The sequence below is a fragment of the Variovorax soli genome (assembly GCF_031454625.1).
Taxonomy (GTDB): Bacteria; Pseudomonadota; Gammaproteobacteria; order Burkholderiales; family Burkholderiaceae_C; genus Variovorax; species Variovorax soli_A.
In genome coordinates this window covers 56293-112059 of the sequence record NZ_JAVDRF010000013.1, presented here as the reverse complement: position 1 = coordinate 112059, position 55767 = coordinate 56293, and the positions used below count along the sequence as shown (strand labels likewise).

The 55767-nt window shown below is 68.0% G+C and carries 54 protein-coding genes and 1 tRNA gene (2 of these 55 cut by a window edge); 20 read left to right on the top strand and 35 right to left on the bottom strand.

All coding sequences use genetic code 11. The annotated features are described in order from the left end of the window. The 5 genes from J2739_RS23925 to J2739_RS23905 all read left to right on the top strand — a co-directional run. Positions 1-68: the final stretch of an ABC transporter ATP-binding protein gene (locus tag J2739_RS23925; protein ID WP_309906339.1), read on the top strand. The gene continues 757 nt to the left of window position 1, outside the view; only the last 68 of its 825 coding nucleotides appear in the window; the start codon falls outside the window, past its left edge; it ends in the stop codon at positions 66-68. After that, positions 65-832: an ABC transporter permease gene (locus J2739_RS23920; RefSeq protein ID WP_309906337.1), complete on the top strand. Its 768-nt coding sequence runs from the start codon at positions 65-67 to the stop codon at positions 830-832. Before J2739_RS23925 ends, J2739_RS23920 begins: the two co-directional genes overlap by 4 nt. After that, on the top strand, positions 825-1307 hold the full coding sequence (locus J2739_RS23915) for a nucleoside deaminase (RefSeq protein ID WP_309906335.1): 483 nt from the start codon (positions 825-827) through the stop codon (positions 1305-1307). The genes J2739_RS23920 and J2739_RS23915 overlap by 8 nt, the downstream gene beginning before the upstream one ends. A gap of 120 nt (positions 1308-1427) precedes the next feature. Beyond that, complete coding sequence (locus J2739_RS23910; RefSeq protein ID WP_309906333.1) at positions 1428-1931, top strand: hemerythrin domain-containing protein; 504 nt, start codon at positions 1428-1430, stop codon at positions 1929-1931. 86 nt (positions 1932-2017) lie between these two features. Continuing rightward, on the top strand, positions 2018-2332 hold the full coding sequence (locus J2739_RS23905; protein ID WP_309906332.1) for an EthD family reductase: 315 nt from the start codon (positions 2018-2020) through the stop codon (positions 2330-2332). On the opposite strand, the gene J2739_RS23900 is transcribed toward J2739_RS23905, so the two are convergent. The 7 genes from J2739_RS23900 to J2739_RS23870 form a co-directional block, all read right to left on the bottom strand. Further along, on the bottom strand, positions 2310-3335 hold the full coding sequence (locus J2739_RS23900; protein ID WP_309906330.1) for a lysylphosphatidylglycerol synthase domain-containing protein: 1026 nt from the start codon (positions 3333-3335) through the stop codon (positions 2310-2312). The two genes, J2739_RS23905 and J2739_RS23900, sit on opposite strands and share 23 nt — an antisense overlap. A gap of 91 nt (positions 3336-3426) precedes the next feature. Next, positions 3427-5637: an aldehyde oxidoreductase molybdenum-binding subunit PaoC gene (gene paoC, locus J2739_RS23895; RefSeq protein WP_309906328.1), complete on the bottom strand. Its 2211-nt coding sequence runs from the start codon at positions 5635-5637 to the stop codon at positions 3427-3429. 2 nt (positions 5638-5639) lie between these two features. Next, positions 5640-6590, bottom strand: coding sequence for an FAD binding domain-containing protein (locus tag J2739_RS23890; RefSeq protein ID WP_309906326.1), 951 nt, complete (start codon positions 6588-6590; stop codon positions 5640-5642). Further along, positions 6587-7228 (bottom strand): aldehyde dehydrogenase iron-sulfur subunit PaoA, encoded by a 642-nt coding sequence (paoA, locus tag J2739_RS23885; protein WP_309906324.1) that lies wholly within the window; start codon positions 7226-7228, stop codon positions 6587-6589. The genes J2739_RS23890 and paoA overlap by 4 nt, the downstream gene beginning before the upstream one ends. Before the next feature lie 193 nt (positions 7229-7421). Further along, positions 7422-7631, bottom strand: a complete 210-nt coding sequence (locus tag J2739_RS23880) for a hypothetical protein (RefSeq protein WP_309906322.1) — start codon at positions 7629-7631, stop codon at positions 7422-7424. A 1-nt stretch (position 7632) separates the two neighbouring features. Beyond that, entirely contained in the window at positions 7633-7965 is a 333-nt protein-coding gene (locus J2739_RS23875; protein WP_309906321.1) for a hypothetical protein, read from the bottom strand. A 65-nt stretch (positions 7966-8030) separates the two neighbouring features. Then, entirely contained in the window at positions 8031-8417 is a 387-nt protein-coding gene (locus J2739_RS23870) for a hypothetical protein (protein WP_309906319.1), read from the bottom strand. Positions 8418-8667: 250 nt separating this feature from the next. Here J2739_RS23870 and J2739_RS23865 point away from each other — a divergent pair, with 250 nt between their 5' ends. After that, complete coding sequence (locus tag J2739_RS23865; RefSeq protein WP_309906317.1) at positions 8668-9486, top strand: ATP adenylyltransferase family protein; 819 nt, start codon at positions 8668-8670, stop codon at positions 9484-9486. 50 nt (positions 9487-9536) lie between these two features. Here J2739_RS23865 and J2739_RS23860 read toward each other — a convergent pair whose 3' ends face one another. From J2739_RS23860 to J2739_RS23845, 4 genes are all read right to left on the bottom strand, one after another. Next, positions 9537-10421 carry a hypothetical protein gene (locus J2739_RS23860; RefSeq protein ID WP_309906315.1) on the bottom strand — a complete coding sequence of 295 codons (885 nt, stop codon included), beginning with the start codon at positions 10419-10421 and terminating at the stop codon, positions 9537-9539. A gap of 83 nt (positions 10422-10504) precedes the next feature. Then, positions 10505-11200: a Crp/Fnr family transcriptional regulator gene (locus J2739_RS23855; RefSeq protein WP_309906314.1), complete on the bottom strand. Its 696-nt coding sequence runs from the start codon at positions 11198-11200 to the stop codon at positions 10505-10507. Between the two features lie 188 nt (positions 11201-11388). Further along, on the bottom strand, positions 11389-13122 hold the full coding sequence (locus J2739_RS23850; RefSeq protein WP_309906312.1) for an OPT/YSL family transporter: 1734 nt from the start codon (positions 13120-13122) through the stop codon (positions 11389-11391). Positions 13123-13146: 24 nt separating this feature from the next. After that, a complete protein-coding gene (locus J2739_RS23845; protein WP_309906310.1) occupies positions 13147-14244 on the bottom strand; it encodes a lipocalin family protein in 1098 nt (365 codons plus the stop codon). Positions 14245-14517: 273 nt separating this feature from the next. Here J2739_RS23845 and J2739_RS23840 point away from each other — a divergent pair, with 273 nt between their 5' ends. Further along, positions 14518-15702: a glycoside hydrolase 100 family protein gene (locus tag J2739_RS23840; protein ID WP_309906308.1), complete on the top strand. Its 1185-nt coding sequence runs from the start codon at positions 14518-14520 to the stop codon at positions 15700-15702. Between the two features lie 20 nt (positions 15703-15722). On the opposite strand, the gene J2739_RS23835 is transcribed toward J2739_RS23840, so the two are convergent. Genes J2739_RS23835 through J2739_RS23820 form a run of 4 tightly spaced genes read right to left on the bottom strand, consistent with a single transcriptional unit; the run spans position 15723 to position 20173 of the window. Beyond that, positions 15723-16619: a DUF72 domain-containing protein gene (locus tag J2739_RS23835; protein ID WP_309906305.1), complete on the bottom strand. Its 897-nt coding sequence runs from the start codon at positions 16617-16619 to the stop codon at positions 15723-15725. A 16-nt stretch (positions 16620-16635) separates the two neighbouring features. Then, the gene (locus J2739_RS23830) at positions 16636-17733 is read right to left on the bottom strand and encodes a TAXI family TRAP transporter solute-binding subunit (RefSeq protein ID WP_309906303.1); all 1098 of its coding nucleotides are present in this window, start codon (positions 17731-17733) and stop codon (positions 16636-16638) included. A 40-nt stretch (positions 17734-17773) separates the two neighbouring features. After that, positions 17774-18667, bottom strand: coding sequence for a hypothetical protein (locus J2739_RS23825; protein WP_309906301.1), 894 nt, complete (start codon positions 18665-18667; stop codon positions 17774-17776). A gap of 3 nt (positions 18668-18670) precedes the next feature. Beyond that, positions 18671-20173 (bottom strand): hypothetical protein, encoded by a 1503-nt coding sequence (locus J2739_RS23820; RefSeq protein WP_309906299.1) that lies wholly within the window; start codon positions 20171-20173, stop codon positions 18671-18673. 120 nt (positions 20174-20293) lie between these two features. Between J2739_RS23820 and J2739_RS23815 the strand changes: the two genes are divergently transcribed. Together J2739_RS23815 and J2739_RS23810 are read left to right on the top strand one after the other, a co-directional pair. Beyond that, the gene (locus J2739_RS23815) at positions 20294-22429 is read left to right on the top strand and encodes a hypothetical protein (protein WP_309906297.1); all 2136 of its coding nucleotides are present in this window, start codon (positions 20294-20296) and stop codon (positions 22427-22429) included. Between the two features lie 7 nt (positions 22430-22436). After that, positions 22437-23330, top strand: coding sequence for a DMT family transporter (locus J2739_RS23810; protein WP_309906295.1), 894 nt, complete (start codon positions 22437-22439; stop codon positions 23328-23330). A gap of 28 nt (positions 23331-23358) precedes the next feature. Here J2739_RS23810 and J2739_RS23805 read toward each other — a convergent pair whose 3' ends face one another. Then, positions 23359-23748 (bottom strand): OsmC family protein, encoded by a 390-nt coding sequence (locus tag J2739_RS23805; RefSeq protein ID WP_309906293.1) that lies wholly within the window; start codon positions 23746-23748, stop codon positions 23359-23361. A 52-nt stretch (positions 23749-23800) separates the two neighbouring features. Here J2739_RS23805 and J2739_RS23800 point away from each other — a divergent pair, with 52 nt between their 5' ends. Then, positions 23801-24631 (top strand): urease accessory protein UreD, encoded by an 831-nt coding sequence (locus tag J2739_RS23800; RefSeq protein WP_309906291.1) that lies wholly within the window; start codon positions 23801-23803, stop codon positions 24629-24631. Between the two features lie 457 nt (positions 24632-25088). After that, positions 25089-26528, top strand: coding sequence for an MFS transporter (locus J2739_RS23795; RefSeq protein WP_309906478.1), 1440 nt, complete (start codon positions 25089-25091; stop codon positions 26526-26528). A gap of 147 nt (positions 26529-26675) precedes the next feature. On the opposite strand, the gene urtE is transcribed toward J2739_RS23795, so the two are convergent. From urtE to ppk2, 8 genes are all read right to left on the bottom strand, one after another. Next, positions 26676-27368, bottom strand: coding sequence for an urea ABC transporter ATP-binding subunit UrtE (gene urtE, locus J2739_RS23790; protein WP_309906290.1), 693 nt, complete (start codon positions 27366-27368; stop codon positions 26676-26678). 10 nt (positions 27369-27378) lie between these two features. Beyond that, positions 27379-28257, bottom strand: coding sequence for an urea ABC transporter ATP-binding protein UrtD (gene urtD, locus J2739_RS23785; protein WP_309906288.1), 879 nt, complete (start codon positions 28255-28257; stop codon positions 27379-27381). Beyond that, positions 28254-29468 (bottom strand): urea ABC transporter permease subunit UrtC, encoded by a 1215-nt coding sequence (gene urtC / locus J2739_RS23780; RefSeq protein WP_309906286.1) that lies wholly within the window; start codon positions 29466-29468, stop codon positions 28254-28256. Before urtC ends, urtD begins: the two co-directional genes overlap by 4 nt. Continuing rightward, positions 29465-31054 carry an urea ABC transporter permease subunit UrtB gene (urtB, locus tag J2739_RS23775; protein ID WP_405053941.1) on the bottom strand — a complete coding sequence of 530 codons (1590 nt, stop codon included), beginning with the start codon at positions 31052-31054 and terminating at the stop codon, positions 29465-29467. The genes urtC and urtB overlap by 4 nt, the downstream gene beginning before the upstream one ends. Positions 31055-31176: 122 nt before the next feature. Further along, positions 31177-32448 (bottom strand): urea ABC transporter substrate-binding protein, encoded by a 1272-nt coding sequence (gene urtA / locus J2739_RS23770; RefSeq protein WP_309906284.1) that lies wholly within the window; start codon positions 32446-32448, stop codon positions 31177-31179. A 139-nt stretch (positions 32449-32587) separates the two neighbouring features. Continuing rightward, a complete protein-coding gene (locus J2739_RS23765) occupies positions 32588-33442 on the bottom strand; it encodes a lipase family protein (protein WP_309906282.1) in 855 nt (284 codons plus the stop codon). A 4-nt stretch (positions 33443-33446) separates the two neighbouring features. Continuing rightward, positions 33447-34496: an extracellular catalytic domain type 1 short-chain-length polyhydroxyalkanoate depolymerase gene (locus J2739_RS23760; protein WP_309906280.1), complete on the bottom strand. Its 1050-nt coding sequence runs from the start codon at positions 34494-34496 to the stop codon at positions 33447-33449. Positions 34497-34566: 70 nt separating this feature from the next. After that, a complete protein-coding gene (gene ppk2 / locus J2739_RS23755) occupies positions 34567-35484 on the bottom strand; it encodes a polyphosphate kinase 2 (RefSeq protein ID WP_309906278.1) in 918 nt (305 codons plus the stop codon). Positions 35485-35770: 286 nt separating this feature from the next. Between ppk2 and J2739_RS23750 the strand changes: the two genes are divergently transcribed. The 6 genes from J2739_RS23750 (at position 35771) to J2739_RS23725 (ending at position 41001) form a co-directional block, all read left to right on the top strand. After that, the gene (locus J2739_RS23750) at positions 35771-36625 is read left to right on the top strand and encodes a 3',5'-nucleoside bisphosphate phosphatase (protein WP_309906277.1); all 855 of its coding nucleotides are present in this window, start codon (positions 35771-35773) and stop codon (positions 36623-36625) included. Then, complete coding sequence (locus tag J2739_RS23745; RefSeq protein ID WP_309906275.1) at positions 36622-37569, top strand: DMT family transporter; 948 nt, start codon at positions 36622-36624, stop codon at positions 37567-37569. The genes J2739_RS23750 and J2739_RS23745 overlap by 4 nt, the downstream gene beginning before the upstream one ends. Positions 37570-37633: 64 nt before the next feature. Next, positions 37634-38269, top strand: a complete 636-nt coding sequence (locus J2739_RS23740) for an L-threonylcarbamoyladenylate synthase (RefSeq protein ID WP_309906272.1) — start codon at positions 37634-37636, stop codon at positions 38267-38269. A 47-nt stretch (positions 38270-38316) separates the two neighbouring features. Further along, positions 38317-38988: a site-2 protease family protein gene (locus J2739_RS23735; RefSeq protein WP_309906270.1), complete on the top strand. Its 672-nt coding sequence runs from the start codon at positions 38317-38319 to the stop codon at positions 38986-38988. A gap of 10 nt (positions 38989-38998) precedes the next feature. Beyond that, complete coding sequence (locus J2739_RS23730) at positions 38999-40333, top strand: tryptophan--tRNA ligase (RefSeq protein ID WP_309906268.1); 1335 nt, start codon at positions 38999-39001, stop codon at positions 40331-40333. Between the two features lie 65 nt (positions 40334-40398). After that, the gene (locus tag J2739_RS23725) at positions 40399-41001 is read left to right on the top strand and encodes a LuxR C-terminal-related transcriptional regulator (RefSeq protein WP_309906266.1); all 603 of its coding nucleotides are present in this window, start codon (positions 40399-40401) and stop codon (positions 40999-41001) included. Positions 41002-41054: 53 nt separating this feature from the next. Here the strand turns inward: J2739_RS23725 and shkS are convergent, their stop codons facing one another. Together shkS and J2739_RS23715 are read right to left on the bottom strand one after the other, a co-directional pair. After that, entirely contained in the window at positions 41055-42491 is a 1437-nt protein-coding gene (gene shkS / locus J2739_RS23720) for a surface-behavior sensor histidine kinase ShkS (protein WP_309906264.1), read from the bottom strand. A gap of 357 nt (positions 42492-42848) precedes the next feature. Continuing rightward, positions 42849-47684: an NAD-glutamate dehydrogenase gene (locus tag J2739_RS23715; protein ID WP_309906474.1), complete on the bottom strand. Its 4836-nt coding sequence runs from the start codon at positions 47682-47684 to the stop codon at positions 42849-42851. Positions 47685-47800: 116 nt separating this feature from the next. Here J2739_RS23715 and J2739_RS23710 point away from each other — a divergent pair, with 116 nt between their 5' ends. Further along, entirely contained in the window at positions 47801-48817 is a 1017-nt protein-coding gene (locus J2739_RS23710; RefSeq protein WP_309906262.1) for a class I fructose-bisphosphate aldolase, read from the top strand. Between the two features lie 111 nt (positions 48818-48928). Here the strand turns inward: J2739_RS23710 and J2739_RS23705 are convergent, their stop codons facing one another. The 4 genes from J2739_RS23705 to J2739_RS23690 form a co-directional block, all read right to left on the bottom strand. Beyond that, positions 48929-49561 (bottom strand): class I SAM-dependent methyltransferase, encoded by a 633-nt coding sequence (locus J2739_RS23705; RefSeq protein WP_309906260.1) that lies wholly within the window; start codon positions 49559-49561, stop codon positions 48929-48931. A 23-nt stretch (positions 49562-49584) separates the two neighbouring features. Beyond that, positions 49585-50028, bottom strand: a complete 444-nt coding sequence (locus J2739_RS23700) for a CBS domain-containing protein (RefSeq protein WP_309906258.1) — start codon at positions 50026-50028, stop codon at positions 49585-49587. Positions 50029-50435: 407 nt separating this feature from the next. Beyond that, positions 50436-50795: a hypothetical protein gene (locus J2739_RS23695; RefSeq protein ID WP_309906256.1), complete on the bottom strand. Its 360-nt coding sequence runs from the start codon at positions 50793-50795 to the stop codon at positions 50436-50438. Positions 50796-50929: 134 nt separating this feature from the next. Further along, positions 50930-51130: a hypothetical protein gene (locus J2739_RS23690; protein ID WP_309906254.1), complete on the bottom strand. Its 201-nt coding sequence runs from the start codon at positions 51128-51130 to the stop codon at positions 50930-50932. A 142-nt stretch (positions 51131-51272) separates the two neighbouring features. On the opposite strand from J2739_RS23690, the gene J2739_RS23685 reads away from it, so the two are divergent. Further along, a complete protein-coding gene (locus tag J2739_RS23685) occupies positions 51273-51434 on the top strand; it encodes a hypothetical protein (protein ID WP_309906253.1) in 162 nt (53 codons plus the stop codon). A 339-nt stretch (positions 51435-51773) separates the two neighbouring features. Here the strand turns inward: J2739_RS23685 and J2739_RS23680 are convergent. Beyond that, a tRNA-Ser gene (locus J2739_RS23680) sits at positions 51774-51864 on the bottom strand. Between the two features lie 52 nt (positions 51865-51916). After that, entirely contained in the window at positions 51917-53248 is a 1332-nt protein-coding gene (gene serS / locus J2739_RS23675) for a serine--tRNA ligase (protein ID WP_309906251.1), read from the bottom strand. A 63-nt stretch (positions 53249-53311) separates the two neighbouring features. Between serS and J2739_RS23670 the strand changes: the two genes are divergently transcribed. Continuing rightward, the gene (locus J2739_RS23670; protein WP_309906248.1) at positions 53312-53722 is read left to right on the top strand and encodes a VOC family protein; all 411 of its coding nucleotides are present in this window, start codon (positions 53312-53314) and stop codon (positions 53720-53722) included. 15 nt (positions 53723-53737) lie between these two features. Here J2739_RS23670 and J2739_RS23665 read toward each other — a convergent pair whose 3' ends face one another. The 3 genes in view from J2739_RS23665 to J2739_RS23655 are tightly spaced (at most 14 nt apart) and all read right to left on the bottom strand, a layout consistent with a single transcriptional unit that may run on beyond the window. Then, the gene (locus tag J2739_RS23665; RefSeq protein WP_309906471.1) at positions 53738-54685 is read right to left on the bottom strand and encodes a threonine/serine dehydratase; all 948 of its coding nucleotides are present in this window, start codon (positions 54683-54685) and stop codon (positions 53738-53740) included. Positions 54686-54699: 14 nt separating this feature from the next. Then, entirely contained in the window at positions 54700-55665 is a 966-nt protein-coding gene (gene ispH, locus J2739_RS23660; RefSeq protein WP_309906246.1) for a 4-hydroxy-3-methylbut-2-enyl diphosphate reductase, read from the bottom strand. 1 nt (position 55666) lies between these two features. Continuing rightward, positions 55667-55767, bottom strand: the final stretch of a protein-coding gene (locus J2739_RS23655) for an FKBP-type peptidyl-prolyl cis-trans isomerase (protein WP_309906244.1). 358 nt of this gene lie beyond the right edge of the window; the window shows 101 of its 459 coding nt (coding positions 359-459); the start codon falls outside the window, past its right edge; it ends in the stop codon at positions 55667-55669.

Genomic DNA, 55767 nt, shown 5'->3' with positions numbered 1-55767 from the left:
CCGACATCGTGCTGGAGCTGCGCGGGCACATCGGGGCGATCCGTGGGGCGGGGGCGGTGGCGGCATGAACAACAGGCAACTCGAACGCTGGTCGCCCTGGCTGCTCCTGGCCGCGGTGATCGTGCTGTGGCAGATCGTCTGCTCGGCCTTCGGCGTTTCCGATTTCATCTTTCCCAGCCCGTGGCGGATCTGGACGCAGTTCTGGGAGTTCAAGGCCATCATCGCCGGGCATGCCTGGCGGACCTTCTGGGTCACGATGGCGGGCTTCGGTATCGCGATCGTGGTGGGCGTGCTGCTCGGCTTCGTGATCGGCAGCTCGCGCCTCGCCTATGCCGCCATGTATCCGCTGATGACGGCCTTCAACGCCCTGCCCAAGGCGGCCTTCGTGCCGATCCTGGTCGTGTGGTTCGGCATCGGCGTCGGGCCGGCCGTCCTCACCGCCTTCCTGATCAGCTTCTTCCCGATCATGGTCAACATCGCCACCGGCCTGGCGACGCTCGAACCCGAGCTCGAAGACGTGCTGCGCGTGCTGGGCGCCAGGCGCTGGGACGTGCTGGTGAAGATCGGCCTGCCGCGCTCCATGCCCTACTTCTACGCATCGCTCAAGGTCGCGATCACGCTGGCCTTCGTGGGCACCACGGTGAGCGAGATGACCGCCGCCAACGAAGGCATCGGCTACCTGCTGATCTCGGCCGGCTCCGCCATGCAAATGGGGCTGGCGTTCGCGGGTCTGATGGTGGTGGGCGCCATGGCGATGCTGATGTACGAGCTCTTCAGCGTGATCGAGAAGCACACCACGGCCTGGGCTCATCGCGGATCACAGCATGGATAAGCAGCAGGCCATCCGCGCCCTGCGCCGCGCCGACCAGGTCGCACGGCGCGCGATGGCCATGGGCCGCCATCCCTTCGGCGCGCTGCTGGTCGCGCCGGATGGCGAAACCGTGCTGGCCGAGCAGGGCAACATCGACACCGTGCAGCATGCAGAGGCCACGCTGGCACGCACTGCGTCACTCAACTACCCGGGCGAGTACCTGGCGCAGTGCACCCTGGTCAGCACCTTCGAGCCCTGCGCCATGTGCGCCGGCACCGTCTACTGGGCCAACATCGGCCGCGTGGTCTACGGCGCCGAGGAGTCGGCGCTGCTCGCGCTCACCGGCGATCATCCCGAGAACCCGACGCTCTCGCTGCCCTGCCGCGAGCTCTTCGCCCGCGGCCAGAAGTCGGTCGAGGTGATCGGCCCGGTCCCCGAGGTGGCGGACGAGCTGGTCGCCACCCACCGCGGGTTCTGGGAACAGCGTGGCCGCTGAGCTCGCACACACCTTGCGCCATTGGCCGGTTGCGCCCGCGACCGCGACGCAGTAGAACTGCCTTGTTGGAGACAGGTCCCGGGCAAGCCCGGCGGGGCGAGTGTTTCAAAGGGGGCGAAGATGTTGGCGGCCGAATGCGCGTGGACCGTCTTGCGTGCCGAGCACGCTCGCATGCGCGAGTTGCTGTCCCTCGTCGACAGCACCCTGAAGGCCGGCGCCTGGAAGCATGCGGGGGCTGCGGCTTCGCCCATCGGCGATCTCATCGAGCGCCTCCAGGCCTTCGACGAAGCCACCCATCGGCCCAAGGGCGTCGTCCTGCTCCAGATCCTGCGCGGCAGGTCGGCCGAGTCGGACGAACTGCTGCGCCGGCTCGAGGCGCAGCGTGAGCGCTGCGACGCGCTGCTCTCGCAGGTGAAGCCGATCCTGAAGCAGGCCGAATCCGGGGACACGGCCGCGGCGACGACAGTGGAGGCGCTGCTGGAGGAGCATCGCCAGGTCATGCTCGACCATCTGGAGCAGGAGGACACCTTGCTCCACACCCAGACCGCCGCACTGCTCACGGGCGAGGAATGGGCCGCGGTGGTGTCGTCCATCTCCGATGCCCTCCGCACGCGCAAAGGCTGAGGCTGCCACCCGGCCCACAGCGCGCCAGGCTTGTGACGCGCCGCCGCATCTCCTATGCTGGCGGGCCGTTCCACAGGAGATAAGACATGATCAAGGTCAGCGTGATGTACCCCAACAACGCAGGCGCCCGGTTCGATCACGACTACTACCGCGACAAGCACATGCCCATGCTCAAGCAGAAGATGGGCGACGCATGCAAGTCCTACACCATCGACAAGGGCCTGGCGGGTGGCGCGCCCGGCTCGCCCGCACCCTACGTCGGCATGTGCCACATCTTCTGCGACTCCGTGGAGAGTTTCCAGGCGGCCTTCGGACCGCACGCCAAGGCCATCATGGCCGATATCGCCAACTACACGGACCTGACACCGGTGATGCAGATCAGCGAGGTCGTGGTGGGCTGAGCGCTTCGGCGCCTTCGGCTGGCGGCGGCGGATGCGCGCCGGCGTACCGCTCCAGCACCAGGTAGAGCGCCAAGCCGCCACCCAGCGGCACCAGGTAGTAGAGCGCACGATAGGCCAGCAGGGCGCCCATCAGCACGCCCTGTCGCACCGAGCCCGAGAGCAGCGCGAGGTACACCGCCTCGAGCACGCCGAGGCCTGCCGGGATCGGCGTCACCACGCCGGCGATCGAAGCCGCCAGCAACACCCCCAACGTGACGGGATAAGGCACCCTCCCGCCGAGCAGCACGTACATGGCCGAAGCCATCAAGGCCCAGTTGGCAGACGACAGGCCGAGCTGCACCATCGCCAGCCGCGGCGAGGGCAGCTGCAGCCGGCGCCCGCGCACCTGCCACTGCTTGCCCTGTGCCTTCGAGCAGGCCACCACATAGGCCACCGCCAACAACAGCATCAGCACGCCCAAGGCGCGGAAGGCGCCCTCGCCCAGGTGCGCATGCGCCGGGAGCTTCACCACGCCGGAGGCGAACACGCAGCCCGCCACCAGCCCATAGCCCAGCCAGTTGGTCGACAGGCTCATGCCGACGATCTGCGCGACCGTGGCGTCGTCGAGACCGGCCCGCGCGTAGAGCCGCGCGCGCATCGCCACGCCGCCCACCAGCGCGCCGAGGTTGAGGTTGAAGGCATAGCTGGTGACGGCAATCGCCCAGGTGCGCCAGCGCGAGATGCGGTGGCGCGTGTGGAGCCGGCCGAGCAGGTCGTAGCAGCCGTACAGCGCGTGGCTCGCCGTGCACAGCGCCAGCGTGGCCAGCAGCAGCCCTGGCGAGTAGCGGCCGAGCGCCTCCCAGGCGCCGCCCCAGTCGACCTTGTAGGCGTGGGACAGCAGCAGGCCGAGCACCACCAGGCCCAGCAGCGGAAAGGCCCAGCGGCGGGCGCGGCGCCAGAGCGCGCTCCAGGGCGAGCCGCCGGATCGCGTGTCGGGCCCGGGCATCGCATCGCTGTTCGGCATCCGGCCATCGTTCCCTGGAGGGACGCGCGCGGCCAGTTGCGGCCGGCGCTTGTTGGCGTAGGTTCAGATGCCGCACGGGATGGCCGTGCGTTCACGCCACCGGCGGCAGGCGCTCCAGCAGCTTGTCGAGCGTGATCGGGTAGTCGCGCACGCGGATGCCCGTCGCGTTGTAGACCGCATTGGCCACCGCGGCGGCGACCCCGCAGATGCCGAGCTCGCCCACGCCCTTGGCCTTCATGGGCGAGGAGATCGGATCGGTCTCGTCCATGAAGATCACCTCCTGATGGGGGATGTCGGCATGGACCGGCACTTCATACCCCGCCAGATCGTGATTGACGAAGAAGCCCTGCCGCTTGTCGAGTGCCAGGTCTTCCATCAGCGCCCCGCCGACGCCCATCGTCATGGCGCCGATCACCTGGCTGCGTGCGGACTTGGGATTCAGGATGCGCCCCGCGGCACAGACAGCCAGCATGCGCCGGACCCGGATCTCGCCGGTGGCCGCGTCGACCCCGACCTCCACGAAGTGCGCGCCGAAGGTCGATTGCTGGTACTTCTTGTCGAGGTCGCCGTACTCGATGCCGTCTTCGGCGACCAGGCCGTTCGCACCGGCCGCCTCGGCGAGCGGCACCACGCGCTCGCCGGCTCGCACCATGCCGTCGGAGAACTCCGCGTCGCCCGAGGCCATGCCGAGCTTCTTCGCCACGGCATCGCGCAGTTTCATGCAGGCCGCATAGACACCCGAAGTTGAATTGTTGGCGCCCCACTGCCCGCCGGAGCCCGACGAGACCGGAAACGCCGAATCGCCGAGGCGCACCACGACTTTCTGCAGCGGCAGACCCATCGTTTCGGCGGCCGTCTGCGCGATGATCGTGTACGAGCCCGTGCCGATGTCGGTCATGTCCGTTTCGACGGTGACGACGCCGCGGTTGTCCAGCCGCACGCGCGCGGCCGACTTGGTCAGCAGGTTGTTGCGGAAGGCCGCCGCGACCCCCATGCCGACGAGCCAGCGCCCCTCGCGCTGCTGCCCCGGACGTGCATTGCGCCGGCTCCATTCGAAGCGCTCGGCGCCGGTGCGCAGGCATTCGATCAGCTTGCGCCGGGAGAACGGGCGCTCCGGCTTCTCGGGATCGACCTGGGTGTCGTTGCGCACGCGAAACTCGATCGGATCGAGTGCCAGCTTCTCCGCCATCTCGTCCATGGCGATCTCCAATGCCATCATGCCCGGCGCCTCGCCGGGCGCGCGCATGGCGTTGCCCTCGGGCAAGTCCAGCACGGCCAGCCGCGTGGCGGTCAGCCGGTTCGCGCCTGCGTACAGCAGCCGAGACTGGTTGACGGCGGTTTCCGCCTGCCCGCCCGGCAGGTCGCCGGACCAGCCCTCGTGGGCCATGGCGGTGATCTTGCCGTCCGGCGTGGCACCGATGCGGATGCGCTGGATGGTCGCCGGCCGATGCGTCGTGTTGTTCATCATCAGGGGCCGCGGCAGGGCCACCTTCACCGGCCTCCGGACCGCTCGCGCCCCCAGCGCCGCAAGCAGCGCATCCGCCCGCACGAACAGCTTGCCGCCGAAGCCGCCGCCGATGAAGGGCGAGACCAGCCGGACATTCGATGCGGGGATGCCGAGCGTCTTGGCCACGTCGCCGACGCCCCAGGCGATCATCTGGTTCGAGGTCCAGACAGTCAGCTTCTCGCCCTTCCACTCGGCGATGGAGGCGTGCGGCTCCATCATCGCGTGCGACTCGTCGGGCGTGGTGTAGGTCGCATCGAGCTGCACGGAGGCCGCGGCGTATGCGGCGTCGAAATCGCCCACCTTCGTGATCGGCTCGCCGGAAAAGGAATTCGGCTTGGGCGGCTGCGCCGCATCCTTCTCCGCCGCCAGGTCGAAGCGCCCGGCCGATCGGACGTACTCGATCCGCACCAGCTGCGCCGCGGCGCGCGCCTGTTCGAAGGTATTGGCCACGACGAGCGCGACCGCCTGGTGGTAGTGATCGATGTCGGGACCGCCAAGGAGCTTGGCCGTGTTGAAGTCGCCCTTGCCGAGCTTGCCCGCATTGCGCGCGGTCACGATGGCGAGAACGCCCGGTGCGGCGCGAGCGGCGTTCAGGTCCATCGATGCGATGCGGCCTTTCGCGATGCCGGCGCCGATGACGTAGCCGTAGGCGGCATGGGGCGCTTCGGCATTGCGCTCATAGGCATAGTGCGCAGAGCCCGTGGTCTTCAGCGGTCCATCGATCCGGTCGGTCGGCTTGCCGATGACCTTGAGCTGGTCGATGGGGTTGGTCGTGGCGGGCGTGTCGAATTTCATGATCAGCTCCTCGCTTGCAGCAGGGCCGCGGCCAGGGTGCGTTCGGCCAAGGGCAGCTTGAATGCGTTCTCGTGGGTCGGCTGCGCGCCGGCCAGCAGCTGCGCCGTTACCGCCTTGGCGCCCTGCGGCATCGCGGCTTCGGCGGCCTCCAGGCGCCACGGCTTGTGGGCCACGCCGCCCAGCGCCACGCGGCCCGAGCCGTCGCGCTGCACGATCGCCGCGACCGAAACGAGTGCGAAGGCATAGGAGGCACGGTCGCGGACCTTCCGGTAGATCTGCGTGCCGCCCACGGGTCGCGGCAGCGTGACGGCGGTGATCAGTTCATCCCGCTCCAGGGCCGTCTCGACGTGCGGCGTGTCACCCGGCAGCCGGTGGAAGTCGGCGATGGGGATCACGCGCGCGCGGCCGTCCGGGCGGACGGTCTCGACGGCGGCGTCGAGCACGCGCATCGCCACTGCCATGTCGCTTGGATGGGTCGCAATGCAGGCTTTGCTCAGGCCGATCACGGCATGCTGGCGGGTGACGCCGCCGATGGCGCCGCAGCCGCTTCCCGGCTGGCGCTTGTTGCAAGGCTGGGCTGTGTCGTAGAAGTAAGGACAGCGCGTGCGCTGCAGCAGGTTGCCCGCGGTCGTCGCCTTGTTGCGCAGCTGCCCGGAGGCGCCGGCCAGCAGCGCGCGGGACAACACGCCATAGTCGCGCCGCACGCGCTCGTCGGCTGCAAGGTCGGTGTTGCGCACCAGGGCGCCGATGCGCAATCCGCCCTCGGGCGTTGCCTCGATCCTGTCCAGCGCGAGACCGTTCACGTCGACCAGGTGCGTCGGCGCTTCGATCTGAAGCTTCATCAGGTCCAGCAGGTTGGTGCCGCCGGCGATGAACTTGGCGCCCGGATTTCGCGCGACGGCTGCTGCGGCTTGCGCCGGCGATGGCGCCCGCTCGTAGGTGAACGGCTTCATGCTCTGCTCCCCGCCACTTCCGTGATGGCATCGAGGATGTTCGAATAGGCGCCGCAGCGGCAGATGTTGCCGCTCATGCGCTCGCGCAGCTCTTCCGCCGACAGCAGAGGACGTGCGGTGAGATCCGGGCTCACGTGGCTCGGAACCCCGCGCTTGATTTCGTCGAGGACCGCGACGGCCGAGCAGATCTGGCCCGGCGTGCAGTAACCGCATTGGTAGCCGTCGTGCTTGACGAAGGCGGCTTGCAAGGGATGCATGCGCTGCGGCGTGCCGAGCCCTTCGATGGTGGTGACCTGCGCGCCCTCGTGCATGACGGCGAGCGTCAGGCAGGCGTTGATGCGCCGGCCGTCGACGATCACCGTGCAGGCACCGCACTGGCCGTGGTCGCAGCCCTTCTTCGTGCCGGTGAGATGCAGGTGCTCGCGCAGCGCATCGAGCAAGGTGGTGCGCGTATCGAGCTCCAGGGTGTGGGCCTCGCCGTTGACCTTCAATGTCACGCGGGTCAGCGGTACTGCCGGCGCCGATGCATCGGCAGGCGCTGCCGCAGCGGGCGCGGTCGTTGAAACTGCAGCCGCGGCTGCCGCGCCGACGATGAGTGCGCCGCGTCGCGAGATCATGGGGGTTCCCGGAATGTTCATGTCAGCTCCATGCATTCGAAGGTTCTGGCGTTCATGCCAATTCGACGAGTGTCCTTCCCGGCGAGCCCGTTCGTTTGTCGAATCCGCGCCCGTTCTTGCCTGAAACTACGACTCTGCGTTGAAAGGGGAGACCGCGTGCCGAGGCGCGAACACCTCCGTGGCACTGGTCGATGACCAGCTCGCGCGGCGCCCCTCAGCGCCGCCTCTTCTTCCTGCGGCTCGGGGACGTGACGGCCTTGCCGCTCCAGAAGTCCATCATCTGCCGGGTCATCTCGGCCTGCGCCGCGGCCATCTGCCGGTGCATCTCGGCGCTCGCGTATCCGCGCGCGGCACCGGTCATGGTGTTCGCGGCGCTCAGCCAGGCGCTGAGGAAGGGGTTCTTCTGCATCCAGGGATTGCGCATCTCAGTGCCTGCCACGGCGGGCTGCGGCCCGCAGGATCATGGCCAGCGCCGCGCCGCCGGCCGCCGCCATCATCGCTGCCTTGACCGGCTCCGCGGCCACGTAGTTCTTCCCCTGCGCCTGGGCTTGCCGGGCGCGCTGGGGCAGCGAGGCCATGGCCGCGCGCACCGTGTGCCAGGTGCCGCGCAGCTTCGACGGGGTCTCCGTGCGCATCGCGCAGGCACGCTGCGCGTCGGGGTGGCCGATGTCGTTGCCCGCGACGGGCATGGGCAGGGTCTCCGCGTCGGGGTCGGCTTGCAGCGATGCAGGATGGGTGTGGAGGGTTTCGATTTTCATGCGAGTCCTCATGGACGAAGTTCATTGGGAGCGGTGCGGGAGCGGGCACGCGGCCCAGCGCGGCTTCAACGCGACGGCGAAGGCGGTGGGACCGGTGTCACGGTCTCCCGGATCACGCCGCCTCCCATCACGCTGCCGCTGGTGCTGCTGGCGGCGCCCCTGACACGCGCTTCGCAATCGGCGCGATCGGCCGCCGGCTGCAGCATCTGGCAGCGCGCCAGCGCGTTCTGCTCCGCCTGGTCGCCCGGTGTCAGGCCGCCGCGCTGCGCTTCCTGCTTCGCCGCACCGGCCTCGCGGCGGCAGGCTTCGCGGTCTTGCTGGACGCCGTCGCAGTTGGCGCGGTCGCGCTCGACGCGTGAGGTGCCCTGCGCCGAGGCGGTGGCGCCGAAGAGGCACCCCGCGCAGAGCAGCGCGGTCAGTGATGAACGAAAGAAAAGTGTTTGTTGGGGCATGTAGGCTCCTTGAAAACTATCTTTCTTCTAACCCGCGACACCCATGCGGCTTGTCGGACGCGGCGAGTTTTACCGGCCGTGACGGTGGTCAGGCGGATCGATCCCGGCGTGCGATTTTGCCGACGACGACGGGCGGCTTTCGGAAGGCCGCCCCATGAACAAGGGACGACATCGTGGCCTCACGCGCGAAGCCTGCAACGCAGCTCCACGCACTCGTTCCAGGTTGCCCGGAAGGGGTCGAGAATGACGCATGTTTGCGCTGTCCATCGTCGAGGATGCGATGCGGCGTGCCCTGGCAGCCGGTGCACTGCAGCCGATCGAGACCCGAACCCTCCTTCTCGACAGCGAGGGCGTCCGCTTCGTCTTGCGCACGGTGTCGAGCCTCGCGCGCAAGGACGCGGTGCGCCCTGTCGCGGCAGATCCACTCGGCGACTACGAGCCTGCGCTGTTCGTGGCCGACCTCGGGCCTTCGCACTACGTGCTATTGAACAAGTTCCAGCTGCTCGCCGGCCATCTGCTGATCGTGACTCGCGCCTTCGAACGCCAGGAGCGTCTGCTCGACTTGGCGGATTTCGCGGCGCTGATCGCTTGCCTGAGCGAAGTCGATGGGCTCGGCTTCTACAACGGCGGCGCCGAAGCGGGGGCCAGCCAGCCGCACAAGCATCTGCAGCTCGTGCCGCTCCCGTTCACCCCCGAAAGTCCTGACGAAGTACCGATGGAACAAGCCCTCGGAAACGGCTTGCGCCTGCCGTTCAGCCATGCGTTCGAACGCCTCCCACCGCAAGCGACGGCTTCCGCATGGGCTGCCCTCTATCGCGAGTTGCTCCATCGGTGCGGCATTTCCGCCGTGGCCACGGAAGACGGCGAAGTCCATTCGGCACCTTACAACCTGCTGGTTCGTCGAGACTGGATGCTGGTCGTTCCGCGTTCGCGCGAGCGCTTCGAATCGATCTCCGTGAACGCGCTGGGCTTTGCCGGCTCGTTGTTCCTGCGTTCGCAAGAGGAACTGGACCGCGTCCGTGCAACGGGGCCGATGCAAGTGCTCCGTATGGTGGCGATGCCGGCCTGAACCAGACCAGGGATGTGCAGGCGGGTCGACCTGGTATCGATCTGGCGCGACTATTCGGGCAAGGGCGACGAAAGGCGCTTGTACTCGTTGCGCTTCATCGTGAGGTACTCTTCCCGATCGACTTCATGCAGCTGCCGCGCATAGCGCTCGGTGCTGTCGAACCATGTCGCGAGGCGCTGCGGCAATTGCTTGGGGGCGTCCATGTAGGCGTCGATGGCCAGGTAGTAGCGCATGGTGTTGCGCTCCACGACGCCGCGCACGCCGCCCACGTAAGTGGGATCGCCCGAGGCGTCCTTCCCCGTCGCGGTGAACCCCACCTTGTCCGAGCCGATGGTGGCGAGATAGCCCTGCATCGCGATGCGTGCTGCCACGCCGTAGGCATAGGCATAGCCGAGATGCATGAAGGTCTTGCCGTTGTCGAGCGGCGTCGCCTCGAGCTCGATGCGGTAGTCCCGGGTCGACAGGGGTCCCTTGTCGGCGCTCAGCCGCACGCTCAGGTAGTCGTCGGCGACGGTCGGCGGCGACCAGACGAAATCGACGCGCTGCGCCTCCGACAGCGGCTGGTCGAACTTGCGGCCCACGGAAACGGCGAGCGTCCTGGCATTGCCGGTCCCGCGCGGCGCACAGTACTTGGTGTTGAGGTGCAGCATCAGCACATCGCACCAGACACCGGGCTGGCTCAGGGACGCGCTCACCTGGTCGAAGGGATGGTTCAGCACCGCGAAGATATCGCCGCTCAACTGCCCGGAGGCTTCGGTCGATTCGAGCACCAGCGGCCGGTTGAAGATGTTGCGGTCGAGCTGCGTGTGCACGGCATCGTACTTGGCCCGCAAGGCCGCGGCACTCCCGAGTTGGGCCTGCGCCTGGGCGAGCACCGGCACGATCAGGAACAAGACCCACAGCGCCAGCCGGCGAAGTGTTGTCGCGGGTTTCATGATGTTGCGTATTGTCACGCCGTGCCGGGCGGCTGGCTAGTGTCTGATTTGCAAGAGGTTGTTCGCGCCGCGCACCGGCACGCTCAGGCGACCGGCGTCACGGCCGCGAGCCGTTCTTCCAGGCGCTGCCGGTCGGCGAAGAGCCGCCCTGCCAGCAGGGTCACGACCTCGAATCCGAAGGCGGGGTTCTGGAAATAGAGCGTCTTGAACGTCATCTCATCCATCTGCAGCACGGTACAGGGGGTGGCGCAACGGGCGGTAAGGGTGCGGCGCTTGTCCGGCGCAAAGAACCCGATCTCTCCGAACAGCCGGCCGGGCTCCATGGTCTGGCCGATCTCGACGAACTCGATCTGTCCTTCGGCCAGGAAATACAGGCGCTTGGCCGCATCGCCCTTGCGAAACAGCACTGCATCCTTCCTCAGGCGCCGCCGGCGCATGTAGGGCCGCAGCCAGACGCCGGACAGGTCGTTCGAGGCCGCCGCGAGTTGCACGCGGCGCGTGAGCCGGACCATCTGGGCCGCGCGAACGATGTTGATCGGCAGCAGCGCGCCGTGCAGCATCACCATGATCAGCGATGGATGCAGCGCGCCGTAGATCAGGAAGCCCAGGTTGCCGCCGATCGCCAGGCAGCGCAGGGGAATCATGGTCTTGACGAAGGAGCTCACGATCACCAGCATGCCGGCCAATGTCGCCGAGCAGAGCGCAACGATGCCCGACGGCGTGGCCAGGGCCGTGGTCAGGGCGGTCACCGCGGTGTCGAACAATGCGATCGTTGACATGGGCATTCATTCCTTCTGGAGGGGCAGTCCCCGGCCTGTGCGATGACGGGCGGCCGAGCGTTGTGGACCCCATTACACCCAACTCCGCGCCGCCGTCGATGAGTGCAAGTCCGAGCGTCCAGGCTCGGGGGCGGCGCGATGGACCGTTTCTCGCGGGTTGCCGCCGAGGGCTTCTGCCGCGCAGGCGCCTAGGTCAACGCTCCCAGCAGGCCCGCCACGCCCAGGCCCACCGCCGCCAGCGCGTCCCCTGCGATCAGGCCTCCGCCGAAGAGCGACGCGCCGCCCATGTCCTGCGGCACGCCGCGCGTCGCGGGTGCGCGCAGCGCCAGCAGGCTGCCCGCGACGCCGCCCGCACCGAGCCACAGGGAGGTCGGCAAGTTGACGAAGCCGCCGAAGGACAGCGCATAGGGCGATGGCAGCACGACGGCATCGAGCACGAAGCTGCGCGGGCGCAGCCACTTGCGCAGCAACTCGATCGCCAGCCCGGCCGCGACGCCCACGCCGATGGCGGTGCGCTGGAACGGCTGGTCGTTGGTCAGGCTGCGCAGCACGCCGACGAACTTGTACGTCATGGCCGAGCTCCAGGCGGCCGGCTGCTGGTCTGCCTTCAGCACGGTCTGGTCCTGCAGCAGCACGGGATAGGCCGCCATGAACAGCCGCGCGAACGCCACCGCCAGCATGGCGCCCATGAGGATGCCCAGCACCTGGTAGCGGAACTGCAGCACGCGCGGCGTGCCCAGCCGCGAGCCGGTGGAGCGGTCCTGCTGCATGTCGCAGGCCACGCTGGTCGCCACCAGCAGCACCGCGCCGGCCATCAGTCCCACGCCCGGGTCGCGCAGGCCCAGGGCGGCGAGGACCACGATCGTCACGACGAAGGCCGAGGAGATCGGATTGGAGTCGCTGATGCCGACGGAGATGCCGTTGACCAGCGCGAAGAGAAAGACCAAGGCCACGGCCACCAGCAGGAAGAACACCGGCTGCCCCAGCAGCCCATGCCCGCAGGCCACCGTGGCGGCCGCCCAGAACAGCACCCATAGCACAAGGCGCGTGCTGTCGACGCGCCGCCACTCGTCGATCTCGGGCTGCGGCGCACCGCTCGCAGCCGCCTGCCGCCGCACGGGCGACAGTGCGCGCGCGAAGATCGACGCCAGGTCCACCCCCGCCGCGCCCATGATCGTTCCCAGCGCGATGAGGAACATGATCTTGCGGGGCGGGTCCCCGGCCTGCAGCCAGCCGATCGTGACGAAGTAGGGCTGCAGCGCGATGCCGATCAGCCCGCCCACCACCGCGGGGACGCCGATGCGCGCGCCGATCACGAGGCCCGCGCCGAAGGTCGACGCCGACAGCTCGACGGCACCCAGGAGCGGCAGGCGGGCCGAGGCCAGCCCTGCGATCATCCCCGCGGCGATGCCGCTCCCCAGTTGGCCCACCGAGCGCCGCAGCAGCCGCGGGTCGGTCAGCGCCCGCAGGATGTTGGCGACCGCCAGACCGGAGGGAAAGACCAGGCGCATGCGGTCGACCACCACCGGCGTGTAGAGCATGCCCACGCCCACCCCGAACATGCCGACGCAGGTGAGGTACAGCACCATCTGCCAGGCCGGCGGCTGCGGCAGTCCCATCCAGGCCATGGCCTGGACCAGCACGCCCAGGCCGCTCATGCTGGCGACCGAGGCAGCGGCCGTCTGGATGTAATTGGCCCCGTGCCGCCCGGCCGCGCCATAGCCCGCGGTGACCGCGGAGCCGAGCAGGCCCGCCAGCACCTGGCCACCGACGAAGAAGCCCAGCGAGAAGTTCATGTAGGCCGCCGTCACGCCGGCCAGCGGGCCCAGCACGAACATGCCGGTGAGCGCCAGCAGCAGGTGGTATTTCCAGCTGCCCTCGACGGGCAGCCAAGACCAGCGGGCGCCTGGGGGTGGGTCCATGAATCGGTCAGCGCCGCCGCGGCATCACTTGCTCTTCGACTGCCTGGCGCTCAAGCGGTCATAGCCGCTCAACTCCAGGAAGCCCTGCCCCTCCTGGCTGCCGCTCACCTTGACGGGCCCTTCCCAATAGACGTTCCCGGTCGTCGCGCCCGAGTCGAATTCGCTGTCGGGCAGGAAGGGCTTGATGTTCAGGACGCCCGATGGCAGCTCGATGCGCCACTCGACGACATAGGCGATGCCCGTCTTCGGGCTCGTCCACGTGGTGCCGGGCACCAACGCCACCTCGCCGGGCTGGAGCGGCCGGGACCCCTTGGCATTCGAGAGGGTCCCCGCGGTCATGACCTTCCGGCCGTCCGCGTCGAAGAGCTCGTACAACATCAGGTCCGACCCATCCGCCAGGTGCAGGGCGAACCAGTTCCAGCCCAGCGTCAGCACGTCGAACTCGCCCCATTGGTGATCGAACCACAGGTCACCGCGCACCGGCAGCGATTTCCCTGCGATGACGATGTTGCCCTGCGCGGGAAGCCGGGGGCGCGAGTAGTAGTAGCTGATCCCGCTGTTGCCGAAATCGAGCAGGCCCGGCGTGTCCGAACCGGCCGCGCGGTGCGCGACGGCCGGGCCTGCGACGCCCAGGTCGAAGGCGATCGAGGCGCCGTCGAAGCCGGCCCGCAGAAAATGGGACGAAGGCGACGCCGCCACCTGCCAGCCCTGCTGCCTGAAGTCGAAGCCATTGGCGACCTTCGTCGCCGGCGTGCCGCCGGTGCGGGTCTGGCTGAGGTAGCGCTTGCCGGTCTGCAGGTCGGTCAAGGCCGCGTGCATGACGGTGTGCTTGACCAGCCCGTTGGCCACGAAGACGACCATGTGGAAGGCATAGCGCTGGCCTGCCTCCGCGCCGAGGATGCCGCTGTAGTACCACCACTCCATCGCGGACCCGTGCGGCGCATCGTCCGCCGGCAGGTTGAGGGCCGGGAGCGCGGCCGTTCGTTCCACCGGCTTTTGGCTGGCTTCGGAAGGCACCGCGGCCATGTTGGTGGACGGTACACGTTCGGTCGTCGAGAGGTAGTGCAGGCCCGCGGCGATGACCGCCCCGACGCTGACCAGCGCGGCGAGGAAGATGATCACTCCCCTTCTTCGCGCCCTCGCCCGTGCCCTGGCCCGGGAAAGGGAGCGCGAGCGTTCCCAGACAGAGCGGCTGCGGCGCTTTGGAGAGGGATCATCGGCATTCGTGTTCACGGCATCCTTTCGCCTTGCAGGCCGGCATTCGATGGGCAGGACATCTTAGATTTCAATTCTTCATTTCGCGGCCGGCACTTCGGCGTGCGCTCGCGCACGGGTTTACCCTTGGCGTGAACGCCACGGGAACCCTCGGCACCCGCCGGCGACGACCCACCACCCATGACCCATCTCGACGCCCCGACCCTCTCCCTCATCGACGACTGCGCGCAGGCCTCCCTCGACCTGCTCCATCGCAACCTGACCCCGCACGGCATCCTGGCCGCCAGCCGCACCGAGGAGGCCGAGGCGCGCCGCTACACGCGCATCTTCGGGCGCGATGCCGCGATCTGCGTGATGGCGATGTGCGGCAGCGGCGTGCCCGCGCTGGAGCAGGGCGCGGTGAACAGCCTCGACGCGCTGGCGGCGCAGCAGGCGGCCAATGGACAGATCCCCAAGTACGTCGATCCGGAAGGCCGGGATGCCGACTTCTGGTACCTCGGGTGTATCGACGCCACCTTGTGGTGGCTGATTGCGGTCGACCATGTGCGCCGCCATGGCGGCGTCGGCCCCTTGCACTGGGGCGGCGAAGTGGGCCGCGCGATCGGGTGGCTGCTGGCGCAGGAGCACCAGCACTTCCGGCTGCTGCAGCAGAACGAGGCCAGCGACTGGGCCGACATCATGCCGCGCTCGGGCTATGTGCTCTACACCAACGCGCTCTGGTACGAGGTCAAGCGCCGCTACGGGCTCGACCACGCCGAGGCGACGCATTACCACTTCAACCATCTCTTCAATCCCTTCCAGCCCGAGCTGCCCAAGTACCACCGGGCGCGGTTGCTGCGGCACTATGCGCGCCGCGGCCGACGCGACCCCGGCCTGTACCTGAGCTTCGTCAATCTCTCGGTGGTCGGCCACGAGGGCGACGTGTTCGGCAATGTGCTGTCGATCCAGTGCGGACTGGCGGATACCGCCATGGCCTACCGCATCGTCGAGACCCTGAGCGCAGCGAATGCCAGCGTGCCGTATCCGGTGCGCGTGGTGCTGCACCCGCTGACGCCCCAGCACGCACTGTGGCGGCTCTACATGGGGCGCCATCAGCAGAACCTCGTGCACCAGTACCACAACGGCGGCATCTGGCCCTTCGTCGGCGGCTTCTGGGTGATGACGCTCGCGCGCCTGGGGCTGGAGGCACCGGCCTGGTCCGAGCTCGCGCGGCTGGCGCGCGTGAACGCGCTGGACGACTGGCGCTTCACCGAATGGTTCCACGGCCGCACGCTGGCGCCGAGGGGAATGGCCGGCCAGAGCTGGAATGCCGCGACCTTCCTGCTCGCCAGGCGCGCGCTGCTGGGCGGCGCGGCGGGCTGGTGAGCCCCGCCCGGCAGCGCGGCTCACCCGTAGGCCAACAGCATCTTCAGGAAGCTGATGCCGTTGCGCTGCCCCTTGTCCTCGTCGCAGTTGTTGAAGATGACGTGCGCGTGCTTCGCCTTGTAGGCCAGGCGGACGACTTCGGAGACCAGGTCCTTGAGCTCGGTGTCCGGATAGTCGTAGTCGAAGCGCTCGGCGGCCGAGGCTGCGCCCCGGATGTTGTAGGTGTCGATGTTGCGACCGTGCAGGCGCAGCAGCAGGTAGTCGGGATGCGTGGTTTCCCAGACGGCCGGCACGCTGTTGTCCGCGCCTTGCGGGCCGTCGACGATGGTGTGGACCAGGCGGTGCTCGCGCAGGAAGGCCAGCGTGCTCGCGATGCGCTCGGGGCCGTCCCACCACGACTTGTGCCTGAACTCGATGCTGAGCGTGTGCTGCGGCATGCGAGCGACGCATTGCTCGACCCGGGCCAGGGCCTCCCTGCTGCATCGCAGCCGCGGCGGAAACTGGAAGTGGACCAGTCCCAGCTTGCCGGCCCGCCGCAAGGGCTCGAGGGCCTCGGCGAAGCGCTTCCACAGCTCGGCGAGGATCTCCTCCGGCACGTCCTTGTCGTAGAACTTGCGGCCCGCGCCCAGCGCCTGCTGCAGGTCCTTGTGCAGCACCTTGGTCTCGGTGAGATGGCCGGTGAAGAGGCGGAAGGCCTTCACGTTGAAGACGAAGTGCTCGGGCGTTCGCGCCGCCCACTGCTGTGCGGTCGCGGGCAGCGGGATGGCGTAATAGCTGCTGTCGACCTCGACCAGCGGGAAGATCGAGGCGTAGTAGCGCAGGCGCGCCTCGGGCGTCTTGCAGCCGGCCGGGTAGAAGCGGCCGCAGTCGATCAGCGTCTTGTCCGTCCAGGAGGCGGTGCCGACGAGGACGCTCATGGCCTGCCGGCGGCCCTCATCGGTTGCAGATGCCCAGCACCAGCTCCTGCTCCGTGCAGGGGCGCTGAGGTTGGGATGGAGCTTGGGATGCGCCCCTGCCGAAGGCGCCCGTGTTCGACAGCGTCCGGCCGGCGATGCAGGCACGCAGCCGCTTTTCCATCGGGGGGTAGTAGCGCCATCCCTGGCTCAGCGGCGGCAGTTCCAGGCGCACCTGCTTCCACTTGGGATGCCCGTTGGCCTGCAGCTTGTCGAAGTTGGTGCAGAGCGATTCGGCGAAGCGGGCCAGGTTGCCCACCGTGGACTGCAGCCCGTAGTCGTAGGTGACCAGGTAAGCCTTGATGGTCAGCGTGGGAACGTCGGCTGCGAGCCAGTTGGCGTAGCTGGCCGCGCGGATGGTCGCGGGAAAGTAGGTCTTCGTGACCTTCGCCGTTTCAGGCGCCTTGTCGTCCAGCTTCAGGATCTTGATGAAGTTGCGCGCTTCCGGCTTCATGTCGGTGAACAGCTTGGCGGGCTGTCCCGCCACGATGATGGCGACATCGATGGACTTGTCGACGGTGAGCTTGGCGAGCGCTTCCTCGTTGCTCAGGTACTGCGCGTTGTCGGTCGATATCGGCTCGTCGAACATCAGCCGGTAGAGCGTTCTCGCGCTGAGCGCCGTGCCGCTGCCGAGCGGGCCGACGCCGAGCTTCTTGTTCCTGATCTCGTGGATGTAGTTCAGCGGCGAGTCGGCGCGGGCAACGAAGTAGATCTCTTCGTCGTAGAGCGGCAGGATGAGCCGCAGCGGGCGGATGATGTTGCCCGCATCGGCGCTGCCGGCCTTCGCCTCGTCGAGGAAGGCCTGGTACACGTCGGATTGCACCAGCGCGAGCTTGACCCCCGGCTCGAAGCGCATGCGATGCACGTTCTCCGCCGAGCCCTTGGACTCCAGGACTTCGAGATCGATGCCGGCGGGCTCGGCCACCCACTTAGCGAGGTCGCGTCCGATCTGGATGTAGGTGCCGCTCTTCGAGGCGGTGACGATCTTGTACTCGGACCTGGACGGCGGCGGCGCTGCGAGCGCGGCGGACAGGAGGACCATCGACACCAGTCCCGTCAGCAGTGGTCGGATCGGCATGCTTCCTCCTTCAAGATGGTCGTCATGGTCGTCCCGCGGCTCATCGTCCGCTCGCGACGCCGGGCGTGGCTTCGGTTGCACACAGCGACAGGGCCGCAAGCGCTTCGTTGCATTCGCTCTTCGCGGGTTGCTGCGCGGGAATGGCCGGCGCGGCGGCGGCGGCCGGCGCCTCGATCGCCGGCGTGGCCTTGGCCACGGGCGGAGCGGCGGCGCCGATGCCGAGCGAGCGGCTTGCTTTCGCGGTGGCTTCGCGAAGCTGTTCCTGCCTGGCCAGCTGTTCGCGAACGCGCTGGTCCAGCGCATCGCTCAACTGGCGCACGCCGGGATGATCGGGATAGGTGGCGGCCAGCACCGCGAGTTCACGCTCCGCGGCGACGAGGTCGCCTCGGCCCAGGGCACTCTGCGCCTGCGCGAGCTGCGCCGTCAGCGCGCGCGACCGGTCCGCCTCGTCCTGCCGGGTCGAGCGGACATAGCCGAGGACGAGGGCGAGCACGGACGCGACCATGACCGCGGCGATCGCCGCGTACTTCAGGATCGGGCGGCGGCGCGGCGTGGGGACGGGAGGCTCGGGCGTGATCGTGGCCGGCACTTCGTCGGGCCACTCGAAGGCGGCAGGGACGATGTGGGCGATGTCGAGGTCCGCGTCGTCCGCGGCATCGCTGCGTGCCTCGACGACGGCCGGAAGCTCGGTCTTGTCCGGCACCTCGCGCCGCGGCATGACGGGCGCCTCTTCGGCCAGGGACGCAGCCGGCTCGTCGTGATCGGGCGTCGCGCGCCCGGGGCCGAAGGCGGCGTTGGCCGCCTCGTCGCGCCAGGGGGGCGAGTCGGCCTCGCTGCCACAGTAGGGGCAGAACTTGACGCGCCCATGCAGCAGGTGCGCACAACGCCTGCATGGCTGCGAGAACCTCAGGTCCAGTTCGGCCGGATTCGCCATGGCTCAAGGGTCGATACGCCAGCCTGGCAGTCGACGCTTGTCAGGATGGTAGAGATACAGGTGGCCCGCATAGACAAAAGGCAGCGTCGCCCAGGGCCGGGACAGGGAAGCCACCCAGAATTGCACGTCGCGTTCGCCGTGCAGTTCGAATGTGGTGGTCCACGCGTCATCCGATGCGAAAAGGCTTTCGACCGATCCGGGACTCGACACGCGTGCGCACAGCACGCTCGACGCCGAGGTCGACTCGATCAAGGGAATGATCACTTCGCCGGCTTCCGAATCCAGGCAGTCGTCGGCATCGAACCAGGGCGCGATCCGCAGGCGCGCATCGAGCTGGAAGCAGGCCGCCCCGGTGCTGAGGCGCGGCGAACTGGCCGGCCTGATTTCAGGATCGCCGAGCCCCACTTGCACGAAGACGAAGCGCTGGCCCTGGTCGTCTTGCTGCACGCACTGCTGCCACAGGTGGCCGCTGCGGGACAGGTAGGGGCTGCCCAGCGCCAGCCTCGGCGTGATGCCCGACGGCCACGGCAGAAGGGATGCCTCGACCGCATCGCCGGCACCGGCTTTGACAACCAGCTGGCCCGCCGGCGCCAGCCAGACGATCTGCCGGCGATCGGCCAGCGGGCGAACCCATTTCGCCGTCGCAGCATCGATTGCCGGCCCCTGCACGCGGCGGAGCGCGGTGCCGGCCGCGTCGAGGGCATAGACGCCCAGCGTTCCGTCTTGCTCGAGCATGGGCACGTGCACCCTGCCTTGCCACAGGATCGGCGCGCCCACGCAGCGCGTGCCGACGGTGCGCAACGCGTAGGTCCGGGCGATCAGGTTGATGGAGACGATGGCCAGCCCGGCGTCGGTCGGCATGAAGATCCGCGTGGCGCCTTGCGGCTCCTGCACCGCCATGCCCCAGGCCTCCTCGCCGAGGGAGCTGCCGGCGAGCGCTTGCGGCACGCTGCAGCGCAACTCCAGCCAGCGCTCGGAGTGCGGCAGCCAGTGGTAGATGCGGCCTTTCGAATACTCCAGGGCGAGCAATCGGGCATCGCAGGTGTCGCACGCGCTGACCAGGAATTGATAGTGTCCCGATGGCGGGGCCGCCAGCTGGCGGTCCGGAACGGACTCGATGCTCAGCGTCGGGCGCAGTGCCAGGGGAGCGGCCGTCAGGCGCAGCCCCTGCGGCGGGTCCTCGAGCGAATCCGCGGCGCCGAAAGGCGGCAGCCAGGTGCCGCGATGCGGGACGGAGGGCGCCGGCAGCGCCTTGCCCGTGACGGGAGAAAACTTGAAGGCGCCGGGGTAGAGCGCGACGGACTTGCCCGCCCGATCTGCCCCATCGACGCTCACGCGTGCGCCCACGAGGGTCGCCAGGTCGAGCGGATCGCACGCTGCCGGCGGCGCGCCCCATCCCTTGTAATCGGCGAGTTCGAAGGCGCCCGTGGCCGGATTGCGCGACCAGGTCTGGTCGCCCACCGCCCAATGCTCTATCTGAAGAGCCGACGCCAGCCAAGTGGACATTCAATCAGTGTAATGCGTTGGTTTTCTCGAGGGCGTCATTCCTCTTGAGGGGAATCACCAACCCCGCAGCGTCCGCGCGGGTTTGGCATTGAATCGTGTCAGCATGGCAGGATACGCACGATGAAAGCCCATCGCCCCGCCGCACCGCTGCGGGCATTCGCCGCGGCGGCGCCCCTGGTGCTGCTTCTGGCGCAGCCCTGCATCGCCCAGGCTCAGGCACCCGATCCCACATGGCGCAAGTCGGAGGGTGAGGACTTCGTGCTGGCTGCGCCGGCGCGGGTGCGCTACGGCGCCGGGGATCGCTGGGTCGAGAAAGTGGTCAGCGGCCAGGGCAGTTGCAGCAACGCCTTCTTCGGCTCCGACCCGGCCCCGCAGGTCCGCAAGTCCTGCACCTGGATCGCCACCGCCACGGCGAAGGCCGCTTCGCCCCGGCTTTCGGCCAAGGGCGTGACGGAGGTGGTGGATCGCGCGGGCAAGGTCCTTCCCGAGGCCTACCGCGCGATCGCCGCGAACATGGGCGATGCGGAGGGCATCGCCTACCGCTACGGACCCGAGCCCACGGCCGACGCCGCGGCACGCGCGAAGCTGCCCACGCTGTACGAGCGCGAAGACCAGTTCGCGCGCTGCGAGGACAACCAGCGCCACTGCCGCACCTCCTGGCAGGTGGGCGGACCGCGCAAGGAGGTCGACTTCGCCTACTCGACCAACCAGTCCAGCGTGGTGTTCCTGGCCGACGATCCCGTCGAGCGCGCCGGCGTCGGCGATCTGCAGGCCTCCGCCTTCGAAGCCAACACCTACGCGCAGAAGCCGCAACTGCCCTGGCAGCACGGAGGCGGCGGCCTCGACAGCATCAACGTGGTGAAGTACCGCGCTGCCGGCCTGCTGCCGAACGACGGCAGCGCCCGGCCCATCGCGGCCGGACGCTGCAGCGGTCCGGCGGGCTACTGCCCGACCTCGGTCATCGCCTTCCAGAACGGGCTGCTCGCCACCACGGGCAGCAACACGGCCCACAACCAGGCCACGGCGCGGCTGGCGCCGAACAAGGTGCCGACCGCGGTCGCGATGACGAGCAACAGCGAATTCGCCTTCGTCACGGTCTGGGACACGGCGCAGCTCAAGGGCCAGGTCGCGGTGGTCGCGCTGGCGGGCCTGTGCGACGGCTGCAAGCTCGAGGGCCCCTACTACGAGTGGTGGAGCGAATGGCAGGGCGTGTACCCGGGTCTGCCGAACATGGGCAACATCGCCTTCATGAAGGTGCTGGGCTACGTCGACCTGCCGGCCGAGATGAAGGCGCCGACCGAGATCGCGGTGACCACCGGCATGCACCCTTTCAACACGGTGCTGGGCGGCGGCCTCTTCATGGGCCAGGCCAACTCGCCGCTCGCCACGCACTGGCGCTCGTTCACGCGCGGCGGCGGCAACTACGGTCGCTACGCCAAGGGCGGCGTGGCGGTGGTGGTGTCGAAGTCGGAGCAGATGGCCGCCTTCATCGACCTGAAGCCGCTGTTCGACTACATCAACGGCGTTTACTTCAGCGATGCCGTCGCCGGCATCGGCGCGGTGGGGCAGGACGAGCGGCAGTGGCCGCATGGCTTCGGCTTCAAGCCGCAGGCGCGGCCGGTGGTGGTGAAGACCGTCGCGCTCGATGCGCGGCCCACCGCCGTCAAGACCACCCTCACCCGCTCGAAGGACGCGCGTGCCTGGATCGCCACGCAGGAGGGCGCGCTTCGCATCTTCAGCCTGGGCGGCTACGCACCGGGCGCCGACGTGCACGCGGGTTCGCCGAACGAGATCCAGGCCCTGGGCAAGGTCGCCATCGGCCGCAACCCGACCTCGCTTGCGCATTCCAAGGGCGAACCGGAGCCGGGCATGAAGGACGACCCGCTCAATGGCCAGGTGATCGTCACCTCGCGCGGCGATCGCAGCATCCAGTGGGTGCGCTTCTCGCCGGACGGGCGCAGCGGCCGCGTCGTGCGCACCTTGCAGGACAGCCGCCTCGTCGATCCGATCGCGGCCGAGGACATCGACAATTTCGCCAATGTCGGGCTGACCCTCAGCGTGGCGGACTACGGCGGCCGAGCGGTGCTCAACTACCGTTACGGCCCCGTGGTGTTCGCCGACCGCGGCGCGCAATGGGCCTGCCAGCCGCCGGGCGGCTGCCCCGTCAAGCCCACCGGCGATATCGCCATCGAGTTCGGCGGCAGCTTCCCGATGCAGGGGCGCCCCTACCAGATCAACACCTCGAACGTGCCCTGAAGGATCGATGAACAACAAGACACGCGGCGCGGTCGAGATGACCGCTGCGATGGTGATTTCGGGAACCATCGGCTGGTTCGTCGTGCGCTCCGGGCAGCCGATCATCGACCTGCTGTTCTGGCGCTGCGTGTTCGGCGCCGGCACGCTGCTGTTCGTCTGCGCCGGCCTTGGCATGCTGCGCCGCAAGCTCTCGCTTCGCCTCCTCGGCTGGTCGGTGCTGGGCGGCATTGCCATCGTGCTCAACTGGCTGCTGATCTTCGCGTCGTTCTCGCGCGCGTCGATCTCGATCGCGACGGCGGTCTACAACACGCAGCCCTTCATGCTGGTCGCGCTGGGGGCGTTGCTGTTTTCCGAACGCATCAGCGCGACGCAGCTCGGGTGGCTGGGCATTGCCTTCGCCGGCGTGCTGCTGATCGTCCAGGCAAAGCCCGAGGCCAGCGTCAGCTACACGGGCACGGGTTATGTCTCGGGCGTGCTCATGGCCCTGGGCGCGGCCTTCTTCTACGCGGTTGCCGCGGTGATCACGAAGAAGCTCAGCGGCACGCCGCCGCACATGATCGCGCTCGCCCAGGTGTGCGTCGGCATCGTGATGATCGCGCCCTTCGCCAACCTCTCGGACCTGCCCACCGGCGCCAAGGCATGGGGCAGCTTCGCGGTCATGGGCGTGGTCTACACCGGGCTGGTGTTCGTGCTGCTCTATGGCGCCATCCAGAAGCTGCCGACGCACTCGGTGGGTGCCCTGTCCTTCGTCTACCCCATCGTCGCGATCGGCGTGGACATGGTGGCCTTCGACCACCGGCTGCGGCCGGTGCAGGTCGCCGGCGCGGCGGCGATCCTGGTGGCGGCGGCAGGGCTGAACCTGGGGTGGTCGTTCAGGCTGTCGAGGGCCAAGCGGTCTTGAGCCGGCGGCCCGCAGACCCGCGTGCCGCTCAGACCAGCCGCGTCTCGATCTCCGTCTTCACCTCGGTCATCAGGCGATGCAACGGGCACTTGCCCGCCACGCGAAGCAGCGCCGCCTTCTGCTCCTCGCTCAGCGCGCCGGTGACATGCAGCGCGGTGTCGAGCTTGTAGAGCCCCTGCCGCTCCTGGCTGTCGTCGCGGTTCACCACCACCTCGATTTCCTCGACCGGGATGCCCTTGTGCTGCGCATAGACCAGCACGGTCAGGGCCTTGCAGGCGGCCAGCGCGGAGTCGTAGAGGTCATGCGGCGTGGGACCCGCATCGTGCTCGCCGCCGGTGTCCACGGCGATCTCGTGCTCGCGGACCTTGAGGATGTGGCGGGTGCCGGTGACGCCGTCGCGTCGAACGGTGATGCTCATGGGCTTTCCTTGATTGGGGATGGACGATGGTATCGCCACCTACACTTGCGGCATGCCCTGGCACGCGCGACTCGAACTCGACTACAGCCTCGAAGAACACCGCAGCGTCGCGCGTTTTCGCCACGAAGGCCCGCTGCGCATCCTGCAGAGCCTCTACCCCGAAGGCGACGCCGTCTGCCACAACGTGCTGGTGCATCCGCCGGGCGGCCTGGTGGGCGGCGATACGCTGGACATCCGCGTGCGCGCCGCAGCGGGCAGCCATGGGCTGATCACCACGCCTGGCGCGAGCCGCTTCTATCGATCGGAAGGCGAGCCGGCGCTGCAGCGCACCGAGCTGCTGCTCGAGCCCGGCGCGCGGCTCGAATGGCTGCCGCTGGAGGCCATCTGCTTCAGCGGCTGTCGCGCGGAGAACCGCCTCGTCGTGCGTCCTGCCGCAGGGGCCGAGCTGATCGGCTGGGACCTCGCGGCGCTGGGCCTGCCCAACGCCGGCAAGCCCTTCGAGCGCGGCGCGCTGCAGCAGCACATCGAAATGCCCGGCACGTGGCTGGAGCGCGGGCGCATCGACGCCGCCGACCACCGGCTGCTCGACGGCCCGCTGGGCCTGGCCGGGCATCGCTGCCTGGCCTCGATCTTCTTCGTCGCCGGCTCGCCGATCGCGCGGGCCCGGCGCGAGGCCGCGCTCGAGCGGGCGCGCGCACTGATCGACGCCCACGCGCTGCGCGACAGCGCCGGCGCCACCAGCCCCACGGGCGAGGTGATCGTGCTGCGCGCGCTGGCGCCGGTGGTCGAGCCCGCGATGCAACTGCTGCGGCAGGTGTGGCACGCCTGGCGTGCCGAGCTCTGGCAGATGCAGGGCGCGGCACCGCGGATCTGGGCGATGTAGCGGACGGTGCGCACGGGCCGCGCTTTTCCACATGCACGGGACGCGGCAGCCAGTCTTGGGGGCCGGCTGCTCTTTCAACAGGCAATGCGTTGAAAACCATTGCAGGACAAGGGCTCCGCGACTTGTGCGCAGAGTTTTCCACAAGCTTGTCCACGGGCGCAGGGGATGAAATCCGACAGCCGCACGTCCACTCCCCTACTCTCCTGACCGGCCTTTGCCGTCGCGCGGTGCGCGGGATGCGACACAGGATGCGGTTTCACTGACAGGAGACCTTCATGAAAAGCATCATCCTCTGGCTCTGCGGCGTGCCGATCGGCGTCATCATCCTGCTGAAGGTATTCGGCGTGTTCTGAAATCCCGCTCTCGGCCGGCCCCGCACATGGGGCATGCGACTACAGGGGCGACCCGCGTCCGGGTTTAGGCTCGTGGCCATGCCGTGCTCCGCGAAGCCGACCTGATGACGGGTGTCCACAGCGACATCCCGGCCCGCCTCGACCGCCTGCCCTGGTCGCGCTGGCACTGGCGCGTGGTGCTGGCGCTGGGCATTGCCTGGGTCCTGGACGGGCTGGAGGTCACGCTGGTCGGCTCGATCGGCGGCGTGCTGGAGCGGGGCGACACGCTGGCGCTGAACGCGGCGCAGATCGGCTGGTCGGGCTCGCTCTACATCGGCGGTGCGGTGATCGGCGCCCTGCTCTTCGGCCGGCTCACCGATCGCCTCGGGCGCAAGAAGCTGTTCCTCATCACACTCGCGGTCTATGCGCTGGCCACGCTGGCCACGGCCTTTTCACCCAACTTCGCCTTCTTCGCGCTGTGCCGCTTTCTGACCGGACTGGGCATCGGCGGCGAGTACGCGGCCATCAACTCCGCGATCGACGAGTTGATCCCGGCGCGCGTGCGCGGGCGCGTGAACCTGGCGATCAACGGCAGCTTCTGGATCGGCGCGGCCTTGGGCGCGGGCCTGAGCCTGGTACTGCTCGACCCGCGTGTGCTCGGGCCGGTGTGGGGCTGGCGCGCGGGCTTCGGCCTGGGCGCGCTGCTGGCGGTGGCGATCCTGCTGGTGAGGCGCCACGTGCCCGAGAGCCCGCGCTGGCTGATCGCGCACGGCCGCGCCGAGGAGGCCGAGCGCATCGTCACGGACATCGAGTCCGAGGTCGCCGCGCAGCGCGGGACGCTGCTCGAGCCCCTGGGTCGCGTTCACTTTGGACGGCGCGCCAGCGCGGGCTGGCGCGAGGTGGCGCAGGTGCTGGTGCGGCGCTACCCGCAGCGCAGCCTGGTGGCGCTGGCGCTGATGATCTCGCAGGCCTTCTTCTACAACGCGATCTTCTTCACCTATGCACTGGTGCTGACGCGCTTCCACGGCGTGCCGGAGGGCCGCGTGGGGCTGTACATTTTTCCGTTCGCGCTGGGCAACGTGCTCGGGCCACTGATCCTGGGGCCGCTGTTCGACCACGTCGGCCGGCGGCGGATGATCGCGCTGACCTATGTGTGCTCGGGCCTGGGCCTGGCGCTGACCGGCTGGGCCTTCATGCAGGGCTGGCTCGATGCGCGCAGCCAGGCGCTGGCCTGGTCGGCGGTGTTCTTTCTCGCCTCGGCGGCAGCGAGCTCGGCCTACCTGACGGTGAGCGAGGTGTTCCCGCTGGAGATGCGCGCGATCGCGATCGCGATCTTCTACGCGGTCGGCACGGGCGCGGGCGGCTTCGCGGCGCCGGTGCTCTTCGGCGCGCTGATCGAGACCGGCAGCCGCGGCGCGGTGGCCATCGGCTACGCGATCGGGGCCGCCCTCGTGATCGTGGCCGGTCTGCTGGCGCTGCGCTACGCGGTGGACGCGGAGCGCAAGCCGCTCGAAGAGGTGGCGCCGCCGCTGGGCACCTCGGATGAAAAGTCGCTCACTCGATGAGGGCGTTCTTGACGTCTTCGCGCAGGCTGCGCAGATGCGCGCGCATGCCCTCGCGGGCGCGCTCCGGATCGCGCGCGCAGCGCCTCGACGATCGCGCCGTGCTCGTCGTGGTTCTCGCGGGGGCCGAGGGACGATGCCGCCGGCAGCTCAGATCGCGACCAGCTGTCGCACGCCCTGCGCCTCCATGTCCTTGCCCAGCCCGCGCGCGATCACCTCGCCGCGCTCCATCACCAGGTAATCGTCGGCCAGCTCCTGCGCGAAGTCGTAGTACTGCTCGCACAGCACGATCGCCATGTCGCCGCGATCGGCGAGCATGCGGATCACGCGGCCGATGTCCTTGATGATGCTGGGCTGAATGCCTTCGGTGGGCTCGTCGAGGATGAGCAGCTTCGGCTGGGGCGCCAGGGCGCGCGCGATCGCGAGCTGCTGCTGCTGGCCGCCGGAGAGATCGCCTCCGCGGCGGTTGAGCATCTGCTTGAGCACCGGGAACAGCTCGAAGAGCTCGGCCGGAATGGGCGTGCCCGCGGGCCGGTAAGCCAGGCCCATGCGCAGGTTCTCCTCGACCGTGAGGCGCGCGAAGATCTCGCGGCCTTGCGGCACGAAGCCCATGCCGGCACGGGCGCGCTCGTAGGGCGTCTTCTTCTGGATCGAAGCGCCATCGAACTCGATGCTGCCGCTCTTGATGGGCACCAGGCCCATCAGCGACTTGAGCAGCGTGGTCTTGCCCACGCCGTTGCGGCCGAGCAGCACGGTAACCTTGCCGGCCTGCGCCTCGAGACTCACGTCGCGCAGGATGTGGGAGCCGCCGTAGTACTGATGGATGTTCTTGACCTTGAGCATGGTGTTGACCTCAGCGCCCCAAATAGACCTCGATCACGCGCTCATCCGCCTGCACCTCGTCCAGCGTGCCCTGCGCCAGCACGGACCCGTCGCACAGCACCGTCACGATCTCCGAGATGGTCCGCACGAAGCTCATGTCGTGCTCCACCACCATGAGCGAATGCTTGCCCTTGAGGGCGAGGAAGAGCTCGGCCGTGCGCGCCGTCTCCTCGTCGGTCATGCCGGCCACCGGTTCGTCCAGCAGCAGCAGCTTCGGGTCCTGCATCAGCAGCATGCCGATCTCCAGCCACTGCTTCTGGCCATGGCTCAGGTTGCCGGCCAAACGCGAGACGCTGTCTTCGAGGTGGATGGTGTGCAGCACTTCCGCCAACCGGTCGGACTGCGCGGAGTCGAGCCTGAACAGCATCGAGGCCTTCACGCCCTTGTCGGTCTTGAGCGCGAGCTCGAGGTTCTCGAACACCGTCAGTTGCTCGAACACGGTCGGCTTCTGGAACTTGCGGCCGATGCCCAGCTGGGCAATCTCGGCCTCCTTGTGGCGCAGCAGGTCGATGGTGCTGCCGAAGAAGACCGTGCCTTCGTCGGGCCGCGTCTTGCCGGTGATGATGTCCATCATCGTGGTCTTGCCGGCGCCGTTCGGGCCGATCACGCAACGCAGCTCGCCGGGCGCGATGTCGAGCGAGAGCTTGTTGATGGCCTTGAAGCCATCGAAGCTCACGCTCACGTCTTCCAGGTAGAGGATGCGGCCGTGCGTGACGTCCACCTCGCCGGGCGTCGCATGTCGGCCGTAGCCCGCTTCGCGGCCGCCCGAGGCAGTGAGCTTGCCGAAGTCGCTGTGCCCGCCGTGCCTGGCGAGGCGCTCGGCGCCGGCGTCCATCAGGTCGGGCGTCATGCGCGGGCTCCTTCGGTGGACAGAGGCACCATGGCCGACGGTTCGGCATCCTGTTCTGCCGCGGCCGGGCGGTGGGCAGGATGGTGCGGCTCGTTCCCGGAGGCCGGCTTCTTCTCCCTGGAGGCCCATTTCCTGGCCAGGCCCACGATGCCATCCGGCAGGAACAGCGTGACCGCGATGAACAGCGCGCCGAGGAAGTACAGCCAATACTCCGGATAGGCCACCGTGAGCCAGCTCTTGGCACCATTGACGATGAAGGCGCCGAGGATCGGCCCCGCCAGCGTGGCACGACCGCCGACCGCGGCCCAGACCGCGATCTCGATCGAGTTGGCCGGGCTCATCTCGCCCGGGTTGATGATGCCCACCTGCGGTACGTACAGCGCCCCCGCCACACCGCACATGGTTGCCGAGAGGACCCAGATGGTGAGCTTGTAGGGCAGCGGGTTGTAGCCCGAGAACATCACGCGCGACTCGGCATCGCGGATGGCCTGCAGCACGCGGCCGAACTTGCTGCCGATGAGCCATCTGGCGAACAGGAAGAAGCCCAGCAGCGCGAGGCCGGTGAGCGCGAACAGGGTCATGCGCATTTCCTGTGTCGCGATCGGCGTGCCCAGGATGCGCTTGAAGTCGGTGAAGCCGTTGTTGCCGCCGAAGCCGGTCTCGTTGCGGAAGAAGAGCAGCATCGCGGCGAAGGTCATCGCCTGCGTGATGATCGAGAAGTACACGCCCTTGATGCGCGAGCGGAACGCGAAGAAGCCGAACACGAAGGCGATCAGGCCCGGCACGGCGACGATCAGCAGCAGCGTCGCGATGAAGCTGTCGCTGAAGGTCCAGTGCCAGGGCAGCGTCTTCCAGTCGAGGAAGACCATGAAGTCCGGCAGCTCGCTCTTGTAGTTGCCGTCGCGGCCGATCTGGCGCATGAGGTACATGCCCATCATGTAGCCGCCCAGCGCGAAGAAGAGGCCGTGGCCCAGCGAGAGGATGCCGGTGTAGCCCCAGATCAGGTCCATGGCCAGGGCACAGATGGCGTAGCACATGATCTTGCCGACCAGCGCCACCGCATAGTCGCTCATGTGCAGCGCGCTGCCGGGCGGCACCAGCAGGTTGAGCACGGGCGCCAGCGCACAGACCGCGATCAGGGCGGCGAAGAAGGCGGTCCAGCCCTTGCCGCTCAGCAGCGGTCCCTTGGATGGAAGTGCGACCCTGCTCATGCTTCCGCACTCCTGCCCTTGACCGCGAAGATGCCCTGGGGCCGCTTCTGGATGAAGATGATGATGAAGACCAGCACCGCGATCTTCGCGAGCACCGCGCCGGCCCAGCCCTCGATGAACTTGTTGAGCACGCCCAGGCCGAGCGCCGCGTAGACGGTGCCGGCCAGTTGGCCGACGCCGCCCATCACGACCACCATGAAGGAGTCGACGATGTAGCTCTGGCCGAGGTCCGGGCCCACGTTGCCGATCTGCGAAAGCGCGCAGCCCGCCAGCCCGGCGATGCCCGAGCCCAGCGCGAAGGCATAGGTGTCGATGCGTGCCGTGTTCACGCCCATGCAGGAGGCGATGGGGCGGTTCTGCGTGACACCGCGCACGAACAGGCCCAGGCGCGTGCGGCCGATCAGCCAGCCCATGGCGAGCAGCACCAGGCCCGCGAAGACGACGATGCAGATGCGGTTCCAGGGCAGCGTGACGTTGCTCAGCATGGAGAAGCCGCCGCTCATCCAGCCGGGATTCTCGACGCCGACGTTCTGCGCGCCGAAGAGCGAGCGCACCAGCTGCTGCAGCATCAGGCTGATGCCCCAGGTCGCCAGCAGGGTCTCGAGCGGCCGGCCATAGAGGAAGCGGATCACGCCGCGCTCCAGCACCGCGCCGACCAGCGCCGAGGTCAGAAAGGACACCGGAATCGCGGCCACCAGGTAGCCGCCGAACAGCGACTCGGGCATGTAGCGCTGGAAGATGCCCTGCATGACGTAGGTGGCGTAGGCGCCGATCATCATCAGCTCGCCGTGCGCCATGTTGATCACGCCCATCAGGCCGTAGGTGATGGCGAGGCCCAGCGCGGCCAGCAGCAGCACGGAGCCCAGGCTGATTCCGCTGAAGACGGCGTTGATGCGATCGCCCCAGACCAGCGAGCCGTCGATGCTGGCGATCGATGCCTCGATCGTCTTCCTGACCTCCGCATCGGTCTCGTCGGCCAGCCGCTGGTTGAGCAGCAGCTTGGTGTCCGGGCTGCGGCGCTCGCCCAGCGCCTTCGCGGCCGCGAGGCGCCTGGCCTTGTCGGTGCTGCCGAGCATGCTGGCGGCGCGCACCAGTTCGAGCTGGGCCTTGATCCGGTCGTTGGTCTCGGCGGCCAGCGCCTTCTCGACCAGGGGCAGGCGCGATTCGTCGGGCTCCTTGAAGAGGGCCTGCGCTGCCTCGGCGCGCACCGCCTCGTCCTTGCTCCCGAGCTTGAGCGCGGCCTGCGCGGCATCGAGCGCGCCGCGCATCAGATTGTTGTTGACCACGTCCTCGGCCGTGTCGGGCAGCTTGAGTTCGGCGCCGGTCACGGGGTCGTAGGCCTTGTCGTCCTTGATGAGGAAGACCTTGTCTTCGGTGTACTTGACCGCGTCGTCCGCCATGGCCTGGATGAAGGCGGCGGTCTTCTCGTCGGCCGTGGCGACGGCCTTGTTGAGCGCGGCGATGCGAGCCTCCGAATCGCCCGATGCGATCGCGCGGGCTTCGTCGAGGGTGAGCGCGTGGGCGGACAGGGCGGCGACCAGCGTGACGATCACCGCGGCACAACAGGACAGGAAGCGCAAGGAAATGGGCACAGCGTTTCTCTCATGCGTGAACACCGCGGACCCGGCGTTGCGCCGGTCCGCTGGTGTTGCCCCCGGGAGGGGAAGGCATGCGCGAGACGAAGCGCGCGCAGCCTCTGGCGAGCCGATTACATCGACTTGCCGGCGGGATAGTCGGGCTTCTTGTCGTTGCCTTCGATGTACGGGCTCCACGGCTTGGCCTTCACCGGACCCGGCGTCTTCCACACCACGTTGAACTGCCCGTCGGCCTTGATCTCGCCGATGAACACGCTCTTGTGCAGGTGATGGTTCTTCTCGTCCATCTTCGAGACGATGCCCGAGGGCGCGGTGAAGGTCTGGCCGGCCATGGCGGCGATCACCTTGTCGGTGTCGGTGCTCTTGGCCTTCTCGACGGCCTGCTTCCACATGTGGATGCCGATGTAGGTGGCTTCCATCGGGTCGTTGGTGAGCGGCTTGTCCTTGTGGCCGGCGATGTTCTTGGCCTTGGCGTAGTCGCTCCACTGCTTGATGAAGGCGGTGTTGGTCGGGTTCTTGATCGACATGAAGTAGTTCCATGCGGCCAGGTGGCCCACCAGGGGCTTGGTGTCGACGCCGCGCAGCTCTTCCTCGCCGACCGAGAAGGCGACCACCGGCACGTCCTTGGCCTTCAGGCCGGCGTTGCCGAGCTCCTTGTAGAAGGGCACATTGGAGTCGCCGTTGATGGTCGACACCACCGCCGTCTTGCCGCCCGAGGAGAACTTCTTGATGTCGGCCACGATGGTCTGGTAATCGCTGTGGCCGAAGGGGGTGTACTTCTCGTCGATGTCCGTGTCCTTCACGCCCTTGCTCTTGAGGTAGGCACGCAGGATCTTGTTGGTGGTGCGGGGGTAGACGTAGTCGGTGCCCAGCAGCACCCAGCGCTTGGCGCCGCCGCCTTCCTTGCTCATCAGGTAGTCGACCGCGGGAATGGCCTGCTGGTTGGGCGCGGCGCCGGTGTAGAACACGTTCTTGCTGAGCTCTTCGCCCTCGTACTGCACGGGGTAGAAGAGCAGGCCGTTCATTTCCTCGACCACCGGCAGCACCGACTTGCGCGACACCGAGGTCCAGCAGCCGAAGATCACCGAGACCTTGTCCTGGCCCAGCAGCTGCTTGGTCTTCTCGGCGAACAGCGGCCAGTTGGAGGCTGGGTCGACGACCACGGGCTCGAGCTTCTTGCCGAGCACGCCGCCCTTGGCGTTGATTTCGTCGATGGCCATCAGCACCGTGTCCTTGAGCACGGTCTCGGAGATGGCCATGGTGCCGGACAGCGAGTGCAGCACGCCGACCTTGATGGTGTCGGCGGCGAAGACCGGCATGGCCGAAAGGCTGGCCAGCGCCACCGCGGCCGTGAGCGCTTTGAGTGTGAAGCGACGTTGTTGCATGGGGCTCTTCTCCTGGGTGTGAATGACGGAGAGGAGTCTGCGGAATCGGCCATGCGGCGGAAATACGCCGGGTGGCGTACAGGCCGGCCTCATTTCGCGTTTGCTGCATGTGCAGCCGAATCGAGAACAGGCGAGAGATTCAGCCGAAATAGGCGCGCGCGTAGTTGATCGGCGCGTGGTCCGCCAGATCGCGCAGCAGCACCGCGCCGCGCTTCCAGGCATGGTCGACCACATAGCGCGCCCGGCCCTGGGCGCGGTCGCTCTCGATGAAGCCGACATCCGGGTTGTGCATGCACTCGCCCTCGCAGCTGATGTAGCTGGTCGGCCCCGCATGCGCGTAAAGCGAGAAGGCCGGCGGCAGCTGGGTGACGACATCGCAGCCGTTGACCAGGCGCAGGATCTCGACCTCGGCCAGCGCCGCCACGAAGGCCGTATTGCCCACGCGCGGCGAGCCGAGCGTGGCCAGCAGGCTCGGCCGCAGAACGGTGGCGACCAGCGTCGCGAGCGCCGCGCCGAGGCTGTGGCCGGTGAGGATGAGCGCATTGCGACCGGCGCCCTCGCCTTCGTCCAGCCATTCGCGCAGCACCGGCAGCAGGGCCCGCGCCGCCCGTGCGAAGCCTGCATGCACGCGACCTCCGCTTTCCGGCCAGTCGACCTGCAGCGCCTGAAGGTTGGTCGCGACATCGCGGATCTCGTCGGGCTGGGTGCCGCGGAAGGACACCAGCGCCGTGCCGTCCGCGTGCAGCGCGGCGAAGGCCAAGCTGTGGGAATCGGCGTGCGTGATGAGGGTAGGCGGGCCGAAGCCCCCGCGGGCCAGCGCATCAGCCAGGCGCTGGCGCTCGCCGTCCGAAGTCTCGGCATGGTAGTAGGCCAGGCGCGACGCCTCGATCGCGCGCTGGATGGGCGTATAGCGCTGGCCGGCTTCGAACAGCGTCTCCTGGCGCTCCGGCGAATAAAGCGCCGTGCGGCTGGGGTCGTAGGCGATGCCGGGCATGGCTTCAGGAGGCGGCCAGCGCCTTGAACTGCTTCGACGCAAAGCCCCAGATCAGCCGCGAGGCATTGGGCCCGGCCGCGTCGCTGAAGGGCAGGCGCGGCGCGCCGCCGCTCCACGCATGGCCGAGCCCCTTGACTTCGCACAGCATGACGAAGGTGCGGCCCTTGCGCTTGAACTCGGTCACCCGCATCGCGTGGCGCTTGCCGCGCTGCACGGTGCGCTCGATGCCGGGGCTCGCGCCGGTCGCCGTGGCCCAGACCTCCGCGGCGCTGAGCGCGTTGCGGGCCGAGACCACGAGATCGGCATCGCCGTGCACGACCATCAGCGGCGGCAGCGTGGTGAAGACCGCCGCGGCCCCCATCGCCTTGCCGACTGCGGTCGCAGGCATGGGCGGCACATGGCGCCCGCGCATCGCGCCCAGGGCGGTGGCGGGCGAGCGGGCCGCGCCCGGCGCCACGCCCGAATGCATGGCCACGGCCTTGAAGCGCGCCGGGTAGCGCGTGGCCATCAACGCCGCCATGCCGGCACCCGCCGAGAGCCCGGCCACGGCAATGCGCTCGCGATCGACCAGGTACAGCGTGCAGGCCTGGTCGACCGCGGCCATCAGGGTCGCGGCCTCGGCATCGGCCTTGCCGAAGCGGCGGTCGTACCAGTTCCAGCAGCCCTGCGGATGGGCCAGCCGGTCCTGTTCGGGGTAGAGCACGAAAAAGCGTTCGCGCGCCGCGAGCAGGTTCATGCGTGTGCTGGCAGCGAAGTCGCGTCCGGTCTGGCCACAGCCATGCAACATGACCAGGAGCGGCAGGCGCTCGCCGGCCTGCACGTCGGGGGGCCGGTACAGGTGATAGCGCCGCGCGCCGCCGGGGCCGAGCGCTGCGCCGGCCAGCCAGTCGCCGGGACCGCGCGGCGGCTTGAGCTGCTCGGCGGCCGCGCGCTGCACCTGGCCGGCGATGCGCCGTCCGCTGCGCAGCGTGGCCTTGGTGAGCGCTTTCACGCCGCGCTGGTAGGCGCGCGTGATTGCCGAGGCGGCAGAGATCGAAGAGGGGCGACGAGCCATGGTGCTTGCGGGGGCCGGAGCCGGCCCCGCACCTTAGCAGCTTCCGCGCCGCCATCGGCGCGGCCAGGTCCTAGTAGACCTCGGGCACGTACATCGAGGGCGGCACCGGCTGGCGCAGGTAATCCGCATGGCGCTCGCGCGCGGGCAGCTCGATCGGCGCATGCGGCACTTCCTGATACGGAAGCTGGCCGAGCAGGTGCGTGATGCAGTTGAGGCGCGCCTTCTTCTTGTCGACTGCCTGGACCACCCACCAGGGCGCTTCCTGGATGTGGGTGCGCTCGAGCATGGTTTCCTTTGCCTTGGTGTATTCCTCCCAGCGGCGTCGGGACTCCAGGTCCATCGGGCTGAGCTTCCACTGCTTGAGCGGGTCGTGGATGCGGCCCAGGAAGCGCATGTGCTGCTCATCGTCGGTGATCGAGAACCAGTACTTGATGAGCTTGATGCCCGAGCGCACCAGCATGCGCTCGAAGTCAGGCACGGTGCGGAAGAACTCCTCGTATTCGTCGTCGGTGCAGAAGCCCATCACGTGCTCGACGCCGGCGCGGTTGTACCAGCTGCGGTCGAACAGCACGATCTCGCCGGCGGCCGGCAGATGGGCCACGTAGCGCTGGAAGTACCACTGGGTGCGCTCGCGGTCGTTGGGCGCGGGCAATGCCGCGACGCGCGCCACGCGGGGATTGAGCCGCTGGGTGATGCGCTTGATCACCCCGCCCTTGCCTGCCGCGTCGCGGCCTTCGAACAGGATCACCACCTTCTGCCGGCTGTGCTGCACCCAGTCCTGCAGCTTGACCAGCTCGCCCTGCAGGCGGAAGAGCTCCTTGAAATAGGCCCGGCGGGCGCCCTTGTCAGGCGTCTGGCCCGATTCGAGCTCTTCCACGTTGCGATCTTCGATCTCGAGCTCCAGTTCCTCGTCGTAGCTGTCGATCAGATCGCGCGCGATGCGCTGCATCAATTCGTCCTGGTCGCGGAGGGTGCTGGGCAAACTCATGGAGGGGCTCGGAGCGGGGGAAGCACCCATGCTGCCGCTCGGCAATGACGGACCCGTGACAGACGGAATGCAGGGCCCGCGTCGTCACAACACTGACATGCGCGGCCGACGGCATGCGGCGAGATGCGTGCAACACCGCCTCCGAGCCGCCGCGCGGCCTGGGCGGCCTTTCGAAAGAAGCGCCGAAAGCACCCGCGGGCGGCCCTCGTCCGCTACTGATTCGATAGCGCTTCCGATAGTCGCCATGCGCCCTGCAAGCCCATGCAAGAAAGAATAAGATCGTGGCGTGTCTTCCATCCTGAACGCCGACCTGCACTGCCACTCCGTGGTGTCCGACGGCACCCTGACCCCCGAAGAACTGGCGGCCCGCGCCGCCGCCAATGGCGTCGAGCTCTGGGCATTGACCGACCACGACGAGATCGGCGGCCAGCGCCGCGCGGCCGCGGCGGCGCGCGCGCAGGGCATCAAGTACCTCACCGGAACCGAGATCTCCGTCACTTTCGCGAACGAGACGGTGCACATCGTCGGCCTGGGCTTCGACCCGGACGATGCCGCCATCGGCGAAGGCCTTTACGACACCCGCGGCGGCCGCGGCCGGCGGGCGCAGGAGATGGCGGAGGGCCTGGCCAGGGTCGGCATCCATGGCGCCTACGACGGCGCGCTCAAGTTCGTCGGCAATCCCGAGCTGATCTCGCGCACCCATTTCGCCCGCTTCCTGGTCGAGCAGGGCCACTGCCGCGACACCAACGAAGTGTTCCGCAAGTTCCTCACCGAAGGCAAGCCCGGCTACGTGCCGCACCGCTGGGCCACGCTGAAGGATGCGGTGCGCTGGATCACCGGCGCCAAGGGCCTGGCGGTGATCGCGCACCCGGGGCGCTACAAGTTCACCGCCAACGAGGAATACGCGCTCTTCCTCGAGTTCAAGGAACACGGCGGCCGCGCGATCGAGGTGGTGACCGGCAGCCACTCGCCGGCCGAGTACGTCGAGTACGCAGACAAGGCGATGGAATTCGGCTTCGCGGCATCGCGCGGCAGCGACTTCCACAGCCCCGATGAAAGCCATTGCGACCTGGGCAAGCTGCCCCCGCTGCCGGGCCAGCTCACGCCTGTGTGGGAATTGCTCGAAGACCGCATTCAGTGACCGCGCCGACGACGACCCGCGGCCTGGCGGCCGCCCGCAAGCGCACGCGCGACTTCGAATCCGAGCGCATCCTGGCCGGTATTGGCCTGGTGATGCTGGCGGTCGCCTGCTTTGCCACCCTGGACACCGCCACCAAGCTCTCCACGGCCGGCGTGCCGATCCTGATGTCGGTCTGGTTCCGCTACGCCTTCCAGGCAGTGGCGACCACCGCCGTGCTGCTGCCGCGACACGGCACGGCCCTGCTGCGCACCCGGCATCCCAAGTACCAGCTGCTGCGCGGCGCGCTGCTGCTGGCCTCGAGCACGCTGGCCTTCTTGAGCTTGCGCTACATGCCGCTGGCGGAATTCACCTCGGTGGTGCTCATCGCGCCGCTGGTCATCACGCTGCTGGCCGCCACCACGCTCAAGGAACAGGTGTCGCCGCTGCGCTGGGTGCTGGTGGCGGGCGGCTTCGTCGGCACCCTGGTCATTCTTCGGCCGGGCGGCGACGCTTTCGGCTGGGCGATATTGCTGCCCGTCGGCCTGGTGCTGACCAACGCCTGGTTCCAGGTGCTCACCAGCACGCTGGCCCGCACCGAGAACCCGCTGACCATGCACTTCTACACCGGCTGGGTCGGCACCCTGCTTGCCTCGCTGGCGCTGCCCTTCGCCTGGACGGCGCTGCCGGGCTGGCACTGGTGGGCGCTGCTGTGCCTGATGGGCTTCATGGGCACGGTCGGGCACTTCATCCTGATCCTGGCCTACCAGCGCGCGCCGGCCTCCACGCTCACGCCCTATCTCTATGCCCAGATCGCCTTTGCCATGCTGGGCGGCTGGCTGGTCTTTGCGCAGGTGCCGGACCAGGTGTCGTTGATCGGCATCGCCACGATCGCGGCCTGCGGGGCGGCCGGCGCCTGGCTCACGGTGCGCGAGCGGCGGGTGCCGATCGAGCCGGCGGAGTCATGAACGCCCTTCGTGTCTTCATTTGTCGGCAGAATGCACGGCTGCCGTCTTGCCTTCTCCACAACCCATGGCCCAGTTCTTCGAGCTCCATCCCGACAACCCGCAGCAGCGCCTGCTCAAGCAGGCGGCTGCCCTGCTGGCGCGCGGCGAGATCGTGGCGGTCCCTACCGATTCGAGCTACGCGCTGGCCTGCCACCTGGACGACAAGGACGCGGTAGACCAGTTGCGCCGCATCCGCCAGGTCGACGAGAAGCACCACCTGACGCTGCTGTGCCGCGACCTGAGCGAGCTCTCGAGCTATGCGCGGGTGGACAACAAGCAGTACCGCCTGCTGAAGGCCGCGACACCCGGCCCGTACACCTTCCTGCTGGAAGCCACCAAGGAGGTGCCGCGGCGAGTGAGCCACCCGCAGCGCAAGACCATCGGACTGCGGGTGCCCGACCACAAGGTGTTGGGCGAGCTGCTCATGCTGCACGGCGAGCCGTTGCTGGCCACCACCCTGATCCCGTCCGGCGAAACCGAGGCGCTCAACGACGCGCAGTCGATCCGCGAGCGCTTCGAGAAGCAGATCGGCGCCGTGATCGCCTGCGGCGCCTGCCCGTCGGAGCCCACCACCGTGGTCGACCTCACGCCGATGGGCACCGGCGGTGATCCGGTGCTGGTGCGCCAGGGGCGCGGCCCGGTGTCGGTGCTGGGCCTGTGAACCCCCTCGCGTCCGGTTCGCGCGGACCGGTCTGAGACAATCGCCCGGTGGACATCTCCAACATGATTCAGACAGTGCTGATCTACGCACTGCCCGTGATCTTCGCGATCACGGTACACGAGGCGGCCCATGGCTACGTAGCGCGCTACCTGGGCGACCAGACGGCCTGGATGATGGGCCGCGTGACGCTCAACCCGTTCAAGCACATCGACCCGATCGGCACCATCCTCATGCCGCTGTTGCTTTACTTCGCGACTTCGGGCACCTTCCTGTTCGGCTATGCGAAGCCGGTGCCGGTCAACTTCGGCCGGCTGCGCAATCCCAAGCGCGACATGATCTGGGTCGCGCTGGCCGGGCCGGCCGCGAACTTCATCCAGGCAATCCTGTGGGCGCTCTTCTTCGTCGCGTTGCTAGCCGCGGGGGTCACCGAGCCCTTCTTCGTGAAGATGGCCCAGGGCGGCGTGCTGGTCAATCTCGTGATGTGGGCCTTCAATCTGTTCCCGCTGCCGCCGCTGGACGGCGGCCGGGTGCTCGCCGGGCTGCTCCCGCGCGGCGGCGCGCAGGAATTCCTCGCTCGCATCGAGCCCTATGGCTTTTTCATCGTGATGGGCCTGGTCATCGCGGGCGTCGTCAGCACCTGGTGGCTGCGCCCGCTGATGAACGTCGGCTACCAGGCCATCGACCTGCTGATCTCGCCCCTGACGGCGCTGCTGCACTGAATCCGCTTCCATGGCCACTTCCGCCCCCACCCCTGTGCGCTTCCTGACCGGCATCACCACCAGCGGCACGCCGCACCTCGGCAACTATGTCGGCTCGGTGCGGCACTCGGTGCGCTTCAGCCGCCGGGCCGATGTGCAGAGCTTCTACTTCCTGGCCGACTACCATGCGCTGATCAAGGTCGACGAGCCGGCGCGCATCCCGCGCTCCACGCTGGAGATCGCCGCCACCTGGCTGGCCTGCGGCCTCGACCCCGAGCGCGTGACCTTCTACCGGCAGTCCGACATCGTCGAGATCCCCGAGCTCACCTGGCTGCTGACCTGCGTCACGGGCAAAGGCCTGCTGAACCGCGCCCACGCCTACAAGGCGCAGATGGACAGGAACACCGCGCGCGGCGAGGACCCGGACGCCGACGTCAGCGCCGGCCTCTTCATGTACCCGGTGCTGATGGGCGCCGACATCCTGATGTTCAATGCCCACAAGGTGCCGGTGGGCCGCGACCAGGTGCAGCACATCGAGATGGCGCGCGACATGGGGCAGCGCTTCAATCACCTCTACGGCGAGCACTTCACCCTGCCCGAGGCCGAGATCGACGACGCGGTGGCCACGCTGCCCGGCCTCGACGGCCGCAAGATGAGCAAGAGCTACGACAACACCATCCCGCTCTTCGCCCCGCGCGAGCAGCTGCAGAAGCTGATTGCCGGCATCGTCACCGACTCGCGCCCGCCCGGCGAGCCCAAGGACACCGAGGGCTCGGCGCTGTTCCAGATCTACCAGGCCTTCGCCGACGCCCAAGAGACCGAGACCCTGCGACGCGCCTTTGCCGAAGGCATTGCATGGGGCGAGGCCAAACAGATCCTCTTCGAGCGCATCGACCGCGAGATCGCGCCCTTGCGCGCGCACTACGAGGCCCTGGTCAACGACCCGGCACGCATCGAGAAGATCCTGCTCGCGGGTGCCGAGAAAGCCCGGGCGATTTCACGCCCCTTCATGGCCGAGCTGCGCCATGCGGTCGGCCTGCGCAACCTGGCGGCTGCCGGGAGCCGGGGCGCCAAGCGGCCCAGGGCATCCAAGTCCGCCAAGCCGGCTTTTAAACAGTACCGAGAAAAAGACGGGCTTTTTTACTTCAAGCTGCTCGACGAAAACGGGGTACAACTGTTACAAAGCCTGGGGTTCGCATCGCCGCAGGAGGCGGGTCGCGCGATCGGCACGCTGCGGGAACAGCGCGGCACGGCACTGACATTGCTCGCCGCGCAGCTCGAACCGATCGACTATGCGAACATGCGTGCGGCAACGGACGCACTGGAGGCGCTGTCGGCCGAGACCTCGGCCGGCAAGAGCGACTAAGGGACGAATTTCGCGCGACCAACAAGGGCCGGCCGAGCCGGCGCGCACACAGTGAGAAAAAAGTTATGAGTATCTATGTCATCGACGACCACCCCTTGATGCGCGACGCCATCGTGATGGTGCTGCGGCGCCTGCGGCCTGCCGAGACCATCGTGGAGCTGGAACGGCTCGACAAGCTGGCCACCGCGGTCAAGCAGCACGGGGAGCCCGGGCTGTTCTGCCTCGACCTGAAGCTGCCCGACGTCACGGGCGTTTCCGGCGTGATCGCGGTGAAGAAGATCTATCCCGATGTTCCGGTCGCGGTCTACTCGGCCTCGCCGGCCGGCGACATGGAAGAAGCCTGCATCGAGGCCGGGGCCGACACCTACATCGAGAAGTCGGCCAGCTCGGCCGAGCTCACTGCCGCCCTGCGCGGCCTGCTGATGGCTGACACGGAGGCCGAGGAGCCCGTGGCCGCGGCCAACAGCAAGCTTTCCAAGCGCCAGACCCAGCTGATCGCCATGCTGGACCAGGGCATGAGCAACCGGGACATCGCGACCGAGCTCGACATCAGCGAGCACACAGTGAAGGTGCACCTCTGGCGCCTGTTCCGGCGGTTGGGCGTGAAGAGCCGCACCCAGGCGCTGCATCACGCACGAACCAACGGACTGCTGTCCAGCAACTCCTGAAGAAAAACGGGCCGCAAGGCCCGGTTTTCTTTCAGCTCGGCCTTTGCAGAGCGCTATCCGACGGCGCCGGAAATACGGGTCTGCGCCTGCGACTCATCGGCGTCGTGCAAGGCGACCCGGAACACGCTTCCACGCCCCAGCCTGGAGCGCACGCTGACAGGGTGGCCCAGCGCATGCGACAGGCGCGCCACGATCGCCAGGCCAAGGCCGAAGCCGTCCGAGGTGCCGGCATGGTCAGCCACCTTGTAGAACTCCAGAAACACGTCGCGCAGGTGCTCGCGCGCAATGCCGATGCCGGTGTCCCACACCTCCACGCGCAGCCCATCGCGCGTGTGCCGCGAGGCCAGCAGCACTCCGCCCTCAGCCGTGTACTTGATGGCGTTGGCCAGCAGGTTGCCGATCATGCGGCGCACGCGGATCGGGTCGGTCAGCACGGTGCCCGAGCTCACGTGCATGCGAAAGCTCAGGCCCTTGGCCTCGGCCACCGGGCGGTACTGCAGTTCGAGGTCGTGCAGCAATTGCGCCACATCGACCCGCTCGATGTGCAGCCGCACCTGGCCCGAATCGATGCGCGCCAGGTCGAACAGCGAATCGAACAAGGCATTGACCGCGTGCGTGGCGCGGACGATCTTGGGCGCGATCTCGGCCACCAGCTCCGGCTCGTTGCGCAGCCAGTCGGCGTAGAGCGAGAGCGCCAGCACGGGTTGCCGCATGTCGTGCGCCGCGCTGGCAAGGAAGCGGTTCTTCATCGCCACCGCCGACACCGCCGCCTGGCGCTGCTGCGTCAGCGAGTTGATCAGGATGTGGTTGTGGAACAGCAGCTCGAAGCTGTTGCGCGCGGTCTCGTGGATGCGCCGGCCGGCGCGCAGCAGCAGCCACCAGTGCAGGCCCGGCAACAGCAGGAAGCCGTAGTGGAAATGCGGGCGCTCGAACTTGAGCTCGATCACGCGGAAGACGATCGCCGCCAGCATGGTGACGAACAGCGTGTTGACGTAGCGCCGGAGCAGCGGCGGATGCAGCGCCAGCCCGTTGAGCGGGAAGGTGGCGACACCAGCGACGATCAGCCAGCTCATGAACTGGTTCACCAGGGGGGTGCGCTCGAAGAAGATCAGGATCGACAGGCCCCAGGCAAATGCGCTGGCGCTCCAGAGGTGGCGGTAGCGCTCGACGAAGTACTGCTGGGCCGCGGAGTCGCGGTCGGCATAGTGCCGGCCATAGACCTGCTCGCCCCAGATGCGGCAGGCGGTGGCGCCGATGCCGATGGCCAGCCAGACGAAGAGCTGCCAGGCCGGCACATGGCCCCAGCTCAGGCCCACCATGGCGGGCATCAGGGCCGCGGCGAGCAGGTAGGAACCGCGCGAGGCCCGCATCAGGCTGCGGATCAGCTCGCCGCGCACCCACGGCTCGGCCTCGTCGGCCGAGGCCGGCGCGGGCGTGAGGCTGGCGAAGGACGAGTTGCCCAGCCCCGCGAAGGACGAATTACCCATCATGGTTCACGGTCTCTCTCTCTCCCCTGGTCGGTCAGGCCATAAAAAAAGCCCCTGTCGAGGGGCCCCTGTGTGCGGCTCTCGGGCGCGCTGTGAAAAAGCTCCGGCAACCGGTGGAGGCATGGAAGCCCTCGCGCGGCGGCCGGCCGTGCTGCGATCTTAACTGCGTGGGCATCCAATGCGCCGCGGGCTGCGTCGTGCAGGCACAACGGCGCCGCTCCATGCATGAGCAAACCGAAGTCGCGCATGGCCGTGCGGCCCGGCGTCCGCAGAGGAGGCTGCTGCCGGATGCACCCTTTCGCTGCGCGCAGAGCCCGTGGAAGGTCTGCGCCCGGATGTCCGCATCGGCGACGAGTGCTTCTAGGCCAGCGCGCGCAGTTCGCGCAGTGCCACCGCCAGCATCGCCGCGTCGGGTGCCGCCACGGCGCGCAATTCGCCCATCAGCTGCGCCGCGCGCTCCAGCGTACGGCCATTGCCGGCCTGCCAGGCTTGGACCCGGTCGGCCGGCGATTCGCCCTCCCCGCCACCGGTCAGGACCGCATGGGTGATCGCGCGCTGCAGACCTGAGAGATCATCCTGCATCGCACCCTTGGCCAGCGCCTGCCAATGCTGGTCGCCCGGCAGCGCGGCGATGCGATCGCGCAGCCAGGGCATGCCGAGCCGGTTGGCGAGATCGAAGTAGATCGCCGCGACCAGTTCCACCGGCCAGCGCGCGCTGCCGGCGATCTCGGCGATGTCCAGGGTGGCGTAGAGCGTGCCGAAGTTGACCACGCGTTCGGCCAGCTCGCGTGGCACGCCCCGGGCGGTGTAGCGCGCTGCGGCGGCATCGACGCGGGCGCGCTCGTCTGCATCGAGCAGTTGCGGCAGGCGCGCCGACAGCGCCTCCACGTTGGACTTGAAATGCTCGATGGTGGAGGCCATGTCCTCCGCCAGGCGGCGCGAGCGCAGGAACCACATGGTGCCGCGCTCGAGCTGCCGGCCGGTGTCAATCAGCATGCCGGACTGGACCTCGTCGTCCACCCGGTTGTCCAGCGCTTCGATCGACTGCCACAGGGGCACCATGCCGAAGATCTCGCGCGACAGCAGGTAGGCGCGCACCACCTCGAACGCGCGCGCGCCGGTGGTCTCGACCAGCCGGTGCACGAAGGTGCTGCCGACGCGGTTGATCGTGCTGTTGGTGACGTGGGTCGCGATGATCTCGCGCTTGAGCGGATGGCGCGGCATCCAGGCCGCGAACTTCCGGCGCAGCAGTTCGGGGAAGTAGCGTTCCAGCGCGGTCGCGACCCAGGGGTCGTCGGGCAGCGGCGATTCGAGCAGCTCGTCGTAGAGCCAGATCTTGCTGTAGGCCAGCACGACCGCACGCTCCGGGCTGGTGAGGCCCTGGCCCTGGGCCCGGCGCTCGGCCAGCTCTTCGTCGCCCGGCAGGTATTCGATGGCGCGGTTGAGCCGCCCGGCCTTTTCCAGGTACTGCATGAAGCGAGTCTGCGCATCGAGCAGCTGCGGCGCGATGCGGCCGGTGACCGACAGCACCTGGGTCTGGAAGATGTTGTCGCGCAGCACCAGCGCGGCGACCTCGTCGGTCATCTCCGGCAGCAGCGCGTTGCGCTGCTTTTCGGTGAGCTCGCCCTCGGTGACGGGCAGGCCCAGCAGGATCTTGATGTTGACCTCGTGGTCCGAGGTGTCGACGCCGGCCGAGTTGTCGATGGCATCGGTGTTGATGCGCCCGCCCGCGCGCGCGTATTCGATGCGCCCGAGCTGCGTGCAGCCCAGGTTGCCGCCCTCGGCGAAGACCTTGCAGCGCAGCTCGCGGCCATTGACGCGCAGCGCGTCGTTGGCGCGGTCGCCCACCTGGGCGTGGGTCTCGCCGGTCGCCTTCACGTAGGTGCCGATGCCGCCGTTGTAGATCAGCGCCACCGGTGCCTTGAGGATCGCGTTGACGAGCTCGGTCGGGGTGAGCGCGTCGGCCTGGATGTCCAGCACCCGCCTCACCTGCGGTGTCAAGGGGATCGACTTGGCGCTGCGCGCATGGACGCCGCCGCCTTCGGAAATCAGCGTCGCGTCGTAGTCGGCCCAGGAGGAGCGCGGCAGCTTGAACAGGCGCTCGCGTTCGGCGAAGCTCTTCGCTGCATCGGGCGTCGGGTCCAGGAAAATGTGCCGGTGGTCGAAGGCCGCCACCAGCAGGATGTGCGGCGACAACAACATGCCGTTGCCGAACACGTCGCCCGACATGTCGCCGATGCCGGCCACGGTGAACTCGGTGCTCTGGGTGTCGATGCCCATCTCGCGGAAATGCCGCTTGACCGACTCCCAGGCGCCGCGCGCGGTGATGCCCATGACCTTGTGGTCGTAGCCCACCGAGCCACCCGAGGCGAAGGCATCGCCCAGCCAGAAGCCGTACTCCTTGCTGATGCCATTGGCATAGTCGCTGAAGGTGGCGGTGCCCTTGTCTGCCGCGACCACCAGGTACGGGTCGTCGGGATCGTGACGGCGCACCTGCGCCGGCGGCACGACCGCCGTGCCCGCCAGGTTGTCGGTGATATCGAGCAGGCCGCGCAGGTAGTCCTGATAGCAGGCCACGCCTTCGCGCAGGTAGGCATCGCGGTCGGCAGGCGACGGCGCTCGCTTCAGGACAAAGCCTCCTTTCGAGCCGACGGGCACGATCACCGTGTTCTTGACCATTTGCGCCTTCACCAGGCCGAGCACCTCGGTGCGGAAGTCCTCCGGCCGGTCCGACCAGCGCAGGCCGCCACGCGCCACGCGCCCGCCGCGCAGGTGCACGCCCTCGAAGCGCGTCGAGTACACGAAGATCTCGAACAGTGGCTTGGGCGCCGGCAGGTCGGGCACCTTGGCCGCGTCGAACTTGAAGGACAGGAAGTTGCGTCGCCGGCCGCCCGCGTCACGGCGCCAGTAATTGGTGCGCAAGGTGGCCTGGATCAGCGCCAGGTACTGGCGCAGCACGCGGTCCTCGGACAGGTTGGACACGTCGTCCAATGCAGCCTCGATCTCGTGAACCTTGTCTTCCTCGCGCGCCTTCACATCGGGTGCCGGCTGCGGGTCGAAGCGCAGCTTGAAAAGCCCGACCAGCGCCCGCGCGATGTCGGGATGGTTGGCCAGCGTGCCTTCGATGAAGGACTGCGAGAGCGCGAAGCCGATCTGCCGCATGTACTTGGCATAGGCGCGCAGCACCACGATCTCGTGCACCGGCAGTTGCGCAGCCAGGACCAGGCGATTGAAGTCGTCGTTCTCGACCTCGCCGCCCAGCACCGCGCCGAAAGCTTCCTCGAACACCGGGCGCAGCGCATCGACCTCGATCTCGGTATCGCCCGAAGCCGCCTGCAATCCGAAGTCGTGGACCCAGACCGGCGACTCGCCCTGCGGCGCGACGCGATGCGGATGCTCGTCGAGTACCTTCAGGCCCAGGTGCTCGAGCATCGGCAGGCTGGAAGAGAGCGTGAGCGGCTCGCCGCGGCGCAGCACCTTGAAGCGCAGCGTGCCGGGCGGCGCTTCCAGCGGCCGGTAGAGGTTCATGCCCAGGCGCTGGTCGTCGCTCAGCTGCGCCATGAGCTCGATGTCGTGCACTGCGGCGCGGGCCGCGAATTCGTCGCGATAGCCGGGCGGGAAAGCGGCGCCGAAGCGGCGCAGCAAGGCGTTGCCCTGTGCCTCGCCGACGGCCTCGAGCAGCGCCGTCTTCAGGTCGTCGTCCCAGCGCCGGGCGGCAGCGACCAGCTTCTGCTCGAGCTCGCGCACGTCGAAATACGGGATGCCGCCGGGCTTGGTGCGCACCGTGATCTGGATGCGCGCCAGGACCGATTCCGACAGGTGCACGTTGAATTCGGAGCCCGTGCCGTTGAACTCGCGCATCAGGATGTCCTGCCACTTCTGGCGCAGCTCGGTGGTGTAGTTCTCGCGCGGCGCGTAGATCAGGCAGGACAAGAAGCGCTCGAAGGGATCGCGCCGCACGAAGAGGCGGAAGCGCTGGCGCTCGCCCAGGTGCAGGATGCCCATCGCGGTCTGCAGCAAGTCATCGTCGCCGGTCTGGAACAGCTCGTCGCGCGGGTAGGTATCGAGGATGTTGATCAGCGCCTTGCCGGAATGACTGCCCGCCGCCAGGCCCGCGCGCTCGACCACGCTGGCGACCTTGCGGCGCAGCAGTGGGATCTCGGCCGGGTTGGCGCTGTACGCGGTGGAGGTGAAGAGGCCGAGGAAACGGTCCTCGCCGCTCACCTCGCCCTGGTCGTCGAAGCGCTTGACCGCCACGTAGTCCAGGTGGCCGGGCCGGTGCACGGTGGAGCGCGAGGTGGACTTGGTCACCACCAGCAGCTCGGGCCGGCGCGCATGGGCACGGATCTCGGGCGGCAGCGCGGCGAAGGCGGCGTTGGCGGCCGGCGCGGGGGCGTCGCGCAGGATGCCCAGGCTCGATCCGGGCACGATCTTCAGCACGTCCTCGCCATCGACCTTGGCCAGTTCGTGGCTGCGGTAGCCGAGGAAGGTGAAGTGATCGTCGGCCAGCCAGCGCAGGAAGGCCTGGCCCTCGGCCAGTTCCTGCGGGGGGATCGGCGGCGCACGGTCGTCCAGGCCCTGCACGATTGCGAGCACCCGCTCGCGCATCGGCTTGAAGTCGGCCACTGCCTGGCGCACGTCGTCGAGCACGCGCTCGAGATCGGCGGCTAGCGCCTCCATCCGCGCCGGCTCCGGCACGCGATCGACCTCCACGTGGATGAAGGACTCGCGATGCGCATCGGGCGATGCCCCCGTCTCGCTTGCCAGGCCCCGCAGCAGGCCGTCGGCGCCGCGCTCGACCGCAACCAGCGGATGGATGATCAGGTGCAGGGTGAGCCCGTGGCGGTTGACCTCCATCGTCACCGAATCGACGAGGAAGGGCATGTCGTCGTTGACCATCTCGATGATGGTGTGCGTGGACTGCCAGCCGTGCTCCGCGATGGTCGGATTGAAGACCCGCAGCCTGGGGTGCCCCGGCTCGCGTTTGCGCGCGAAGCTCCAGTGCGAGAGCGCGGCGCCGTAGAGATCGGCCACCGGCCGCTCGTCCAGGTCTTCCGGATCCACCTGGCCGAAGTAGCGGCGCACAAAGCCGCAAATCCCTTCCACCGATTCGGCCGGGAGCCTGGCCCGCACCAACTGCTCCACTTGGTCCAGGCGCTCCTGCCTGCGCCCCGCTTCCGTCGTCTGCGCGGTCATCAGCATGCTTGTCTCCGGGTTGGCGTCCGTAATCTACATCGCAATCGGGTTCGCAGGATGACTTGCTTTGCTGGGCTCGCCGTCGGAGACTGGGAGGCTCCAACGGGGGACACGCCATGACCATCGAACTTCAGGCCACAGTGGATGCGCTGGTGCAGAAGGGCAAGGGCATTCTTGCCGCCGACGAAAGCGGACCGACGATCGCCAAGCGCTTCAAGGCCATCGGTGTCGAATCGACCGAAGAAAACCGGCGCGCCTGGCGCAGCCTGGTGCTGGCGACGCCGGGACTCGGCCAGTACGTCAGCGGGGTCATCCTGTACGAGGAGACGCTCGGCCAGCACGGCGACGATGGCGAGCCGTTGCCGCAACTGGCCTCGCGCCTGGGAATCGTGCCGGGCATCAAGGTCGATACCGGCAAGTGCCCGCTGGCGCTGGCGCCCGGCGATGAGATCACGCAAGGCCTGGACGGGCTCGCAGAACGCCTGGAGGGTTACAAGCGGCAAGGCGCACGCTTTGCCAAGTGGCGCGCGGTCTACAACGTGGCGGACCAGCTGCCGAGCCGGGCGGCCATCGAGGCCAATGCCGAGGCGCTCGCGCGCTATGCGGCGGTCTGCCAGGCACAGAATGTGGTGCCGATCGTCGAGCCCGAGGTGCTGATCGATGGCAGTCACACGCAGTCCCGCTGCGCCGAGGTCACGCAGGCCGTTCTTCATGAAGTCTTCGCCGCCCTGCATCGCCACCGCGTCGCGCTCGAGCACATGCTGTTGAAGCCGAGCATGGTGGTGCCCGGCAAGGCGCACGCCATGCAGGCCGAACCGGCGGAGGTGGCCGAGCACACGCTGCGCGTGCTGAGGCGCACCGTGCCGGCGGCGGTGCCTGGCATCAACTTCCTCTCCGGCGGCCAGTCGCCGGCCGAGGCGACGGCCAATCTGAACGCGCTGAACCGGCTCGGACCGCAGCCCTGGCGTTTGAGCTTCTCCTATGGACGTGCGCTGCAGGACACCGCGATGCAGGCGTGGCAAGGGCAGAAGACGCTGGCGCAGCGCGCGCAGCAGGCGCTGCTGAAGCGGGCCAGGTTGAACGGCGCCGCATCGCTCGGGGAGTACGACGCTTCGCTGGAAACTGCCGAGTAGCGCCTGCATTAGCGGCGACTACTGGCCTCGGTGGAGCGGCGTGGTGCGTTCACCTCGCCTTTTCCAGGGTGCAGTGGCGACGGAACAAGACAGGCATGCCTTTCCAAGCCCTCAGCACATCGGCTTTCGCCACACACTCGCCAGCCATGGCTGCTGGTCACGCGGCAACCCGGCCGGTCGATAGTAGTGCGAGAGCGCCTCGAACCCCGCGGCCGACACGTAGCCCTGCCAAGCCTCCAGGTCGTGAAAGGCGCTGTAACGCGCCCCACTCCAGCCCTCCTGGCCCTCGCCGCGCGGATTCGAGCTGAACAGCACGCCGCCCGGCTTCAGTGTCGCGTGCAGCTCCCGCAGCACGCGGGGCAACTCCTGGGTGGGGACATGGAACAGTGCGGCATTCGCGAACACGCCATCGAAGCGGGCGGGCGGCAGATGCAGCGCGAGAAAATTCTGTTCCAGCACCTGGCAGCCGCTATGGGTGCGCGCCATCTCTGCCAGCCGCGCCGCGCCCTCCAGCCCGATGGCCAGATGCCCGAGCCGCTTGAAGGTCAGCAAGTCGCGCCCGGGGCCGCAGCCGAAGTCCAGGATGGCGAAGGGCGGTGGCGCCTCGATGGCCTGGAGCAGCGCCGCGATGTTCTGGCTCACGTCGTGATCGCGCGTGGCGGCCCAGAAGTCCTCGGCTCGCTGGTCGTAGTGGGCGAGCGTCGACGCGGCGATCCGTTCGAGGTCCTCGGCGGTCAGCGCCATGGTGTTGCGGCACGGCCGGAAGATCAGGCGTGCTCGCCCGTGATGTAGTGCTGCAGCTGTTCGATGATGAACTTCTGCTCCGAGATGATGCCCTTGACCAGGTCGCCGATCGAGATCAGGCCGACCAGCCGGTCCTCGTCGTCCAGCACCGGCAGGTGGCGCACACGGTTCTCGGTCATCACCGCCATGCACTCCTCACTGCTTTGCGAGGGATGCACGTAAATGACCGAGGAGGTCATGATCTCGCGCAGCGGGGTCTCCTTGGACGAGCGGGACATCAGCACGACCTTGCGCGCGTAGTCGCGCTCGCTCAGCATGCCGACGATGCGGCCGCCATCCATCACCAGCAGGGCACCGATGTTCTTCTGCGCCATCAGCGCGACGGCCTCGAACACAGAGGCGTCGGGCCCGATGCTGTACACGGCCTGGTCGCCTTTTTCCTTGAGGATTTCTGCCACGGTCTTCATCGCTTGTGCCTCCGAACAGGACGTTGTGCCTGCATGAAAGCACAGCCCGGGCGCGCTCGGCAAGTCCCCCTTAGGACCTCGCCTGGGAGGCTGGCCGCAAGCCGACGGAAGTGCTGGTCAAATTGCGCCGGCGCGGCGCTCAGGCGCCATCGTCTCGATGGATGGGGGGCGGCGACACAATGGGGGGCAGATGAGGGGCGGCCCGGCGTCATGCGCCAGTGCTGCGGGGAGACGGAAGATAGCGACAGTCGCCGGCATCGAGGAACCGCCCAGGCAGGGCGGATGCCGAAGCAACCTCTACCAGCGCCGGTCGACTGTCTGCCTCCATCATGAGCTGCGAGCCTTAGGCCAGCCTTAACATCGACGCCAGAACCCATGCGCCCAGTCGGGTCCACGGGTTTGTGACCTCAGTCGTCCCTGTCGCCCCAGTCGCGGCCTTGGTGGCGATGATGGCGCCAGCGCTCGCCGGGCGGCTCGTAGTATGCGGCCGGCGGGCCGTAGTACACGGGCGCTGGCGTGTAGACCGGCGCCGGACGGTAGTAAGCAGGGGGCGCGGGCTCGTAGTACACCGGCGCGGGCTGCGAATAGACAGGTGCTGGCTGGTAATACACCGGACCCGGATCGGCGATGCCGACCGCGACGCCGGGCACATTGATGCCCAGGGACCAGCTCGTGCCGGCATTGGCCGAGGCGGCAGCAAAGAGGGCGCCGGTGGCTGCGAGAGTGACAGCGGTCCACTTCAGGAAAACAGAGCGACGAAGGTTCAAGAAAAACTCCTGGCGGAGGGCGAAGGCCATCCTTTCAGACTCTAACGTCGGGGCCGAAGCGCAGGCGGACGTCCGCTTCATGAAGAGCGTTGCCAAACGTCACGTCACGAGGGCGCGCCGCGTCGGCCTGATTTTCAGGTCAGCGCGCGAGCGAGGTTCAGCAGCGACCATCCGAGCCCGGCCATGAGCGCCACGATCAGGGCCGCTTTGGTCCAGACGCGCTCCGCTTTCCGCCGACGGAAAGGACCGGAGATCGGAGAGAAGGAGGAAGCCCGCGGCTCCCGATCGGGCCTGTCGGTCCACCAGCCCGTGTTCGTGTCATGTTCATCTTTCATGGGCCGATCTTGGCTCTTTAAGTAGTACTTTGGTAGACCGTGAAAGTGAGCAATGGGACAAAAATGTGAACATTTCCCATCTTGAGTACTCTTGTCTTATAGTGGGCGCACCCTTCGATGACCGAGATGAGGAACTCCAATCATGAATGTGACGCACGGCGATCAAGCCCCTTCGATGAGCTTCGAACCGGTCAGCCCAGCGGTTACGAGCGCGCCTTGGTCGGATCTGCTGATCGAGGCGGGCTTCGTCGGCGTCGTCTTCCTGGTGCTGGCCTTCATCGTCGTCGCGTCCGTCGGGCGATAAGCCGCGCATTCCGTACGTCGCAAACGGAGCATTGACTTGTCTTCGAAGCCCGACCCAGGCACTCTTTCCAGCGCGCGTCGGCCGCGGCCGAGCCGCACTGAATGGATCGATCGTCTCCGGCGGGCGGCGACCACTGAACGGCAATCCAACCCGAATCCGCCCCTGCAAGAAAATCCTGCGGCGGGCGACGATCTGCAAAGGATCGCGAGCGATCGGAAACCGCCTGACGCTCAATAGGGCGTCGCAACGGCCTGGGTACGCCTCGGCCAACAAAAAAAGCCCAAGAGTGTCGGTTCTCTTGGGCTTTTTGCATTGATTCGGAAGCCGTTGAAGGCGCCCTGGCGGAGAGGGTGGGATTCGAACCCACGGTACGGGGATACCGTACGCCTGATTTCGAGTCAGGTACATTCGACCACTCTGCCACCTCTCCGGAGTCTGGTGTTTGTCGAGCCCGCGATTCTAGCAGAGGCTTCAGCGACTCCTCAGGGCCGCAGGATTTCGAGGCCGCCCATGTAGGGCCGCAGCGCCGCCGGCACGACGATCGAGCCGTCGGACTGCTGGTGGTTCTCCAGCACCGCAACCAGCGTGCGTCCGACCGCCAGGCCAGAGCCGTTGAGGGTGTGCACCAACTCGTTCTTGCCCTGCGCGTTCTTGAAGCGGGCCTGCAGGCGCCGCGCCTGGAAGGCCTCGCAGTTGGACACCGAGCTGATCTCGCGGTAGGTGTTCTGCGCCGGCAGCCAGACCTCGAGATCGTAGGTCTTGGCGGCGCCGAAGCCCATGTCGCCGGTGCACAGCAGCACCACGCGGTAAGGCAGATCCAGCGCCTGGAGCACCGCCTCGGCATGGGTCGTCATGGCCTCCAAAGCCTCGTAGCTCTTCTCCGGATGCGTGATCTGCACCATCTCGACCTTGTCGAACTGGTGCTGGCGGATCATGCCGCGCGTGTCGCGGCCGGCGCTGCCCGCCTCCGAGCGGAAGCACGGCGTATGCGCGGTCAGGCGGATCGGCAGTTGCGCCTCGGGCAGGACCTCGTCGCGTACAAAGTTCGTGAGCGGCACCTCGCTGGTTGGGATGAGGTAGAGGGCCGAATGGTCGGGCGCGGGCTCACCGTCCTGCCCGCCCTTCTTGGCCGCGAACAGGTCGCCCTCGAACTTCGGCAACTGGCCGGTGCCGCGCAGCGTGTCGGCATTGACCACGTAGGGCACGTAGCACTCGGTGTAGCCGTGCTGCTGGGTCTGGATGTCGAGCATGAACTGCGACAGCGCCCGATGCAGCCGCGCGATCGGCCCTTTCATCACGGTGAAGCGCGAGCCCGCGAGCTTGACGCCGGTCTCGAAGTCCAGCCCCAGCGGCGTCCCCAGGTCGACGTGGTCGCGCGCCTCGAAGCCAAGTGCCGGCGCATCGGCGCCGTTGCCGCCCTTCGGGCTCCAGCGCCGGACTTCGAGATTCGCGCTTTCGCTGTCTCCCAGGGGTACGCTCGCGTGCGGCAGGTTCGGCACCGCGAGCAGCAGCGCCTGCAGCTCGGGCTGTATCGCCTCGAGCCGCGTGACGGAAGACTCCTGCTCTGCCTTGAGCGCATTGACCTCGGCCATGAGCGCGTCCACCGATTCGCCCTTGGCCTTCAACGGGCCAATCTGTTTGTTCAGCTGGTTGCGGCGGGCCTGCAGCTCCTCGGTGCGAGTCTGCAAGGTCTTGCGCTCGGCCTCGAGTGCGCTGAAGCTGGCAACATCGAGAAAGGTCTGGTTCTTCTTTCGGGCTTCGAGGCGGGCAACGACCGATGCGAGGTCCTTGCGTAACAGAGTGATATCGAGCATTCGGGGATTTTAGGCGGGGGCGTAGGATCGTTTTCCCCTCTACAACCAACCCAAGGAGATTCGATGGAAGCCTATCTGTCTTTCAACGGAAACGCCGCCGAAGCGCTCGCCTTCTATGCCAAGAGCCTGGGTGGCAAGATCCTCTTCAGCATGACCTTCGGCGAAAGCCCAATGGCCAAGGAGACGCCGGACACGCACAAGAACAAGATCATGCATGCCACGCTCGAAGCGCGCGGCAAGCAGATCATGGCCTCCGATATCCCGCCTGGCATGCCCTTCGACGGGTACAGGGGCTTTTCGCTCTCGGTTCAGGCCAAGGACGTGAAAGAAGGCGAGCAGTTGTTCAAGACGCTGTCCGAGGGCGGCAAGATCACGATGCCGTACGCAGCCACCTTCTGGTCCCCGGGCTTTGGCATGCTCGAAGACAAGTTCGGCGTGCCCTGGATGGTCAACGTCGACCAGCCGCAGACCTGATCGTTCGCAGCCTCTTCAGGCCAGGCTTGCCGGGTCCACGTTCGCGCCGCAGACGATCAGGCAGATCCTCTCGCCTTCGCGCGGTGCATAGGCACCCGCGTGCAGCGCGGCCAGCGGCAGGGCCGCGGCCGGCTCGACGGCCAGCTTGAGTTCCTTCCACAACCATTGCTGCGCAGCGCGGATCGCCTCGTCCGGCAGCAGCAAGGCGTCGCGCACCTGGCGTTGCGTGATGTCCCAGGCGAAGGCACCGATGCGCCGCGCCCCGAGCGAATCGGCGGCGACGCCGCCCACCTCCACGTCGACCGGCCTGCCAGCCGCGCGTGCGCGAAAAAGCGTGGGCGCGCGTTCGGGCTCCAGCGCCACCACGCGACTGCGCCGCTCGAACCAGGCCGCCAGGCCTCCGATCAACCCGCCGCCGCCCACGCTGACCAGTACCGCGTCGGGCGAACCGGCTTCTTCCTCGATCTCGCGGCCCAGCGTGCCGGCGCCTGCGACCACCTCGGCCTGATCGTAAGCATGGGTGAGCAAGGCGCCGCTCTCGCGCTGCCGCTCCAGGCAGGCCGCCAGCGCATCGGCATACACCTCGCCACCCACCACCAGCGAGGCTCCGAGCGCGCGCAGCTTCGCGCGCTTGGCTTCGGGCGAGACGGTGGGGAGGAACACCTCGCAATGCACGCCCAGCGCCTGCGCCGCCGCGGCGGTCGCGATGCCGGCATTGCCGCCCGAGGCCACGATCGCGCCACTGGCGGGAATCTCGTTGGCAAGCAGCCGGTTCATCATGCCGCGCGCCTTGAAGCTGCCGCCGACCTGCAGATGTTCGAGCTTGAGCCAGAGCTCGACGCCCGGCACCTCGATGCCCAGCGCGCGGCCCGGCAGTTTCCACAGCGGCGTCTTGCGAAGGAAATGCGGGGCGCGTTCGCGCATGCGCCGGGCGGCTGCATCGATGTCGCGGCGCCAGTCGATGGCTGCGGCGCTCGTCACGAGATATGGCCCGGGGCGGGCATATGGTCGAGCTTCAGGCCCTTGGGCAACGGAAACTTCAGCGTCTCCTCGATGCCGTCCATCTTGCGCACCGACACAGCGCCCAGCGCCTTGATGCGATCGATCACCTCGCGCACCAGCACCTCCGGGGCGGAAGCGCCGGCCGTGAGACCCACGCGTGCCTTGCCCTCGAACCATTCGGGCTTCAATTCGGCGGCAGAGTCGACCATGTAGCTTTCCGTGCCCAGGCGCTGCGCCAACTCGCGCAAGCGGTTGCTGTTGGAACTGGTCGGGCTGCCGACCACGATCACCAGGTCCACTTGCGGGCTGAGCAGCTTGACGGCGTCCTGGCGGTTCTGGGTCGCATAGCAGATGTCCTGCTGCTTGGGCTCGCGCACCTTCGGAAAGCGCGCGCGCACCGCAGCCGAGATTTCAGCCGCGTCATCCACCGAGAGCGTGGTCTGCGTGACGACCGCGAGCTTTTCGGTCTGTGCAGGCTGCACGCGCGCCACGTCGGCCACGTCCTCGACGAGGTGAATGCCGCCGGACAGCTGGCCCATCGTGCCCTCCACCTCGGGGTGTCCTTTATGTCCGATCATGATGAATTCGTAGCCCTCTTTCGCGAGCTTGGCGACCTCGACATGAACCTTGGTTACCAGCGGGCAGGTTGCGTCGAAGATTTCGAAGCCGCGCGCCCGCGCCTCGGCCTGCACGGCCTTGCTCACGCCGTGGGCGCTGAACACCAGCGTGGCCCCGGGCGGCACCTCAGCCAGGTCCTCGATGAAGACCGCGCCCTTGGCCTTGAGCTCGTTGACGACGTAGGTGTTGTGCACGATCTCGTGGCGCACGTAGATGGGCGCTCCGAATTTGGCGATGGCGCGCTCGACGATCTCGATCGCACGATCGACGCCGGCGCAAAAGCCGCGCGGCTCGGCAAGGATGACTTCCTGGACCGTGCTCATCTCACAGCACTCCGATCAGCTGCACTTCGAAGCTGACCGGCTGGCCTGCCAGCGGATGGTTGAAGTCGAAGCGCACCGCAGTCTCGCTGGCCTCGACCACTG

Excerpts from the sequence above, each read along its gene's own strand:
- J2739_RS23760 (WP_309906280.1), bottom strand. The coding sequence starts at position 34,496 with ATGGCTCGTCGCCCCTCTTCGATCTCTGCCGCCTCGGCAATCACGCGC.
- urtC (WP_309906286.1), bottom strand. The coding sequence starts at position 29,468 with ATGAGCAGGGTCGCACTTCCATCCAAGGGACCGCTGCTGAGCGGCAAG.
- J2739_RS23810 (WP_309906295.1), top strand. The coding sequence starts at position 22,437 with ATGAACAACAAGACACGCGGCGCGGTCGAGATGACCGCTGCGATGGTG.
- J2739_RS23825 (WP_309906301.1), bottom strand. The coding sequence starts at position 18,667 with ATGGCGAATCCGGCCGAACTGGACCTGAGGTTCTCGCAGCCATGCAGG.
- J2739_RS23705 (WP_309906260.1), bottom strand. The coding sequence starts at position 49,561 with ATGGCGCTGACCGCCGAGGACCTCGAACGGATCGCCGCGTCGACGCTC.
- J2739_RS23910 (WP_309906333.1), top strand. The coding sequence starts at position 1,428 with ATGTTGGCGGCCGAATGCGCGTGGACCGTCTTGCGTGCCGAGCACGCT.
- J2739_RS23740 (WP_309906272.1), top strand. The coding sequence starts at position 37,634 with ATGGCCCAGTTCTTCGAGCTCCATCCCGACAACCCGCAGCAGCGCCTG.
- paoC (WP_309906328.1), bottom strand. The coding sequence starts at position 5,637 with ATGAAATTCGACACGCCCGCCACGACCAACCCCATCGACCAGCTCAAG.
- J2739_RS23870 (WP_309906319.1), bottom strand. The coding sequence starts at position 8,417 with ATGCCCCAACAAACACTTTTCTTTCGTTCATCACTGACCGCGCTGCTC.
- J2739_RS23800 (WP_309906291.1), top strand. The coding sequence starts at position 23,801 with ATGCCCTGGCACGCGCGACTCGAACTCGACTACAGCCTCGAAGAACAC.
- J2739_RS23875 (WP_309906321.1), bottom strand. The coding sequence starts at position 7,965 with ATGAAAATCGAAACCCTCCACACCCATCCTGCATCGCTGCAAGCCGAC.
- J2739_RS23715 (WP_309906474.1), bottom strand. The coding sequence starts at position 47,684 with ATGACCGCGCAGACGACGGAAGCGGGGCGCAGGCAGGAGCGCCTGGAC.
- J2739_RS23915 (WP_309906335.1), top strand. The coding sequence starts at position 825 with ATGGATAAGCAGCAGGCCATCCGCGCCCTGCGCCGCGCCGACCAGGTC.
- J2739_RS23835 (WP_309906305.1), bottom strand. The coding sequence starts at position 16,619 with ATGAGCGTCCTCGTCGGCACCGCCTCCTGGACGGACAAGACGCTGATC.
- ppk2 (WP_309906278.1), bottom strand. The coding sequence starts at position 35,484 with ATGAGTTTGCCCAGCACCCTCCGCGACCAGGACGAATTGATGCAGCGC.
- J2739_RS23795 (WP_309906478.1), top strand. The coding sequence starts at position 25,089 with ATGACGGGTGTCCACAGCGACATCCCGGCCCGCCTCGACCGCCTGCCC.
- J2739_RS23840 (WP_309906308.1), top strand. The coding sequence starts at position 14,518 with ATGACCCATCTCGACGCCCCGACCCTCTCCCTCATCGACGACTGCGCG.
- J2739_RS23855 (WP_309906314.1), bottom strand. The coding sequence starts at position 11,200 with ATGTCAACGATCGCATTGTTCGACACCGCGGTGACCGCCCTGACCACG.
- J2739_RS23725 (WP_309906266.1), top strand. The coding sequence starts at position 40,399 with ATGAGTATCTATGTCATCGACGACCACCCCTTGATGCGCGACGCCATC.
- J2739_RS23710 (WP_309906262.1), top strand. The coding sequence starts at position 47,801 with ATGACCATCGAACTTCAGGCCACAGTGGATGCGCTGGTGCAGAAGGGC.
- J2739_RS23685 (WP_309906253.1), top strand. The coding sequence starts at position 51,273 with ATGAATGTGACGCACGGCGATCAAGCCCCTTCGATGAGCTTCGAACCG.
- urtD (WP_309906288.1), bottom strand. The coding sequence starts at position 28,257 with ATGACGCCCGACCTGATGGACGCCGGCGCCGAGCGCCTCGCCAGGCAC.
- J2739_RS23700 (WP_309906258.1), bottom strand. The coding sequence starts at position 50,028 with ATGAAGACCGTGGCAGAAATCCTCAAGGAAAAAGGCGACCAGGCCGTG.
- serS (WP_309906251.1), bottom strand. The coding sequence starts at position 53,248 with ATGCTCGATATCACTCTGTTACGCAAGGACCTCGCATCGGTCGTTGCC.
- J2739_RS23830 (WP_309906303.1), bottom strand. The coding sequence starts at position 17,733 with ATGCCGATCCGACCACTGCTGACGGGACTGGTGTCGATGGTCCTCCTG.
- urtE (WP_309906290.1), bottom strand. The coding sequence starts at position 27,368 with ATGCTCAAGGTCAAGAACATCCATCAGTACTACGGCGGCTCCCACATC.
- urtA (WP_309906284.1), bottom strand. The coding sequence starts at position 32,448 with ATGCAACAACGTCGCTTCACACTCAAAGCGCTCACGGCCGCGGTGGCG.
- J2739_RS23850 (WP_309906312.1), bottom strand. The coding sequence starts at position 13,122 with ATGGACCCACCCCCAGGCGCCCGCTGGTCTTGGCTGCCCGTCGAGGGC.
- J2739_RS23905 (WP_309906332.1), top strand. The coding sequence starts at position 2,018 with ATGATCAAGGTCAGCGTGATGTACCCCAACAACGCAGGCGCCCGGTTC.
- J2739_RS23765 (WP_309906282.1), bottom strand. The coding sequence starts at position 33,442 with ATGCCCGGCATCGCCTACGACCCCAGCCGCACGGCGCTTTATTCGCCG.
- paoA (WP_309906324.1), bottom strand. The coding sequence starts at position 7,228 with ATGAACATTCCGGGAACCCCCATGATCTCGCGACGCGGCGCACTCATC.
- J2739_RS23860 (WP_309906315.1), bottom strand. The coding sequence starts at position 10,421 with ATGAAACCCGCGACAACACTTCGCCGGCTGGCGCTGTGGGTCTTGTTC.
- J2739_RS23880 (WP_309906322.1), bottom strand. The coding sequence starts at position 7,631 with ATGCGCAATCCCTGGATGCAGAAGAACCCCTTCCTCAGCGCCTGGCTG.
- J2739_RS23920 (WP_309906337.1), top strand. The coding sequence starts at position 65 with ATGAACAACAGGCAACTCGAACGCTGGTCGCCCTGGCTGCTCCTGGCC.
- J2739_RS23820 (WP_309906299.1), bottom strand. The coding sequence starts at position 20,173 with ATGTCCACTTGGCTGGCGTCGGCTCTTCAGATAGAGCATTGGGCGGTG.
- J2739_RS23805 (WP_309906293.1), bottom strand. The coding sequence starts at position 23,748 with ATGAGCATCACCGTTCGACGCGACGGCGTCACCGGCACCCGCCACATC.
- shkS (WP_309906264.1), bottom strand. The coding sequence starts at position 42,491 with ATGATGGGTAATTCGTCCTTCGCGGGGCTGGGCAACTCGTCCTTCGCC.
- J2739_RS23865 (WP_309906317.1), top strand. The coding sequence starts at position 8,668 with ATGTTTGCGCTGTCCATCGTCGAGGATGCGATGCGGCGTGCCCTGGCA.
- J2739_RS23900 (WP_309906330.1), bottom strand. The coding sequence starts at position 3,335 with ATGCCGAACAGCGATGCGATGCCCGGGCCCGACACGCGATCCGGCGGC.
- ispH (WP_309906246.1), bottom strand. The coding sequence starts at position 55,665 with ATGAGCACGGTCCAGGAAGTCATCCTTGCCGAGCCGCGCGGCTTTTGC.
- J2739_RS23890 (WP_309906326.1), bottom strand. The coding sequence starts at position 6,590 with ATGAAGCCGTTCACCTACGAGCGGGCGCCATCGCCGGCGCAAGCCGCA.
- J2739_RS23670 (WP_309906248.1), top strand. The coding sequence starts at position 53,312 with ATGGAAGCCTATCTGTCTTTCAACGGAAACGCCGCCGAAGCGCTCGCC.
- J2739_RS23815 (WP_309906297.1), top strand. The coding sequence starts at position 20,294 with ATGAAAGCCCATCGCCCCGCCGCACCGCTGCGGGCATTCGCCGCGGCG.
- J2739_RS23730 (WP_309906268.1), top strand. The coding sequence starts at position 38,999 with ATGGCCACTTCCGCCCCCACCCCTGTGCGCTTCCTGACCGGCATCACC.
- J2739_RS23690 (WP_309906254.1), bottom strand. The coding sequence starts at position 51,130 with ATGAAAGATGAACATGACACGAACACGGGCTGGTGGACCGACAGGCCC.